A 57671-nucleotide genomic window follows, 5' to 3' on the forward strand; every position below is an offset into this window, starting at 1 on the left:
CCCTCGTAGCGGAGCTACTAGGGCTTTTGACCGGTGCGGCGAGAGGGCGTGCCGGGCGTCGCGACGCCGCGGAGATCCATCAGAAGAGCCCTAGGGCACTCCGAGTTCGAAGAGCACGTACCCCGCGTACGAGCCCGACGCCACCGCCGTGATGCCGAGCAGTGCGCACAGCAAGGGCAGGCCGAGGGTGCGCAGGCGGACGGCGAGCGGGATGAACAGGGGGAAGGCCGGGAGCAGATAGCGGGAGACGTTGCCGAATATCTGCTGGCTGCCCAGGACCAGGGCGAAGGTGAGGACCGTGTAGACGGTCAGCACGGCGGGCGGGCGCAGCCGGATCAGGAGAGGGATCAGGAGCAGACCCAGCAGGACGGTCAGCACACCGATCAAGTCCTCTATGGGGCAGGCGAAGAGGTAGTCGGAGCGGCCCACGGCGAGGGAGGAGAAGACGTCGAGCGTCTGCCTGCCGTAGTCGAAGGTGTGCGCCCAGGCGCCCTTCTGCAGTGCGAAGTAGCCGCCGAGATCGCCCATTTGGTTGCCGACCCACAGCAGATAGCCGAGGAGCCCGAGCGGCGCGATCAGGATCGCCGCCATCGGGCGCGCGACGTCCTCCTGGCGATGGTACAGCGTCCGCAGCGCGGCCACGGTGAGGGCGGCGATCAGCGCGACGGCGGTGGGGCGGCCCAGGCCGGCGGTGAAGGTGAGGATGCCCGCGGTGAGCCAGCGATCGCTCATGACGGCGTGGCAGGCCCAGACGGCGAGGGCGACGTAGAGGGACTCCGAGTAGCCCGACCACTCCGTGCCGGAACCGGGCCAGACGGCCCACAGTCCGGCCGCGGCCAGCCCGGCCCGTCGGCCGCCGAACCGGGTGGTGACGGCGTAGATGCCGAGGGCGGCGACGAAGGAGGCGACGACCGAGACCAGCAGGCCGGCGCCGTGGAGCCCGAGGCCCGTGCACTCGGAGACGAGCCGCATCGTCGCCGGGTAGAGCGGGAAGAACGCCGCCGAGTTTCCTTCCAGCGTGATCAGTCCGGTGGCTCCGGGGATCCGGACGAGCGCGGGGTCGTACCCGTGCGCGGCGATCTGCTGGTACCACCAGCCGTCCCAGCTGGCCAGTACGTCCCAGACGTGGGCGCCGCCGCCGAAGCGCGGCTCCTTCTTGCGGAAGTCCCCGGCGGAGTCCAGCAGGTACATGAAGACGGAGAAGCCGATGAGCTTCAGCACGCCGTACATGGCCAGCACGGGGAGGTAGTGCCTCGCCGCCCGGCGCAGCTTCGGCCCGCGGTCGCCGGGGAGGAGGGAGCCGGCGTCAGGGCGGTCAACTGTGGTGCCGGTGCGCTCGATCGGGGTCATCGTGTGGTTCATGCGGCCGTGGATCCCGTCCCGCGGCGGCGGTTGGGGAACACCCAGGCCCGTAGCAGCAGAAAGCGGACGAGAGTGGCGGCCAGGTTGGCGGCGACGAGCACCCCGATCTCCGTAGAGCCTGCCGCAGCGGGCGCGAAGTGGTGCAGCGCGGCGAGCGACCCGCTGGTGAGGGCCAGTCCGACGGCGAAGACGAGCAGGCCCTTCGCCTGGTGGCGCAGCGCCCCGCCGCGGCCGCGGAGCCCGAAGGTGAGCCGCCGGTTGGCGGCCGTGTTGGCGACGGCGCAGGTCAGCAGCGCGAGCGCGTTGGCGGCCTGGGGTCCGGCTGCGGGGCGCAACAGCGCGTACAGCAGTACGTATCCGATGGTGCTGACGGCTCCGACGGCGCCGAAGCGCAGCAGTTGGCCGATCAGGTCGCCCGGCGGCTTGTCGTCGCTCCGGTGCAGTCCGGCCGTGGGGAGTGTGCCGCGGGCGAGGTGCCGGCCGATTCTGGCGATGCCGCGCAGGTCGGCGAGGGCCGTGGCGAGGATGTCGACCCGGCTGTCGGGGTCGTCGACCCAGTCGACCGGCACCTCGTGGATGCGCAGCCCGGCCCGCTCGGCGATGACGAGCAACTCGGTGTCGAAGAACCACGCGGAGTCCTGCACCAGAGGCAGCAGCCGTACGGCGACATCGCGCCGCACCGCCTTGAATCCGCACTGCGCGTCGGAGAAGCCGACGGCGAGGGTGGAGCGCAACAGGGCGTTGTAGCAACGGGAGATGACCTCCCGCCGGGTGCCGCGCACCACCCGCGAGCCGCGGGCCAGCCGGGTGCCGATCGCGATGTCGGAATGCCCGGAGATCAACGGGGCGACCAGCGGCAGCAGCGCGGCCAGATCGGTCGACAGATCCACGTCCAGATACGCGAGCACCGGCGCCGTAGAACCCGACCAGGCCACGTGCAGCGCCCGCCCCCGACCCTTCTCGTCGAGCCGCAGCCACTCCACCTCGGGCAGTTCGGCGGCCAGTTGGGCGGCGGTCAGCGGGGTCGCGTCGGTACTGGCGTTGTCGGCGACGGTGATCCGGAACGGGTACGGGAAGGTCTCACGCAGGTGGGCGTGCAGCCGCCGCACGCTCATCTCCAGATCCCGCTCCTCGTTGAAGACCGGGACGACCACGTCGAGGACGGGCTCGTGCTGGTGCGCCGACAAGGGTGTACGAAGTGGCAGTCGGTCCTTCAACGGGTCCATCGACGAGTCCATCAACTTTGTCACGATCTATCCAAGTTTGGGTTCCGTGGCAGGGCATGCCGAAGTCACTCGTGGCAGTGCTGCGATCAGGGCTTACGGATGGTCGGTCGCCGTCTCCTCCGTCGAAGGCGTGCTTGACGGTGTCGTCGGGGCGGTCGGCGTCCCGGTGTCGGAGGGTGGTGCCGTCTCGGTCCTGGTCGGAGTCGGGTCCGAGGACACGGTGATCGAACTCCCGGTCGCGGTGGGCGGAGGGGAGGCCTCCTCGGTGGTCCCGGTGGGGCTCGCGTCCGGTACCTCCGTCGGACTCGAAGTCGGAGTCGAAGTCGCAGTCGATGTCGGGCTGGGGGACGCCGGGCTCACGGCGGGCCGCGGAAGGGGAGCCTGTGGCCGGTTCTCAGCGGGGGCATGGGGCAGCAGGAGAAACCCGATGCCGAATCCGATGACGACGAGGCCGGACCCGAGGGCCTTCTGCACCACGCGCACACGACGGCGGGCGCGCACCCCGTTCCTCAGACGCGCCTGCTGCTCGGCCTCGAAGGGGGTGTGCTCCTGGGCGTCGCGCATCATCCGCGCCAACTCCCGCTCGAAGTGATCCATCAACTCCCCTTCACCCCACCGGCTCGATGACGTCGGACAGGATCCGGCGCAACCGCGCCACGCCACGCGAGGCATGGGACCGGGCGGTGCCCACCGGGCAACCGAGCATCTCCGCGACCTGTCTGTCGGGCAGGTCCTGGTAGTAGCGCAGCACCACGGCGGCCCGCTGCCGCGGCGGCAGTTGGGCCAAGGCGGCTTCCAACCGCGACCGCTCCGCCACGACGGCCGACACATCACCGGCGTCCGCCAGATCCGGCAGCTTCTCGACCGGCCGCTCACCCCACCAGCGCCGCCGCGCCGACCGCGCAGCCGCCCGCACCAACACCTTTCGTATGTACGCCTCGGGCGCCTCCTCCGCGACCTTGGGCCAGACGAACCAGAGCTTGACCAGGGCTTCCTGGAGCAGGTCCTCGGCCCGGTGCCGATCGCCACCCACGAGCAGACGGGCGAGATGGAACAACGCCGACCAGCGCGCCGCCACAAACCCGTCGAACCCTTCGGCTCGACCCTGCTCCATCCGCACCGTCCCCATTCCGCCCAGCTCCCGACACCTAGGGAAAGACGGTGGGCCGGTGGGGACGCTGCAGTTGGTGAGTGTGATCCGGGTTACACCGCGGCCCGGGATGAGGCACGGCGATGCTGGTGGCTGGTGGTCGGCTGCTGGTTCCTTCGTGGTGTTGCCGTCGTCAGCGATCGGCCCAGCGCCCGCGCGGCCGGGCAGGCGCTCAGACCTCAGCCACTTGGATCACTGTCGCCTGAGGTCCGCGCTGCGGGCTATCGGCCCAGCTCCACATGCATGTGGTTGTGGTGCCCAGAGAAGTAGCGCACTCCGGAGATCTCGTCGTCGTTGAAGAGGATCCGGCGCACCGATGAGTGGGCGAGCAGTGCCTCGACCAGGACACGCGTACTGTCGCGGCTGTATTGCGGTTCACCGATCGAGACGGGGGCCCGGGCGTTGTCGGTGCGCAGCGGGCGCAGGTCGGCATTGCGGCCGCTCTGATGTGTCGAGTGAGGCGGCATGTGGCCGCCCTGTTCGAAGCTGATGTCGCCGATGCCGATCTCGAGGCCCGCGCGGTGCAGCGTGGCGGCGGTGTCGGTGAGCAGTTGCAGCATCTCGTCGGTGCAGTACTGGCGCTCCGGGGGCTCGTAGGAGTAGTAGCCCAGGCCCTTGCCGGGTAGTTGGGTCAACCTGAGCCCGTCGGTCGGGCCGGCGGCTGCCGCGGGGTCGCTTCGAGGCGGACCTGTACGCTCCTGCGCCTCGGCTGAGAGCCTCCGCAGTGTCTGTCCGCCTGGGTCGACTCGTCCGTCGGGCCTGCTCAGGAAGCCGGCCTGATAGGTGGTGATGGCGTCGCGGGTCGCGGGACCGCACACACCGTCCACGGCCAGGCCGGCGTCTTTGGCGCGGTTGAGCAGGTCCTGCACGGTGCGGACGTCGGCGGGGGTGTTGGTGCCCCCGGCGCCGACGGTGGCGGAGATGCGCGGGGTGGTGGCAGTGGTCATCGCCCACCTCGTGTGGGACGTGTCGGACGGCGCGACACCGACCGCGGTGAGTCGCCCTCGGGGAGGGCGAGGGTGTAGGAGCGGGCTTCGCCTGTACGGCGGACCCGCGCGTGGCCGTCGGTGACGAGGCCATCGAGTACTGACTCCACCGCATCGGCGGTCAGCCCCGTCGCGCGGATCAGTACGGAGAGCGAGGCTCCTCGCCGACCGCGTCGTCGCAGCTCGGCGAGGACCGCGGTGCGAGCGACTGCGGTGTCGGCGGCCGGGGCGCCGGTGGCGTCTTCGGTTGGCGGCCCGAGTGCCGCCAGCCGCAGCATGACGGCGGTGTAGGGATGCAGGATCCCGTAGATGCGGCCCGCGGTCCGTCCGATGTGTTCGAATCCATTCATCAGCTCCGGATCCGGCGATGCCGGGTAGAGCCTCTGGGCGAGCAGTACGTCGGCCATGCGTTGGTAGGCGCCGGTTCCGTCGGGGAAACCGGCCGCCCGGAGCGAGTGCTCGAGATGGTCCAGGGCTTGCGCTGCGGCGTTCAGGCTCTGGGCGATGTTGTCGCGGTCCGGCGCCCCGGTCATGGCTGGTCGTCCTCGGCAGGCCGCGCCACCGTCAGCTCTGTGAGGTCGATCAGCCGCTCAAGGCCGATCGGGAGCGGCACACTCTCGACAATGACCTCGACGCTGATACCTGCCGTCTCTCTGCTCTCCCGTGTCGTACGGGTCCGCGGCACGAAGCCCTTGAGGACGACCGGTTGAGCCGTAAGGCCGCCAAGGGCGCGCGGACCTGGCGTAATCGTGCGGGGGTCCGCCTCGGCCGCGGGTTTTTCGACCGTCGTCTCGGTGACGTCGTACGTGAACGCCACCTTGGCATGGCTCACGGTGAGGGTGGGGATCGCCACCATGGCCAGCAGCGGCACTTCGAGGGCGAACTCCGCGGGTTCCTGGTTCTCGTCGAGCTTGGTGTAACGGATGGTCACCGTACGGAAGTGTTCGTCGCCGTCGGTACCCCGTACGAGCCCGATCTGCTCGACCAGGGCCAAACTGCTGGCCGTGGCCTCGCGCTGGCCGCCCACGACGGCCGACAGCAGGGCACCGAGCAGCTGGTCGAGCCCCAGCGTGTTCAGGTCGCGAATGGGCATGGCTCAACTCTCCGTGTCGGTGGCCAGGTCGATGAACTCCTCGACATCCGCGAGGGAGAGGGTGAGCTCGATCTGCTGCAGGGTCTCCGCGGGCCGCTCCTGCAGCCGGTCCGCGGCCACCTCCACGTCGAGGCGCGATCGCAACGCCTGCTCGGCGGCCTGCCACTGCCGCACCTGCTCGGCGAAAGGCGGGGCCTCCCGGGCGAACTCCCGCTGCAGCTCCTCCTTCAACCGGATCTTCCCCAATCGTGCCTGGGAGGCAGGCGGCAGCGTGCGTACACGCTCCAGCACCTGAGAGAGCGTCGAGTCGACGAGCGGAGTCACGTCGCCGTCCAGGGCGCGCTGCAGAGCGCGGATGTCCACGGCCACCGGATCCGCCCGCACCGCGTCACGCCACTGCTGTACCGGCTCCCGCAGACCCTCGGTATCCCGGCCGGGGCCGATCAACAGCCGCGGCAGCACTCGATCGCGCACCGTCGCGTTCCACACCCGGGCTGCGCGCACGGTGTCGGGCGGCGACGGCTCCGGTACCAGGACACCGAGAATGAGGAACTTGAGCCGCACCGTCATGTCGGACACCGCCACACGCGGCACGGACAACGAAGCCAGCACCGGATCGGCACGATATGCCTCCACGGCGCTCGCCGTCAGTGCATCGGCCGCCAGCCGCGCGCGCACCACGTCGGTCAGCAGACTGCCGAGCACTTCCCCCAGTCTGGGCACAGCCACCCCCGCCCGTCCTCGCCGCCCGCCCTGTGGCCGACTAGGCCGGTGTCTTCGGCTGCTCCTGGATGGCCTGTTCGAGGATGTCGAGCATGCGTGACAGCCCCGCGGGCATCTCGTCGGCCCCCGCGCGGACGTGGATCTGCATCGTGTACTCGCGCTGCTGGTTCTCGCTGGTGCTCGACTTCTGGTTGTAGGTCGCGGACACCCTCGCCTCGATTTTGATCGGACTCCAGAAGGCGCTGTAACTTCCCTTGACCGACGAGTCGAGTTTGAACTCGGAGCTGGTGTTCCTCTGAACCGAGTCGGTGAGTTTGGCGTTGAAGTCGATCGTTATCTCGTCGATCCTGATGTACGGGATCGGAGTGATCGCAAGAAACGGCACGGTCAGCGAGAACTCGGCCGGTACGTCGTTCTGCCCCTTCTTGGTGTAGCTGAAGGTCACCGACCGCAGTTCACCCGCATTGGCGTCCTCGGAGACATCGGAGAAGACAAGGTCGGAATCCTCGCCGCCAACGGACGCCTGTTTGAAGCCGACCTTGTGGATGAATTCGATGGTCGACTGTGCGGCCAGCGCCTGCGCTTCGACGGCCGCCTTGAGCGGAGCGCCGATGAGCTGTGAGAAGGGAATTTGCTGGAGTTCTTCAACGGCACGTGGCATGGAATCCCCCTGTTCCCCCGTGTCCCGTAAGCCTGCTGGCCATGCAAAGGCAGAGATATGACCCTGTCAACCTGCCCGCCCCCGCCCTCCGACCACCGGCCGTGAAACCGACCCTCGACGCCCTGGCGCGAACCACGCATTTGGCGTAGGAGGCGTAAGCCCCGCTCGGCCAAGCGGGCGTCTGCCCGATCAGTGCGCTGGGTCGTCTACGGCCTCGACGGCAAGAGGACTGACACCAGCGGCGACCGATGGAACAGCGGTCGCGGGCTGCGCTCAGGTGCCTCAACTCGCTTCGGCCCGAGGTCCCATGGCGACACCCGCGCCCGGCAGCGTGGCCAGGAGAGTCGTCAACTGCGTCATGAGGCGACCGCGTTGTGCTGTGTGCCGGCGTCCACGGCGATGTGCGCCGTTCCCCGGCGGTCCGCGCGGAGTACGGCGCGGGCCGCTGCGTGGAGTTCCTCGTCGGTCTCCGCCGCGGAGGCCGTCAGGACCTGGAGCAGTCGGGTGCGCCAGACGTCGGGGTCCGTCTCGTACGCGTCCAGCACCCGTACGCCGTAGCCGCCCCGGACGCCACCGCCGTCGGCCAAACGGCGGCGGACCGCTTCTCTCAACGCTGCGTAGAGGTCGTGGACGACCCCACGTGCAGTCGACGTGCCGGTGAGTCCCGTCGCCGCCCCCGTGGCCAACGCCGTGGCCAGCAGCTCCACTTCGGTCACTCGGACCCCCTTCGGTTGTGCGGGTTGTGCGATGTCGTGGTCATCACCGTGGCCCGAGGTGCTGCAATGCTGATGAAATTCCGATGACGTACGGCAGCGGAGGTTGCACGGTGGACGGGGGAACTCCTCAGCCGCTTCGGATCGAGGTGCTCGGGCCGTTACGGGCCTGGCGGGGCGCAACACCCCTGGATCTTGGGCCGGTCAAGCGGCAGGCCGTGCTTGCCGCGCTGCTGCTGCGCCAAGGCGCTGTGCTCAGTCACGGGCAACTGCTCGACTCGGTGTGGGGGACGGAGCCTCCGGCAGGCGGTCGCAAGGTGCTGCCCACTCACGTCAACTCGCTGCGCAGGGCGCTCGATCCGGCGGGCACCCCGCCCGCGGAGTCGGTGATCAGCAGTGGCAAGGGCTGGTACGGCTTCGTCGTCGAAGCAGTCCGGCTCGATACGGCGGATCTTGGCGAGCGGGGCGATGCGGCGATGCGGACCGTCGCATCGGGCGATCTGGCGGGCGCGGCAGACCAGTTGTCCGCCGCCATCGAGCTGTTCCGAGGTGAGCCCCTGGCCAACCTGCCGGGACCGTTCGCCCAGGACGAGCGGCAGCGGTTGGAGGAGCGGCGGCGAGCGCTCCGCCTGGAGCGGCTCAAGTGCCTTGTTCTGCTGCGCCGGTTCGGCGATGCCCTCGACGACCTTGCAGGGCTGTCCGCTTCCGACCGCTACGACGAGTCGCTCGTGGCCTTGCGGATGCGGGCACTGTACGGCTGCGAACGTCAGGCGGAAGCGCTCAACGCATACGAGGACATGCGTGTGCGGCTGCGCGACGAGCTCGGGGTCGATCCCGGTGAGGAGCTGCGCCGGGTGTACGAAGCGGTGCTGCGGCAGGACGACGAGCGTCTGTTGCTGCCGCCGGCTCCGTGCGTGCAAACGGTCTCCGGGCCCGGCCTCCCCCATGGTCCGGCAACAGCCGCCCCTGCCCCTGCCGAACTGCCCCATGACACCGCCGGATTCGCCGGCCGTACCGGTGAACTCGCCCGGCTCCATGCCCTGCTTCCCTCCGCACAGGAGCAAGGCGCAGCGAACACCGTCGTCATCTCCGCCATCGGCGGTGCCGCCGGTATCGGCAAGACCGCGTTGGCCGTGCACTGGGCGCACCAGGTGCGCGATCGCTTCCCGGACGGCCAGCTCTACGTCAACCTGCACGGCTTCGACCACGACCGGCAGCCCCTCGAACCCGGTGAGGCGCTCGAGTTGCTGCTGCGGAGCCTGGGGCTGGAGGCTTCGGACATCCCCTCCAACGACGAGGCGCAGGCACGCCTTTACCGGACGCTGCTGGCGGACCGACGCCTGCTCGTCCTGCTCGACAACGCGGCTTCGGCGGAGCAGGTCCGCCCGCTGCTCCCCGGCAGCCCGACCTGCTGCGTCGTCGTCACCAGCCGCAACCGGCTCGGCGACCTCGTGGCCCGCGACGGGGCGCACGCCCTGCCCTTGGACCTCCTCCTGCCTGCGGAGGCCCACGCCCTGCTGAGCGAGGCCCTCGACGGGAAGCGGCTGGCCGCCGAACCGCACGAGGCCGACGAGTTGATCCGGCTGTGCGGCAGCCTGCCGCTGGCCCTGCGCGTGGCCGCCGCCCGGCTGGCGGGCGATCCGGGTCTGCGTCTGGCTGACCTGGTCGCCGACATGTCCGAGGGCAACCGGCTGGCGGCGCTGGAGCCGGACGAGGACGACAACTCCCCTCTGCGGGCGGCGTTTTCCGTGTCGTACCGGGTGCTGGCGCCCGCGGCGCGCCGACTGTTCCGGCTGCTCGGCCTGTTTCCCGGGCCGGAGTTCAGCGCCGAGGTCGCGGCGGCCCTCCTGGACGCACCGCTGCCGCAGGCCCGACGGCTGCTCGGCGCGCTCGCCGCCGCGCATCTCGTCGAGCCGGTGACGGTGGGTCGTTACCGGTTCCACGATCTCCTTCGCGAGTACGCGCAGGAGTGTGCGCAGGCGGAGGAGGCGGCGGGAGATCGGGATGCCGCGCTGGGTCGCGTCCTGATCTGGTATCTGCACGCGGCTCGTGCCACTTCCGGCACCTGGCTCTTCCCTGAGCTACCGAGCTGCCTCGACCCTGGCGGACAACAGGGCCTGCCGTCCTCGGCCGGGGCTGGACAGTGGCTGGAGACGGAGCGAGCGAACCTGCTCGCCCTCATCCACCATGCGAGCCGTCACGGTCCCCGCTCCGTTGCCTGGCACCTGACCGACGCGCTGCTCGGCGACTTCTGGCTCCATCTGCCCAGGGCAACGTGGCAGGTCGCCGCGCAGGCGGCGCTGGACGCGGCCACGGTCGAAGGCGACCTGATCGGACAGGCGGCCATGCACAGCAGCCTCGGGCTGGCCCTGTTCGATCGGGGGCGCAACGGGCCGGCGCTGGATCACCACACTCGCCTGCTCGACATCAGTCGGAAGGTCGGCTGGACGACGGGCGAGGTGGCGGCTCTCGGGGGCAGAAGCCTCGTTGAGTGGAGCATGGCCCGCCTGCACAGTGCGCACGAGCATCTCACCACCGGCCTGCGGCTCACCCGTGCGGTCGGTAACCGGCACCTCGAAGCGCTGGGGTTGGTCGTCCTCGGTGTGACCTGCCGGGATCTGGGACAGCTCCAAGAGGCTGCCGATCATCTGGAACTGGCCATCGGCCGGAACAAGGAGATCGGCTGGCAGAACGACAGTCTGGCGCTGCAGAACCTGGGCGGGGTGTACTGGGAACTCGGCCGCCTGGCCGACGGCCTCGACGTCCTGATGCCGGTGGTCACCACCGACGACAGCGGTGTGTACCGCACCGGCCGCGGGATGATGCTCGACGCAGTCGCGAAGATCAACATCGAACTCGGCCGCCACGACGAAGCGCTGAAACACGCTGAGCGCGCCTACGCCACGGTGAAGGACGCCGGCCGACGCTGGATTCAGGCCGGCATCCTCAACACGATCGCCGCAGCACATCGAGAACTGGCACATCTCGACCGAGCGCTTCAGATCGGCAGCCAGGCGCTCGCGATGGCTCGCCTGGCGAGATTCAGACGCACCGAAGCCGACAGCCTCCTGGGCCTCGCCCTCACCCACCAACAGACGGGCAGCCACAACGAAGCCCGCCCCCACGCCGAGCAGGCCCTCACCCTGTCCCGCCAGTACGGCTTCCGCGTCGTCGAGGGCCAAGCCCTCACCGTCCTGTGCAACCTGGCGGAATCCGAGTCTGCGTACGACACCGCCATCACCCTCGGTCAGGACGCCCTGGCCCTCCACCGCGACACGGGCCACCGCCTCGGCGAGGCCCGCACCCTCGTCGCGCTCGCCCGCGCCCACCGAATGACCGACCGCGCCTCCGCCGACGCAATGCGACAGCAGGCATGGGACATCTTCTCGGACGTCGGCGTTCCCGAGTCGATGTACAAGGATGCCGACTGATGACCTGAGTCGCTGTCTCGCTGTCTCAGTCCACCGGCCACGTATGCGCCGGCGCGTTCAGGTGCATGTAGTCCATGTACGTCGTCGTCATCTGCCGCAGCGCCTCCCGGCGGTCGGCGCCGGTCTTCTCCAGGTGGTGGACCGTGTCCGCCTGCCACAGCGCGCCGTTGCGGGCGGTGACGCAGCGCTGTTCGATGATGCCGAGCATGGGCTCGCGCCAGGTCGCGTCCATGCCGGCCAGTTCGAGGCCCCGGTGGGCGAGGGGCAGCAGACGCCGCAACACCAGTTCCGTGACCGGGACTTCGCCGACGCCCGGCCAGTAGAGGCGGGCGTCGATGCCGTCCTGGGCCGCGGTGTGCAGGTTCTCCTCGGCGACCGAGAAGGACATCCGTGTCCACACCGGACGGTCCTCGTCGACGAGGGCGCGGGTGAGGCCGTAGTAGAAGGCGCCGTTGGCGATGATGTCGGCGACGGTGGGGCCGGCGGGCAGGACGCGGTTCTCGATGCGCAGGTGCGGTCCGCTGTCGGTGACGGCGTAGACGGGGCGGTTCCAGCGGTAGATCGTGCCGTTGTGCAGGGTCAGTTCGCCCAGTTCCGGGACTCCGCCGCTGTCGAGTGCCTCCTGCGGGTCCTCCTCGTCGCACAGTGGCAGAAGCGCCGGGAAGTAGCGCACGTTCTCCTCGAAGAGGTCGAAGACGCTGGTGATCCAGCGCTCTCCGAACCACACCCGGGGGCGTACTCCCTGGGCCTTGATCTCCTGCGGGCGGGTGTCGGTGGCCTGCTCGAAGAGGGGGATGCGGGTCTCGCGCCACAGCTCCCGGCCGAAGAGGAAGGGCGAGTTGGCCGCGAGGGCGATCTGCACGCCCGCGACGGCCTGGGCCGCGTTCCAGTAGTCCGCGAACTCCTTCGGCGCGACCTGGAGATGGAACTGGGTGCTGGTGCAGGCGGCCTCCGGGGTGATGGCGTCGGCGTACATCGACAGGCGCTCCACGCCGTCCACCCGGATGCGCAGGTCCTCGCCCCGCGCCGCGAAGATCTGCTCGTTGAGGAGTTTGTAGCGCGGATCGCCGGACAGGGCGGCCTCGCCCACGTCGGACTCCCCCAGCGTCGGCAGGATGCCGACCATGATCAGGTGCGCGCCCACCGCCGCGGCGCGTTCCTCGGCGTGGTTGAGGGCGTCGCGGATCTCCTGCTCCCAGGAGCCGGGGCCGCCGGCCGTCAGCCGGCGGGGCGGGATGTTGATCTCCAGGTTGAAGCGGCCCAGCTCGCTCGACCAGGACGGGTCGGCGATGGCCTGCAGCACCTCGGTGTTCCGCATGGCCGGGAGTCCGTCGCCGTCCACCAGGTTGAGCTCGATCTCCAGCCCCACCTGCGGGCGCTCGCTCTCGAAACCGGACTCGCGCAGCATCTGCGCGAGCACGTCCAGGCAGGTGTGCATCTTTTCCCGGTACCGCCGGCGGTCCTCCCGGGTGAACACCAGAGCCGGCACGTCACGTCCCATCGGGCCTCCCGAGTTCTCCTCGGCGGTCACCTCTCGTCCCAGAGTCGCACCTCCGGCCGATCTCGGACAGTCAGTGCGCGGCTGTAAGGCCTGCGCACCGACTTCCCATTTACAGAACGTGCACACCTATACGGCGGAGGGTGATGAGCGCGGTGCGGCGCCTCGGCGTTCGTAGGCCTCGGCGAGGAGGAGATAGCCGGCGGCCGTCCAGGTGTAGGCGCGGTCGCGCAGGCCGGTGCCGGTGAGGGCGTCGAAGTTCTCCGCGAAGCCGTGGGTCTCGCACAGGGCCCGGAAGCGGGCGCTGATCTCGTCCGCGAGGCGGTGGTGGCCGGCGCGGCGCAGGCCGTCCTCGACCAGGACGGTGGCGGGGGCCCAGATCGGGCCGCGCCAGTAGCCGTCGGAGCGGTAGTGCGGGGAGCCGGGCAGTTCCGTGGCGAGGCCGTACGGGGTCAGGTGTGCCTCGATCCGGACGGCGAGGGTCTTGGCGACGCTCTCGGGCAGGTGCTCGCCCAGCGTGATCGGCAGCAGGTCCAGGAGGCTGGAGGTGCTCCAGGTCCGTGCGCTGTCGACGCCTTGGGCCACGAAGCGCTCCCCGGTCCAGAGTTCGTCGAGCATCGCGGCTTGTGTCGCCTCTGCCGTACGACTCCAACGGCTCGCCTCGTCGGCCAGTCCCAACTCGGCTGCCACAGCGGCCAGTTCGTGCAGTTGGAGGGTGAGGAACGCCGCCAGGTCGGCGCTGACGATCACGCGCTCGGGGTCGAAGGTGGTCGCGTTGTCCCAGCCGCTGTCGTTGCCGTGCTGGTAGTGGGGCAGGGCGGCGCCGGGTGCGCGGCGCGCGGTGAGCCAGAAGTCGGTCCAGCGGCTCAATCGGGCGTAGGTCTCGGTGAGTTCGGCAGAGGTGAGGGGTGTGGGCAGGCGCCGTCGGAGCAGGCCCAGGGTCCAGCCGTGGATGGGGGGTTTGACGAAGTTGTGGAGGACCTCGGAGTGGGTCACCGAGTCGGGCAGGGCCCCGCTCTCGTCCTGGTGGTCGAACGGCAGTGAGAACTGGTCCCGGGCCAGCGCGGGTGCTCCGGGTGCCAGGGCGAGGGCGTTGAAGCAGTGGTCCCAGCTCCACACCTTGTCCATCCAGTGCTTGGACATCAGCACGGCGGGCCGGGTGACCAGGCCCGCCGGGTCGACGGTCGCCGACCACAGGACGTAGACGGCGAGTTCGGCGGCCGGGGTGCGCGAGGAGCGCCAGGGGGCGACCGCGTCGGCGAAGGCGGCGAAGGCGCGTTCCGCCGCGGTGACGACCTGGCCGAACTCCTCCGTCCCCACGTAGGGGCGGCGTGCGGTGTCGAGTTCCTCGACGGCGGCCTCCCAGGTCCCCCCGGCCTCGGCGGTGATCGTGAGGCCACGGTCGGCGGCGCCCAGCGCCTGGCTGCCGGAGACCTCGTCCACCACGCCGGACAGTACGGTCACCCGGTAGCGGCGGCCGGTCTCGTACGACGTGAAGACGTACGCCCCGGCCACCGGGTCGCGGTAGAAGTACGTACCGGTGAAGGGCGTCAGGGTCTCCGCGGCCGCCATGATGCGCAGGCCGAGCCCCGTGCCGCGCATCCGGACCGTGTCCGGCCTCTCGTAGGCGCAGTCGATGCTCCCGCGGCCGTGGACCCAGCGGAGCAGGCTCGGCGTCGCCTGGACGCGGCTGTCGGCCCGCTCGCCCGTCTGCGCGTCCAGGGGGACGAGGCGCAGCACGGCGTGCATGCCGTTCTGGTGCGACACGAGGTGGAGGTCGTCGGCGCGCCGGTGCTCGCCCAGGACGGGCGAGATGCCGAACCAGGAGCCGTGCGTGCTGAACGGGATGTCGTGGAGGGAGAAGGCCGGGCCGGATCGGTCGGCGGTCATCAAGCGGTACTCGTTTCTTCGACAGGGACGACGACGTTCGACGGAGAGGTCAGTCCTTCACCGCACCGGCGCTCACACCGGCGGCGACATAGCGCTGGGCGAGGACGAGGATCACCGTGGCGGGCAGCGAGGCGACGACGGCGGTGGCCATGATGGCGTTCCACTCCTGGTTGTTGTTGCCGATGTAGTGGTAGATGCCGAGGGTGATCGGCTCGTGGGCGCCGCCGCCGTCGAGGGTGCTGGCGAAGACGAAGTCGGACCAGGACCACAGGAACGCGAACAGGGACACCGTGACGACGGCGTTGCGGCTCATGGGCAGCACGATCGACCCGAAGGTGCGCGCGGGTCCGGCCCCGTCCATCTGCGCGGCCTGCAGCAGCTCGCCGGGGATGCCGGACATGAACGCCGTGAAGATCAGTACGGCGAAGGGGACGGCCAGCGTGGAGTCCGCGACGATCAGGCCCGGCACGGACTGGAGCAGGCCGAGGCTGAGGTAGATGGCGTAGAAGCCCATCGCCATGATGATGCCGGGGATCATCTGGGCGACCAGGAACAGGAAGCCGAGCACACCGCCGCCGCGCGGGCGGAGTTTGGCGAGCGCGTAGCCGGCGGGTGCCGCGAGGGCCACGGTCAGTACGACCGTGCCGAGGCCGATGACGAGGCTCGTGCCGAGGTAGGGCAACTGGTCGTCCAGGACGGCCCGGTAGCCCTCCAGGGTGCCGTGCACGGGGAACAGGTCGGGCGGGCTCTTGCGCAGGTCCTGGTCGCGGGTGAAGGAGGCGTTGAGCATCCAGTAGACCGGGAAGAGCATGACGGCGGTGAGTGCGAGGCCGGTGGCTGTCTTCCATCCCGAACGGCCTTGCCGGGTCAGGGAGTTCATGCCAGTGTCTGCTTTCGCTGGACCCGGAGATACACCAGGCCGAAGACCAGGGCGGCGACGACGAGCAGGTTGCCGACGGCCGCGCCGGGGCCGAAGGCGGGCAGCAGGTTGCCGAAGCCGAGCCGGTAGGACCAGGTGGCGAAGGTGGTGGAGGAGTCGGCCGGGCCGCCCTTGGTCATGATCCAGATGATGTCGAAGACCTTGAGCGTGTAGACCAGGCCGAGCAGGAGGGTGACGGCGGAGACCGGGCGCAGCAGCGGGAAGGTGATGTGCCAGAAGCGCCGCCAGGCGTTGGCACCGTCGAGGGCTGCGGCCTCGTACAGGCTCGCCGGGATGGACTGCAGACCGCTGTAGAGCACCACCAGGTTGAACGGGATGCCGATCCAGATGTTCGCGATGATCACCGAGGTGAGCGACCAGGACGGTGACGTCAGCCAGTTCACCGGGTCGACGCCGACGATGTGCAGGGCGGCGTTGACGATGCCGGAGTCGCTGTTGAGCATCCACGACCAGGTGGACGCCGACACGATCAGTGGCAGCAGCCACGGTACGAGGAACAGCGCGCGCAGGGTCGCGGAGAGCCGGAAGTGCTGGTTGAAGAAGACCGCGAGGGCCAGGCCGATGGCGTACTGGAAGAACAGGCACACGGCGGTGAACACCACGGTGTGGGTCAGTGCCGGGCCGAAGGTCGGGTCGTCGAAGACGGTGCGGTAGTTGGCGAGACCGGTGAAGGGTGCGTCGCCCTGGACGAAGGAGCGGACGGTGTAGTGACGCAGGCTCAGGTCGAGGTTGCGGTAGAGCGGATAGGCGTAGAAGAGGCCGAGGTAGAGGGTGACCGGGGTGAGGAAGGCCCAGGCCGCCCACTGTGGGGAGCGGGGGCGGCGCCGGGGCCGAGGGGCCCCGGTCGTCGTCCCTTCGTTCTGTTCGAGCACCGGCGGTCGGTCCGGCGGGTAGGTCGTCTGCTTCATCGGACCCACGTCACTTGACCGCGGCCTGCGCCGAAGTCAGCGCGTCCTTGGGGGACTTGGAGCCGCTGAGGGCGGTCTGGACCGCCTTCCACAACTGCTCGGAGATCTTGGGGTACTTGGTGCCGAGGTCGTCGCTGGTGCGCCCCTTGGCCGCCTTGACCGCCTCGACCCACGGCTTCAACGCGGCGTTGGCGGCGACCTGCTTGGCCTGCACGGCGCTGGTGGGGGCGACGTAGGACAGCGTGGTGTCGGTGTCGTAGAGGTTGGTGTCGCTGGTCAGGCAGGAGACGATCTTGCGGGCGGTGGCGTAGCGGGCGGTGGCGCCCTGGACGGGGACGGTGACGAACTCGCCGCCGGTGGGGGCGGAGGCGTTGCCGCCGTCGGCGCCCGGTATCGGGAGCACGCCGTAGTCGAGCTTTGCCTTCTCGGCGTTCGCCAGCTGCCAGGTGCCGTTCTCCGCGAAGGCGTAGTCGCCGGTGGCGAACTCCTGCCAGCTGGTGGTCTGGGTGTTGTTGATGACCGAGTTGGGGGCGTAGCCCTGCTTCAGCCAGCCGGACCACAGCGACAGCGCCGACTCGCCCTGGGCGGAGTCGAGTTGGGTCAGCTTCGCACCCGAGCCCCAGTACCACGGCAGGAACTGGAAGCTGCCCTCCTCGGTGCCGATCGCGGAGAAGGTGATGCCCTTCTTGCCGGCCTTCTTGACCTTCTCCAGGGCGGCCGTCAGCGACTTCCAGTCCTTGACCGAGGCGATGTCGACACCCGCGGCCTTGAGGACCTTTTTGTTGTAGTAGAGGGCAAGGGTGTTGGCGCCGACGGGAGTTCCGTACGTCTTGCCGCCGGACTGGCCGGCCGCGAGCAGGTTGGGGTCGACCTTGGAGGTGTCCACCTTGTTGTCGGCCGTGGTCGTGAGCACACCCGCCTCCGCCAGCGTGGAGACCACGGGGTTGTCGACGATGAGCACGTCCGGGGAGTTGTCCTGCTGGGCCGCCAGCAGCGTCTTGTTGGCCAGGTCGCTGGTGTCGAAAGCGGTCCGCTTGATCTTCACCCCGGCCTTGGTGCCGCAGCCGTCGAGCAGCTTCGCCCAGGCCGAGTCCTTGGCGAACTGCGGGTAGGGGTCCCAGATCGTGTACGTCCCGCCGTCGCCCCCCTTCGCGGACGAACTGCCGCCGGACGAGCATGCGGTGGTGCCCGTGGCGAGGGCGACGACGGTCAGGGCCGCGGCGGCGAGTCGCCGTCCGGTGGATCCGTTCATGGCGCGTTCCTTCGTGTTTTCGGCAGGGCATGCCGAAGAAAGGCATGCCGGCGATGCGGGTCGCGGGTCGGGAATGGAACCGGCCGGGCTGCGGCCGGTGCAGGTGAAGTGGTTCTGTGGGGAGGTGAAGTGAGGGGGCGTCAGGCGTTCGTGCCGGGCGCCGGGTTCGGGTGGATGTGCGCGGGGCCGGTGCTCGCGCGCAGCGAGATGGGCGGGGCGAGCAGGTGGTGGCGCGGTCCCGCGTCGGGGTGGTCGAGCCGCTCCACGAGGAGTTCTACGGCGAGGCGTCCCATCTGCTCCGCCGGTACGTCCGCAGCGGTGAGCTGCGGGGTCACCGTCTCCGCCCAGCGGCCGGCCACGACTCCGGTGACGGAGAAGTCGCGCGGCACATGGCGGCCCGCGACCGACAGGCCGCGGTAAATGCCGCCCAGCGCCGCCTCGTTGAGCGTGACCAGCGCCGTGGTGGCCGGGTCGTCGTGCAGGATCCGCTCCACGCAGGCCTCGCCGGCGGGCGCGTCGTCGCCGCAGCAGTACGTCCGTACGGTGAGCCCGCGCTCTGCTGCGGCCTTGGTGAAGCCGTCCAGGCCCCGGTGCGCCGACTCGTAGCCGGCGCGGAGCATGCGCTCGGGTCGGTTGACGAGGGCGATCCTGCGGTGGCCCAGGTCGGCGAGGTGGTGCACGCAGGCGGCGGCCAGCGCGGTGTGGTCCAGGCCCACCCACCAGTCGCCGTCTGGGCGTGCGGTGCGGCCGATGCAGACGGCGGGGAAGTTCTCGGCGACGAGGTGTTCGAACCGGTCGTCCTCGAGCCTGATCTCCATCAGGATCGCGCCGTCGACCCGCCGCTCGGCCAGCAGCCGCTGGAAGGAACGGTCGCTGTCCACGCCGCTCGGGGAGAGCAGCACGTCGTAGTCGTAGGCCGCGGCGGCCTCCACCACGCTGCCGATGAAGTCCAGCTGCATCCCGGTGTAATGGGTGCCGGCCGGCGGGAAGACCAGGCCGAGGGTGCTGGTGCGGCCGTTGGCCAGGGCGCGGGCGCTCGCGTTCGGGCGGTAGCCCAGTTCGTCGATGACCCGCTGGATCTTCTGCCGGGTGTCGTCCGAGACCGGACGCTTGCCGCTGAGCGCGTACGAGACGGTGCTCCGGGAGACACCGGCCCGCCGGGCGATCTCACCGATGTTCACGGGGCTCCCTCGTCTTCCTCGGTCTTCGTCGACATGCATTGAACGGGTCGAACCGGTTCGAGCGCGAGTCCGATCGTCGAACCGGTTCGCGTGAGGGGACGGTAGGAGCCCACCGAAGCGGGTGTCAATGCCTTGCGTCCACTTCCCCGAAATCCCGGTTCAATCGATGCCCAGGGTATTGCTGGCGCTCTTTCGGCACTGCTAGCGTCCGCCGACGATTTCATCGAACCGGTTCGAGTCACGTGTTTCATCCCCGCACGGAGACCCACGGAGACCTCATTGCCACGCATCCGCAGCAGAACCAGAGCCGGCGTCACCGCCACCGCGGTCCTTGCCGCCCTGCTCACCGGGGGCACCAACCGGCTCACCTTCACCGCCGAGGAACTGCCCGACTTCAACGGCGACACCTACCACCAGTACGACCAGCGGTCGCCGTACGCGCCGGTCATCGACCGGATCGCCGTCACCCCGCTCGCCGAGAAGTAGTCGGCGCCCCTCCCCCTCCCCCTCCACACACGAAAGAGCCGCACATGCGCCTGAGTTCAGCACGCCCAGTTTCAACAACGGCCGTCCTGTTGGCCGCTCTGGCGGCGAGTCTGCTGCCCGCCTCCTCCTCGCGGGCCGCCGACACCGCCGTCACGGTGGACTTCGCCACCGCCGGCGGCGCCCCGACGTATCACGCCTCGGGGACGATCTACGGGATGACCCCGGACGGATCGCTGCCGCAGGACCACTTCTTCAAGGACGTGAAGTGGCACTTCATGCGGGCCGGCGGCGCCCAGCTCAACAGCGGCGGCTATGCCACCAGCCTCGCCGACTACCAGACCCGCTGGAAGTCGACCCTGGCCCAGTACAAGCGGACCGCGGCCCTCGGCGGCACCTTCGTGCTGCTGCCGCACGACCTGTGGGGCGCGGACGGCACCACCAGCCAGGGCTGGCCCGGTGACAACGGCGACTGGACGCAGTTCGACGCCTTCGTCACCCAGCTGATCAGTGACGTCAGGGCCAACAACATGACGGTCGAGTGGGACCTGTGGAACGAGCCCGACGGCAGCGGCTTCTGGGGCGCCTCGCAGAGCCAGTACCTGCAGATGTGGTCGCGCTTCTACGCCAAGGTCCGGGCCGCGTTCCCGGGCCAGTTGATCGTCGGGCCCAGCATCGCGGGCCAGCCGAACTCCGCCAACTCCTGGTGGACGACGTTCCTTTCCTACGTCAAGGCCAACAACGTCGCGCCGGACATCTGGAGTTGGCACGACGAGCCGGGCGACCCGGTCACCGACGTCGGCCGTGCCAACTCCACGCTCGCCGCAGCGGGGTTGACGAACACCCGGCCGTACCAGATCAACGAGTACGCCACCTTGTCCATGCAGTCCCCGGGCGGCGGCGCCTGGTTCATAGGCCGGCTCGAGCGGGCCGGCGCCGACGGGCTGCGCGGCAACTGGGCCTCCGGCACCAACCTGCACGACTACGAGGCGAACCTGCTCACCAAGAACAGCGCCGGGCAGTACCTGCCGCTCGGCGAGTGGTTCATGTACCGCTACTACGGCTCGCAGACCGGCAACATCGTCAACCTGGTGCCGGGCACCGGCACGGACGGTCTGGCCACCAAGGACAACTCCGCGAAGAACGCCAAGATCCTGCTAGGCAGCAGCGGCAACACGGGCACGGTCACCGTCAACCTCACCGGTCTGAACACGACTTCGGTGGTGGAGAGCGGCAAAGTCCGTGCGGTCGTCCAGCGCGTCCCGTACAACAACGGGGCCGCGGTGACCGGTCCGGAGACCATCTCCGACACCACCCTGACGGTCAGCAACAACGCCGCCTCGCTGAGCATCCCGTGGTCCAGCGCCAAGGACGGCTACACGGTCACCCTGCTGCCGCCGTCGAACACCACCGTCTCCACGGTCGCCGTCAGCCAGAACAGCGGCCAGTGCCTGGACGACACCAACCTGAGCACCGCCAACGGCACGCAGTACCAGCAGTACTACTGCGAGGGCGGCTACCAGCAGATGCTCGACCTCAAGCCGGTGTCCGGGCGCATCAACACCTACACCGTCGTGAACGAGCTGAGCGGCAAGTGCCTGGACGTCGCCGGGGCCTCCACGGCCGACGGCGCCGCCGTCGCCCAGTACACCTGCAACGGCGGCACCAACCAGATGTTCACCCTCAACCCCGTCACGGCGCTCGGCAACAGCCACGACTACCAGCTCGTGGCCGTGCACAGCGGCAAGTGTGTCGACGTCTCCGACGTGTCCACGCAGCCGCGGGCCCTGGTCCACCAGTGGACCTGCGACGCGGCGAGCGTTCTCAGCACGAAGAAGAACCAGATCTGGCGGCTCCAGGGCAAGGCCTGATCCGGCGGCCCACTGAGGGGCCCGGCGGTGACCGGCCCCTCAGTGGACCTGCGCCCGCCCGTAACGGGCAGCGGGAGTCGGCCGGTTGCCGCCCGCCATGAGGGCGGTCTCGGCGGACAGCAGGGCTTCGAGTGCGGCGGTGCGGTCCTCCAGTCCGGGGACGCACACCGTCTCGCCCTGGCGCAGGCCGGCCAGCCCGGCCTGCGCCACGTCCTCCGGCGCCATGGCGACGGGGACGTTGCGTGCGGCACCGCCGTTGAACTCCGTCGCCACCAGCCCCGGGCAGACCACCTGGACGCGGACGCCGGTGCCGGTGAGCTCGTGGGCGAGGGTCCGCGTGAAGGCCACGGTCGCTGCCTTCGCCGCCGCGTACAGGGTGCGGGAGGGTATGTGCGGGTTGGCCTGTCCGGCGCTGAAGGCGAGCAGTGACGCGACCGTGACGATCGTGCCGTTTCCGGCGGCCAACATGCCGGGCAGGGCGGCACGCGCGAGTTGCACGGGCGCGACGGCGTTGAGGGCCAGCAGCCGGGTGACCTCCTCCGGGGCGACGTCGGCGAGCCGGGCGTAGCCGCCGGCTCCGGCATTGCTGATGAGCAGCCGGACGTCACCGGCGGCCAGCCGGTCGGTCACCACGGCGAGCCCTTCGGGCGTACCGAGATCCGCGGGCAGCACCTCGACTGCCGCGCCGACTGCGCGGAGTTGGTCCGCGAGGCCGGAGAGTCGGTCGACCCGCCGGGCCACCAGCACGAGGTCGTGGTCGTCCGCGAGGAGACGTGCGTAGGCGGCTCCGATGCCGGACGAGGCACCGGTGATGAGAGCAAGAGTGCGAGACATGGGCTCATCATTGTTCAGCCCCTTGGGGAGTATCAAGCTGCTTTACATATCTCCACTCAGTTGCCACTCATCCACGTGTCGTATTCTCGGCGCGTGAAACACGAAGACCACGACGGGCCGGTCGCCGCCGACGCCCTGGCGCGGGTCACCTGGGCGCTGCGGCGGGCGGAGTGGGCCGTGCAGGCGCGCAAGGAGCAGCGGCTGCGACCGCTGGGCATGGCGGCCGCGCAGTACTCCCTGTTGATCTCCGTCCACAGCGATCCCGGCCTGACCGGCGCGGAGCTGGCCCGCCGCCTCAACGTCACTCCGCAGGCGGTGGCCTCCCAGGTGGCCCGCCTGGAGGAGCGGGGGCTGCTGGAACGCCGGGCGCATCCGCGCCACCGCCATGTGCAGGAGCTCCATCTCACCCGGGCCGGCCGCGAGGTGCTGGGCCGGGCCGATGGCGTGATCGTGGAGATCGAGCGGCGGATCGCCGAGCAGTTGGGGCCCGAGAAGGCCGCGCAGCTGACGGCGCTGCTGGACCAGGTGGCCGACGTGGTCCGGGAGGCGTGACGGACCGCCGGGTCCGGCGTACTCCCCCCGTCCCAGGAGAACCGGTGGACTTTCCGACACTCCCCTCGTTCGACCCCCTCGACCTGCAGGTGCTCCAGGCGCTGCAGGTCGACGGGCGCGCACCGTTCAGCCGTATCGCCGAAGTCCTCGGGGTCTCCGACCAGACGGTGGCCCGGCGCTACCGCCGGCTGCACAGCAGCGCCCATGTGCGCGTACTCGGCATGACGGACGAGAACCGGCTCGGCCGGCAGACCTGGCTGGTACGGCTGCGCTGCATCCCGGACGTGGCGGAGCAACTCGCGGACGCACTCGCCAAGCGCCCCGACACCCTCTACGTGACCCTGACCTCGGGCGGTACGGAGGTCATCTGCGGTATGAAACCCCGCAGCCGCAAGGAGCGGGACGAGCTGCTCTTCGACCGGCTGCAGCGCACCCGGCAGATCGTCTCGGTGACCGCCCACTGTCTGCTGCATCCCTTCTACGGCGGCTCACTGGGCTGGCTCCACAAGTCCAACGCGCTCACTGCCGACCAGCAGTCCGCGCTGCGGCCGCCGGCTCCGCAGCCGTTCGAGGGCCCCGTCATCCTGGACGCGGAGGACGAGGCGCTCCTCGCGGTGCTCCGCCACGACGGCCGGGCCACCCTCACCGAGCTGCAGAAGGCCACGGGCCAGACGGAGTCCGCGGCCAAACGGCGGCTCGAGGCCCTGATCTCCAGTGGCGTGCTGTACTTCGACGTGCAGTACGATCACGAGCCGCTCGGCCTGGACGTCAGCGCCATGCTCTGGCTGACCGTGCTCCCCCGCGCGCTCGCGGACGTGGGCCGCAGCCTGGCCGCGCACCCGGAGGTGCACTTCGCCTCCGCGACCACCGGCCAGGCCAACGTCGTCCTCTCCGCCCGCTTCCGCAGTACCGACGAGCTGTACACCTACCTGAGCGAGAAGATCGGCGCCCTGGACGGCATCCAGGCGGTCGAGACGTGCCTCGTCCTGCGCCAGGTAAAGCAGCTCACCTACGAACCGAGCCGCTGACCGCGGCACATCGTGGTCCGGGACCCCGGGGGATGTGGATCCCGGACCACGCGCTGGCGCGCTCCCGTCCCCACGGACGCGCCCCCTACCGGACCGGGTCACTCAGCCCCGGGCAACCCGGTCCGGCAGTTCCGACGCCTCAGCTCTCCGCATGAGCCAGCGCCACGTCGAACTCGACCCCCGCCCCGTCCACGGCCACCGGTGCGGCCACCGGCGGATAGCCGCTCGCGATCAGCGAGTAGTCGCCCTCGTCCAGGTCGGCGAAGGCATAGGCACCGTCCGGCCCGGTGGTCGCCGTGCCGATCACGTTGCCCGCCTTGTCCACCAGGGTGACCCGCGCGTCGGCGAGCGGCAGGCCTTCGGCGCCCGCCCGCACGGTTCCCCGAACCACCGCGCCCGGCCACAACTCCACGTCCAGTCGGGCGAGTCGGGGCCCGGAGACCCGTACCGGCCGTGCGACGGGCCGGAATCCGACGGCGTTCACCACCACCGTGACATCGCCCTCCGGCAGCTCGCCGAATGCGAACTCGCCGTCCGCGTCGGTCGTTTCGGCGGCCGGCGCCTCGCCGCGCACATCCGTCACCGCCACCGTCGCGCCTTCTACGGGCGCCCCGTCGCCGGCCGAGACGACCGTGCCGACCAGTCCGCCGATCACGGACAGCAGCACGTCGTGGGAGAACGGCTCCTCGCCGACCACCACGGTGGACGCCTGCGGTTGATGGCCCTCCGCCGCCGCGATCAGCACGTACGAGCCCGCATACGGCGCACTCAGCCGGTAGCGGCCTTCGGCCCGCGCCACCGCCCGGCCCAGCTGCCGCCCGGCAAGAGAGATCAGCGTCAGTGTGGCTCCCTCGACGGCCTCTCCCGCGGCGTCACCAATACGGCCGTACAGTACGGGACCTGAGGTGCCGTCAGACGTGGAGGTGTCACCGCCGGTTGTGGAGCCGACCGGGCCCGTCCGCCGCCCCGGCCGCCCAGCGGCATGGGCGCCGACCAGCACCGGCTCCGGCTCGAACTCGACGGTCGGCTCGGCGTCTTGGGGCGCCGCCAGATCCGCGGAGCCGGCGGCGGGTGTGGTGGTGCGCTGCGCAGTCCGCAGGAGTACGGCGCCGACGAGTGCGGCGAGGAGGGTCAGGCACGCGGCGACGATCAGGCACAGGTGGAGTCCGTCGAGGAAGGCCTCGCCCAGCGCGCCCATGGCCCGGCCGGTGTCCTGGCCGAGGTTCATCCGGGCCGCCGCGCCCAGGCCGTGGGCGTTGACGGCGTCGGTGATCCGCTGGGCGACCGGTCCGGTGACGCCGGCGTCGTGCAGATGGCCGGGCAGGGCGTCGGCGCTCTTGGTGGTCAGCAGGGTGCCCAGGACGGCCGGGCCGAGCACGCCGCCGACCTGCCGGAAGGCGTTGTTGCCCGCCGACGCCATGCCGGCCAGGTGATGCGGCACCGACGCGACGGCGGTCGCGGTCATGGGAGTGATCACCAGGCCCAGCCCGAGGCCGAGCACGCCCAGCCGCCACACCAGCGGACCGAAACCGGTCCCGGCGTCGATCGCGGTCAGGGACAGCAGCGCGCCCGTGGCGGCCAGCAGCCCGGTGGTGATCATGACGCGGGCCGATACCCGGTGCATCAGACGCCCCGCCAGCGCGCCCACCACCAGGGAAACCAGACAGACGACCAGCAGCCGGTAGCCGGCGTGCAGGGTGTCGAGGCGCTGCACCAGGCCGAAGTAGAGGCTCAGGACGAAGAAGAAGCCGATCAGCCCGAGGAACGTGATCATGGCAATCAGGGTCGTCGCACTGAACGCGGGGCTGCGGAACAGCGACAGGTCCAGCATCGGGCCGGCGCTGCGCCGCTCGGCCAGGACGAAGGCGACGACACCGACCGCCGCCAGCGACAGCGCGGCGATCACCCTGCCCTCGGTGAAGGAGGCGCCGCCGCCCTCGATGACGCCGTAGACGAGCGCGGTGATCGTCACCGCCGCGGTGATCTGGCCGGGCCAGTCAAGCCGTCGCTGCCCGGGGGCGCGGGAGTCGGTCACGAGCGGTGCCGCGACCGCGAGGGTGAGGACCGCGACCGGTATGGCCGGCAGGTAGATCCAGCGCCAGGTGGTGTGCTCGAGGATCACACCGGCGACCATGGGGCCGACGGCCAGCGCGGCCATCAGGGACGCCGCCCACAGTCCGACGAACGTGGCCCGCTTGCGCGGGTCGGGCACGGCATGGCTGATCAGCGCCAGCGTCGAGGGCAGCAGAGCGGCCGCGCCCAGACCGGCGCACGCCTGGCCGACCCACAGGATCTCGACCGACTGCGCCGACAGCGCGACGGCTGCACCCACGGCGGCCAGCGCGAGCCCCGCCAGATACACCTTCTTGCGGCCGTGTACGTCGCCGAAGACCCCGGCGGTCAGGATGAAGGCGGCCATGGGGAGCTGGAACGCGGACGGCACCCAGGTCAGCTGGGAGGTCGAGGCGTGCAGGGCGCTCTGGATGGCGGGCAGGCTCACCGAGACGGTGGTCACTGGCAGATAGGCGACGAACATGCCGAGACAGGCCATGACCAGGGTGGCCACCTGCCGTTCTCGGGGCGCGTTCACCGTTGGTGCGACGTTCACGAATTTCTCCCCTTGTGGCGCGGCAGAACCGCACGCGGCTTACAGCGCCGACAGCTTCCGGCCACCCCTTTCCTGGAGGCCAGCCACGACCTCCGGATCCGGGAAATCCGACACGGGGAGAGGGTTTGCGAGGGATTTCCGACAGGACTCCTGACTCATGTCCGGCTTCGGCGGGGACACCGCACCGGTGCCCCCGCCGAAGCCGTCGTCACGCGTCAGCGCAGTCCGGCGAGGAAGGGTGCAAGGGTGCGCGTGAGGGTGTTGTGCGAGGGAGCCGCGAACAGCGGGTCGAGGTGGTTCATGCCGTTGTCGGTCTCGTACGTCGCATACGGAATACGGGAGTTGTGCACGACCTCGCGGGCGGCCGACACGATCGTCCCCTTGGCGTAGCTCGTCTGGAAGGCGTAGAGCGGGGTGTCCAGGCCCGCCGCGTGGCGCAGCCGCAGGCCGAGGGAGCGGGTCAGGTCGGTGTCCGCGTAGGCGTCGGCGACGTCGAGGTCCACCGAGAGACGGGCGGGCCAGTACCACTCCCAGACGGCCGGCTGCGGGCCGCCCGCGTAGGCCGCCGCGACCCGGGCGAGGGGTGTGATGCCGGTGTCGACCCAGCCGCGCACGTCGCCGCTGTCGGCGAGGTGCCCCGAGTGGACGCTGATGTCGTTCGGCCAGCCGAAGCCGGCGTCCACCAAGGTGCCCAACAGCCCGGCGTTGGTGACGGGTTGCGGCGGTCGCAGGGCGTCGGGCATCCGAGGTTGCAGGACCGAGCGGCCGTCCGGGTCACGGTGTGCGTACCAGCCGGCGAGCTGGTACCAGATCTGGGTGCTCTCCGCCCGGCTGCCCAGCCCGACCGCGCTCAGGGTCATGTCGAAGACCGACCCGCCGTCGATGGCCGCGAGCCGCTCGCGCACCTCCTCCGGCGAGTCCTGCACCGGCTCTCCCGTCCCGTCGAACGCGCCGCGCACTCCGCCGTCGATCACCACGAGCCCGGCGAGATCCCGGTACCCGGGTCGGCCGTCGAAGTCCCAGGCGGCGTACGTCATCGCCGTGGTGGCACCCCAGGAGTGACCACCGAGCACGACCCGCCTGCCTCCCTGACCGGCGGCCCGTACGACCGTGCGCAGGTCCTCCAGGGTGCGGGCCAGGCCCCACCGTGCGGCGAAGGCGGAAGCGGCCGGGTCCTGCGAGCGGTAGTGGCCGTCCAGGTAGTACCCGGCCGGGTCCGGTCCGGTGAACCCGGAGCGGTCGGCCAGGTTCTCCTCGCGCCGGTCGAACGCCCACACCTGCACCCCGGGCACGGCCTCGACGAGGTCCCGGCCGAGCAGCCGGAAGTCGCCCGCGGCCCCGAACATGCCCGGAACCAGCACCAGTACCGTGCGTGCCGTATCCGGGCCGACCTTGAGCACATGCACACGGTCCGTCCCGACGGGACCGCCGCCGCTGCCGACGCCCAAGGGAACGTACGGCTCCCATCCGGCCACCCGGCTGCGGCCCGCCCCGACGGCCGCACCGCCCGACGCGGAGGCGAGGGCGACCCCGCCGACCATCCCGCCCAGCAGCGCCCGCCGCGACAACCCTCTCTGCGGCCCTCCGGTCGGATCGCTTGTCATGAGCCGCACCCGCCCACGCGACGGGTGCTCAGCGCCACGTCGTCCATCCGCAGGTCGTACGACGACGGTGTGGGGTCGGCCTGGTACAACTGCCAGCCCAGCTTGAGCCTGTCGAAGTGCGGGAAGACGAAGTCGTCGGCCGTGCCGCCGTGTTGCTTCGTGGAGACCGTCAACTCGGTCTGCTCCTTGCCGTCCAGGTAGACGGTGACGAGGTTGTCGGCCGCGTCGAGGTGGAACTCCACGCACTGCCAGGTCGCGGCCGTGGCGGGAGCGGAGGTCTTCCAGGCGGTCCAGTCCCCGGTGGGGCCGAGGTCGGAGCCGACCCCCCACAAGTCGGCCCGGGAGGTCGGGACGTACTGGCCGCCCAACGGCCGTACCAGCGTGGGGACATCGGAGCCCGAGGCCTCGGCGATGGTCCAGTGCGCCCAGTCGGGCGCGGTGGGGAACCGGTCCACGCGCAGCCGCAGCCGGGCCCAGAAGCTGTTGCCGGGAGGTGCGAGGTCGGAGAGAACGAGGAAGGCGCGGCCGTTGCCCTCCGTATGGAGCCGGAGTTCGCGGCCGCGCCCGCTGCTGCTGGGTTCGACGGTCAGCGAACCGTCGGAGGTGTCGGTGGTCCAGCCCCGGCCTGCGGTGACCGGTCCCAGGGGCAGGCGGTCGAAGTTGTCCCTGAAGAGGGTCCCGTGCGGGGCCGGGGCGGTGGTGGCAGAGGGGGATGCGGAGGCGGTGGGGGATATCGCGAGCAGCGCGGCCGAGGTGGCCAGCAATGAGGCCGCGATCTTCCTCATGCGTGTCATGGGGACAGTGTGCAACACCCGTCACAGGCGTAACACAGCCTGCATGTCGGGGAGTTGGCGCCTACTCCACGGCCATCTCCCCGAGCAGGGACCAGTCCTCCTGCGGAATGGTCGCGTTGACGATCCTCGGGGTCTCGGCGAGGTACGGGGGCAGCGTCTGCTGTGCGGCCTTGAAGTGGGCGGAGTTGACGTGCGCGGCGCCGGCCTCGCCGTCCCGGAAGGCCTCCACCAGGACGTACTCGGCCGGGTCGTCGACGCTGCGGGACCAGTCGAACCACAGGCAGCCCGGCTCACTGCGCGTCGCCTGTGTGAACTCGGCGGCGATCTCGGGCCACCGGTCCGCGTGCTGGGGCTGGATCCGGAACTTCGCGGCGATGAAGATCATCTGGGCTCCCGTGTCGGAGTCGGATCGGCTCCCCATCATCATGCCGCCGGGCGCCCGAGCACGCTTCGGTGCGGCCGGCTCAGGTCAGCGGCATGACCTTGCGGTAGGCGGTCACCGCGACCGCCGCGACGGCGACATGCATCACGAGCAGCGCCACGACGCCGGTGGCGCCGCCGTCGCCGTAGAGGAAGAAGTCGGGGACGAAGGAGACGACCACGACGACGGGGACGAGCCACCGGATCAGCCCCTCGGGCTTCCCGGAGAGCTTGCGGACGGCGCTCCATCCGGCGGCGCCCGCCAGCACGCCCACCGCGGTCAGGAATATGTACGACCCGGGCTTCAGCGGCTGGAAGTCGTCGGGCGCACCCGCGGCGTGGGCCACGACGGCGATCACCGTGTTCACCAGGGAGGACAGCACGATGGCGGCGAGCACCCCGCCGGCCACGACGAGGGGGCCGCGGCGGACGGAGGTGTTCTCGGCAACTGCGGACATGGCGACTCCAGGACGGAAGGGGCTACGGGGGGACCTCGCAGAAGTTTGAAACATCAAACACAACCATGGCGGAGCGAGCTTGAAACTTCAAGCGCCAGCAGGATCGCGCATACCGGAAAACGATTTAAGGCCTCTCGCGTTAGACTTGCCTCGCCTGTCAGGACCTGGTCGTGCCTGGTCGCACGGCTGTCACAACGAGGGGGTGGACGCCATTCCGGTTCGCCCCGCCCGCATTCAGGACGTCGCAGCCGCCGCCGGGGTCTCGGTGTCGACGGTGTCGAACGTGCTCAACCGCCCCGAGCGCGTCAACGCCCGCACCGCCGAGCGGGTCCGCGACGCGGTCGCGGCGCTCGACTACGTCCCGCATCCGGGAGCCGCCGGGCTGCGGACGGGCCACTCGTCCTCGATCGGCCTGGTGCTGCCCGACGTGACCAACTCCTTCTACGCGCGCATCGCCCGAGGCGCCGCCGACGCCGCGTACGACCACGGCTACTCCCTCGTGCTGTGCCACAGCGGGGACGCCCCCGAGCGCGAGCAGGGCTACTTCACGATGCTCGTCGAACAGCGCGCGGTCGGGGCCGTGGTCGTCCCGCTCAGCGCCGACCCCACCCGGCTCACGCGACTGCGCGAGCGCGGCATCCCGCTGGTCCTGGCGGACCGCGCGATGCCGGCCCAGGACGGCTGCTCCGTCTCCGTCGACGACATCGCCGGCGGCCGTATCGCCGTGCAGCACCTCCTGGACTGCGGGGCGCGCGACATCCTCGTGGTGAACGGCGACCGGTCGATACGGCAGTGCGCCGACCGCTACCAGGGCGCCCGGCAGGCCGTGCGCACCCGCCGCGAGGCGCGCTTGGGCCAGGTCGTCGCCGAGGAGATGACGGTGGCGTACGGCATGGAGATCGCCCGCCGCCTCGACGAACTGCCCGACGGGGCCTTCTGCACCAACGACTTCCTCGCCGCCGGGCTGTGCCGCGGACTGGCCGAGCGCGGCGTGAAGGTACCGGAGGACGTGCAGGTCGTCGGCTACGGCGACCTCGACATCGCGAGCTTCGTGGGCACGACCCTGACGACCGTCCGGCAGCCCGTCGAGGACCTGGGCAGGGCGGCCGTGGAGATGCTCCTCGACGAGGTGGAGGCCCGCGCCGAACACGCCCACGAGACAAGGGTGTTCGCGCCCGGGCTCGTGCTGCGGGACTCCACTCGGTCACTTTCCGGCGTCTGAGTCCGGCACCCGCACGGTCACCGGTCCCAGCAGCCCGGACGAGAGCTGGGAGGCGAACGCCCAGGCGGTCGGCGTGGCTTCGGCGAGGTACGGGGCCAGGGTGTTGTGGACGGTCACCTCGACCCGCACGGTCCGGCCCGCGACACCGCGCAGCTCGAAGCGGTACGGCGCGCAGAACGCCTCACCGATCCGCTCCCCGTCCACGAACACCGCGACGCTGCCGCGCACCCGGCCCAGATCCAGCACCGGGTCGGACCCGGCCGGCACCTCCAGCTCACGCGAGTACGTCACACCCCCGCTCCAACTGCCCAGCCCCAGCGACCTCCAGTCCCCCAGCGGCAGCGGCGCCGGCACGGTGCGGACGCGCACCGGACCGCGCCAGGCGGAGCCGCCGCGCAGGACGGCCGTGGGGGCGGTGACGATCTCGACCTCGGTGGGTTCCTGCAATGGCTGATCCAGCGTCAACTCCCGATCGACCAGCGGTCGTTCCCGTCCGTCTGCGACCCTCACCCGAGCAGACATCTCCAACGGCAGTTCGAGCGATACGGTTCCCGGCGGCACGGTGAAGCGGAAGCGCTGCGCAGCCTCGTGCACGTCGTCCGTGGAACGCAGCGGCAGTACGGCGGACCCGAGCACCGGGGTGCCGGCCAGCCACTCCGCCTCCGGCAACGGGTGCGGCCGTACGGCGGCGTGGCAGTGCTGCAACTCCCCCCACCTGCCTGTGTGTTCGACCGTATGCCCGCGCCACTCCCCCGTCTCGTACTCCCAGCCCGCTCCACTGACCAACGCGGCCGCGCCCGCCACGAGGTCGACGAACACCGCTTCCCGTGTACGGACGCTGTCGGCGACGACCTCGAGCACGTGATCGCCTGCCTCGAGGGCCAGTTCGTGGCGGAAGAACATCGGGACCGCGCCCCAGTTGGACTCGTAGTACTCGACCTTCTCCTGCCGCGCCACGACGACGCCGTCGAGCAGCACGGTGACGCCCGCCGCGGCCCCCACGACCAGCACTGCCCGCGCCTCGTCGTGAGCAAGACGCAGCCGGCCCCGGTAGGTCACGCCGCCGTCCGGTCGTACGTCCTCGGGCAGACACATGAACTGCGGGCGCGGTCCGAACCCCTCCGGGCGGGAGAGGCAGAAGTAACTCCCCAGCGGGGCATGGGCTTTGGCGGAGATCTGCGACGGCCGGTCCTGGGCGTCGGCCAGTTCGTACTCCAGGACGTTGCGGGGCTGTTCCACCGCCACACGGGCCGACGCCAGATATCCGCTGCCGGTGTCCAGCCGTTCACCGTTCCACCACACGCGTTTGCCCGCCGCCGCGCCGACGTGCAGGTCGGCGGGTCCGCGGTGGTCGGTCTCGACGACGGTACGGACGCGGGCGACGGTTCCGTGACCGGGAACCGGGACGCGTACGAACTCCTCGGTCACCAAGCCCTTGTTGCCGAGCAACCCGTCCGGTTCGGGGATCCCACGGCTCGACGAGTACAGCGAGACGGCCCAGTCCTCGTCCTGCGGGACGAGCGGCAGCTCTCCGGCCAGGACCCGTGCGACGGACGCGCGGTCGAGCGGGGCGGGGGCCTTCTCGGCGGGCACGGGAGGCAGGATGCGCGCCCGGTTGCCGTAGGTTGCGCGCGCCTGCTGCCAGGGGGCGCCGGTCTCGGTCCACTTCATGGTCCAGATCTGTGGCTCGTCGACCGATGACCCCTCGGGCAGCGCGAGGTCGCCCCAGGTGTTGTCCATGGTGGGGACCAGGCGGCCCTCCCACCCGGTCGAGATGTCGGTCGTCCGGGCCGGATCGGCGGGCGGCGGCGCGTAGTTCGCGGCCTCCGGTGTTCCTTCGCGCCATACGACGAGGGCGGCGGGGGCGCCTGCCAGCGGCACCTCGATGGTGGAGACGCCGTCGGAGACGGTGAAGGGCGCGGGGCATCGGGTGCCGGTCGCCGGATTCCAGGCCTCGGCCTGGGCGAGCGGGGCGCGGACGGTGACGGTCGTGGTGCGGGCGTAGCGTGCGGGGTCGACGTCGTGGTTGCCCCGCGGCGGATGCGCGCGGGCGTCGGGGAAGGCGCCGGTCACCAGCGCGACTGCTTCCTCGCCCCTTCTCCTTACCAGCAGCGGCACTTCACCCGTCGCGTACCCGGCGGCATCGGCCACGGCCGCCGCGCCCGCCTCGGCGTCACTCACCCGCTCCAGCCGCGGATGGGCAGTCAGCTCCGCCACGACGGAGTCGTCACCGGCCAGTCCGGCCGCTGCCGTGGGTGGACGGCCCACGACCACCACCCGGCCCCCGGCGTCGAGGAGTTGGGTCAGTCGTCGCGCCGTGCTCTCCTCCAGGACGCTTGCCGAGGGCAGCAGGACCGCGGTGTACGCCAGGTCCTCGATCCGCAGGGCGCCGCCGGCGGCGGTGGCCCGCTGGAGCGAGGCGTCGTCGATGACGTCGTAGGAGATGCGGTGCCGGTCCAGCCAACCGACCCTGGGGCCGAGCCAGTTGTTCGTGCCGCACAGGTCCAGGTAGTGGCGCTGGGTCTCGTCGACCTCGGCGTGGCCGTCGCCGAGGCGGCCGTCGCCGAGGCGGCCGTCGCCGAAGTGCTTGACGGGGGCGTCCAGCGGCATGAGGGCCTGCATGGTGGCGGTGGGGTGCAGGACCGCGACGTCGGCGCTGTACGTGCCCCAGGACATGATCGAGCAGATGCGGGCGACGGCCCGGGAGAAGGCCGGGTACTGCGGCCAGTAGGGCTGGCGCCAGTCGGTGGACGGCGGTGCCCACTCGAACCAGCCGCCCGCGGTGCCGAAGTAGCTGGCGTGCGGGTTGTAGAGGTTGGCGCCGCTGCGCAGGAACGGAAGGAGCCAGTCGTAGGTGTCCTCCAGGGAGCCGCCCCAGCCGGAGGAGTGGAACGCCTCGATCCACACGCGCTCGTGCCCGTAGAGGTGGGCCATGGAGGAGTGGACCTTGGAGTCGCCGTGGTGGTCGCTGCCGGCGGCGCTGTACCAGCGGTGGGTGCGGAAGTAGTCCGAATAGATCTGGGTGGACTGGGCCGGGAAGCCCGAGCGGGCGGGATGGCTCTGGTCGCAGCCCACGAGCATGCCGCGTTCGTCGTGCCAGGCGGCCAGGGGTTTGAACAGGGCCTCTTCGGTGAGTTCGGCGCGGACCGCGTAGTAGTCGGCGCGGATCTTCGACGCCCGCGGAAGATCACGGAACAGGGCCGGCAGATGGTCGAGCAGGTCGTAGCCGCGGCGGGCGAGGAACTCCTCGGGGAAGCGGTGGCTCCAGGCGTTGGTGCCGGGCAGTTCGTCCTGGAAGCTGCCCGCGACGACGACGCCCAGGTACTCGGGGACTCGGCGGTCGTACTCGTGGTGGACGGTGTCCATCAACAGGCCGACGGCGTGCGGGTCCAGGTAGTCGAACGCCGTGGGGACCGCGGTGACGAGATGCACCTCGCTGCCTTCGGGGGCCGCGATCCGCGCGGTGGCGGTGACCAGCAGGCGACTGCCGTCCGCGGAGTAAGCGCCCACCAGGGTCTCGGAGCTGGGCAGCTCGACGACGCCGTTGGACACGGTGGCCGTGCGGGAGCGCAGCGCGAGGCCCGCCGCCCCGGGGTGCCGGCGGGTCACGGCGCCTTGGACGTTGGCGCCGGAGAACCCGATCTGGTCGTAGAACCACAGGCGCATGTCGAGGTCCCGGGCAATCTCGCAGGCGTCGGTGAAGCGTGCCCACCACTCCTCGCCGAACCATGCCGGTTCGTCGGCGCGGGCGCCGAAGCTCGGGCCGGCCGGCGCCAGGTTGATCACCACGAGGTTGTGGACGCCTCCGTCGGCGAACCTGCGCATCTGCCAGGCCAGGCGCTCGCGGGTGACCCTCGCGCCCGACCACCACCACAGCGGGGTGGGGCCGAAGTCCCGGGGCGGGTCGTCGAACAGTTGCTGCAGCGCGGAGGAGATCACGAATACGGTCCTTCCGAGTACGGCCGGGGCACCCTCACGGATCAAAAACGTTTTACACGGACCAAGTCGTCGACAACCTGCAATGTTGGCACCGGAACCGAGGGGCGGGAAGGAGGCTGTCGCGGCTTCCTGCAAATGGGCGCATGAGGGGTTGTTGGAACGTTTTTCCGACCCTATATTCACTGCAACTCGGCCTCAGAGCCGCGACCTCCCCCTCCGGTCGGTCCATCCGCTCGACCCATCCCTCGGCCCATCCCCAGACGACGACGGAGTCGCATCATGGTCCGAACCCCCACGGTCCCCGAACGCTCGGAACAACCCATCCCCTGGCGATTGTGGAAGGTGGCGGCCCTGTCGGGCATGGCCTCCTACCTCGACGCCGCTCTCATCGTCAGCATCGCCGTCAACCTGGCCATCTACCGGGACAGTTACGACATGGGCGTGTGGATGGCGGGCGCGATCAGCGCGATCGTCACCGGCTGCATCGCCGTCGGCTCCCTCGTCGGGGGACGCCTTGCCGACATGTTCGGGCGGCGCCGTGTCTACAACTGGGACATCTTCTGCTTCGCGCTGGGCGCGGTCGTCATCACGCTCGCCCCGAACGACATCGTGCTCTTCGTCGGCGTACTCGTGGCGGGCCTTGCGGCCGGTGCCGATCTGCCGACCTCGCTGGCCGTGGTCTCGGACGCCGCACCCACCGAGGGCCGCGCGCGCCTTGTCTCCTTCACGCAGGTCATGTGGGTGGCGGGCATCGTCGTCGTGATCTTCCTCGGCTACCTCCTGTCGGACACCGGCATGACCGGGGCGCGCCTCATCACCGGCCATCTGGCCATCGCCGCGCTGGTCACCTGGCAGCTCCGCTCCCGGCTCGAGCTGGCCGACGAGCCGTCGGACAGGGAGGTGGCCCAGGAGGCGGCCGCGCTGGCCGCCCCGCGCGGCATCGAGCTGAAGAACGTGTGGAACCGGGCAGCCCTGCTGCCGATGGCCGCGACCTTCGCCTACTACGTCACCTGGGGCATCGGCGCCAACACCTTCGGCCAGTTCGGCACCTATCTGCTGGTCACGGTCAGCGGGGCCTCGCAGAGCCTGGCCACCGGGATCAATCTGGCGTTCCTGCCGATCGCGCTGGTGCTGACCTTCGTCTTCGTGCGGATCGCCGACACCCCCTTGCGCGACCGGCTGTTCTACGTGTTCACGGTCGTGCAGATCCTCGCCTTCTGCATCGCCTCCCTCACGGCCGGCGCCCTGGTCGGCATGCTGGTCTTCTTCGTGCTCTACCAGATCTCCAACCCCTTTGCGGGGGAGGCCAGTTACAAGGTGTGGTCGCAGCTGACGCTGCCGCCGGACACCCGCGGCACCACCCAGGGCCTCACCTACGCCCTCGCACGCGGGGTCTTCGCAGGCGTCGCGTTCGTCACGCCCGCCCTGATGGAGTACAGCGCCTCCGCCCTGCTCTGGTCGATCACTGCCTGCATGGCGGCCTCGGCAGTCGCGGGTGTGTACATCGTCCGAGTCCTCATCCGCCGTTCCCCTCACGCCGCTTCCGCTCCGGCGGATCTGGGAGTGGCCCGGGCGTGAACCGAAGCGGATCTCCGAAGGAGCCTCCAGCGTCATGACCACTGCCGAACACTCCATGTCCCTACGGGAGTTGCTGCCCCCGGTGACCCGCCGCCGTACCCGTATCGGCCTGGTCGCCGGTGGGCTCGGCACATACTGGCCGCAATTCCCCGGTCTCCTGCCGCAGTTGAAGGAGTCGGCCGCTTACGTCACCGAGCGTCTGCAGCAGATGGACGCCGAGGTGACCGACGTCGGCTTCATCTCCGACGCGCAGGAGGGCGCGGCGGCGGCCGAGCAGTTGCGCCGCACGGACTGCGATCTGATCGTGCTGTTCCTGACGACGTATCTGACCTCGTCGATGGTGCTGCCGATCGCCCGGCGTTCGCACACCCCGGTGCTGGTCATCGACCTCCAGCCCTCGGAGCGGATGGACCACGCCACCTTCGACACGGGCGACTGGCTGGCGTACTGCGCCCAGTGCTCGGTGCCCGAGGTCGGCAACGTCTTCCGCCGGGCCGGTATCCCCTTCCGGTCGGTGTCGGGCTGGCTGCGGCAGGAGTCCGCCTGGCGGCGCATCGAGCAGTGGATCCGCGCCGCGCATGTGCGAGCGGCGCTGCGGCACGCCCGGCACGGGCTGATGGGGCACCTGTATCCCGGCATGCTCGACGTGTCCACCGACCTGACCCTGCTGCCGGCGACGTTCGGCTCGCACGTGGAGGTGCTGGAGTTCGACGATCTGCGGCACCGGGTGGAGCAGGTGACCGAGGCGGAGACCCGCGAGCGGATGGCGCTCGCCCGCAGGGTGTTCACGCTCGACGACAGTGTGGTGGACGAGGACTTCGCGTGGGGCGCGACCGTGTCCGTGGCCCTGGACCGGCTCGTCGAGGACTTCGGTCTCGACAGCCTCGCGTACTACCACCGCGGTCTCGACGGCGAACTCCACGAGCGACTCGGCGCCGGCATGATCCTGGGCGCCTCCCTGCTCACCGCCCGGGGTGTGCCTGCGGCCGGCGAGTACGAACTGCGCACCAGCGTCGCCCAGTTGGCCACGCAGAGCATCGGCGCGGGAGGTTCCTTCACGGAGATCCAGGCCCTCAACTTCGAGGACGACGTGGTGGAGATGGGCCACGACGGTCCCGCCCACCTCGCCGTCAGCGCACGTGACCCGCTGCTGCGCGGGCTGGGTGTCTACCACGGCAAGCGCGGCTGGGGGGTCAGCGTGGAGTTCGACGTCCAGCACGGGCCGGTGACTCTCCTCGGGCTCGGCCAGGACGCGGACGGCAGCCTGTCGTTCATCTCCTCCGAGGGAACCGTCGCGCCCGGCCCCCTGCTGGAGATCGGCAACACGACCAGCCGTGTCGACTTCGGCCGCGACCCCGGCGAATGGGTCGACGCGTGGAGCGCCACGGGCGTCGGCCACCACTGGTCCCTCGCCGTCGGCCACCACACGGCCGACTTCCGGGCCGCGGCGAGTCTGTTGGGCATCGAGCATCGGGAGGTGTGAGGCGGCGTCTCGGAGCCGGCCCCGAGCCTGCCGCTCCTCCGCTAGGAGCCGGGCAGACCGGCGCGCCGTCGGGTCTCCGCCAGGTGCACGTCGACGTACCGGGCCAGGGCCATCGCGTCCTGGGGCTCGTCGGCCTGGAAGGTGATGCGGCGCAGCAGGGTGACCCCGTCGAGCGCGACGCCTTCGCGGGCAAGGACGAAGACGAGGGCGAGGAGGGCGGACCGGGCGTTGCCGTCGTCGAAGGGATGGAAGAAGCAGACGTCGAGATAGGCGCGCGCGGCACGGGCGGTGAGTGGAAAGGGCCGCTCGGTGTCCCGCGTGCTCTCGGCCAGACAGGCGTCGAGGCGGGCCCGGGTGTCCGGACCGATGCCGTAGCGTTCCCGGCCGCCCTTGGCGAAGGCCGGCAGCGCGCGGAACGGCGGCAACTGCGGTGTGCCCAGGATGTGTTGCTGCCAGCGCCCGAGCAGCTCGAAGTCGAGTCGGGCGCCGCGCGCCGCGTCGGCCCGCAGCAGCTCCAGGGCGGCGAGCAGGCCCTCGGCGCGGGCGGGGTCGATGGCGCCGTCGAAGGCGCGGATGTCCTCGACCGCGCCGTCTCGCGACGGGGTCACCGGTTCCTCGCCACCGCCGTCCGGGGCCTCGCCCCAGGGCACGGTCTCACGCACCGTGAGCCACTGCGCGAGATGGTCCTGCGCGGGCCCGGCCGCTCGTACGGCGTCGTCCGGCCGCAGCGAGAGCGAGAGCCGCTCGGCGACGTCCTCGACCAGCACCGGGTCGGGGCCGGTCCAGCTCTTGAACCGCCCGCCGATCGCCTGCTCGACCAGCTTCTCCGCGACGCCGGGGGCGACCTTCCAGCGGCTGAGGAACCAGGTGAGCACTTGATGGCAGTGCCCGTACCAGCCGCTTCCGCAGCCGGTGCGGTCGGTCACCTGGAGGATCAGGTTGCGGGCTGATCGCTCCCACAGGATCCGCTGGTCCTCGACGTCGGCCAGGTCCAGCGGGTACGCCTCGAACCGCCCGGCGAGGCTTTCCACCCACTCGCGCCACTCGCAGAGGGCCGCGACGACACGGTCGAGCGTCTCCTCCGGGGTGGTGATCGAGTCCCGCGGGCAGCACCAGTTCCCTACGGGTCCGCCGTCGAAGTCCCCTTCGTCGTGCGCCCAGCGCCAGCCCGCGGTCCAGTGGCCGTAGTGCTCGGCGAGGGCGTACGACATGGCGTCGGCCCAGGGCCTGCCCGTGTCCCAGCTCCAGGCACTCATCGCCCGGTCGGCGAAGGGGACTTCGGGACGGCTGGGCACCCTCCGTGCGGGCCCGAGCGAGCGCACCACCCGTGGCGCCGACGCGCTGTCGAAGGGGTGGCGGGCTGGGTCCACATCGTCCCAGTTCAGATAACTGGGGGACAGCTCGACAATCACCGCGCAAGCCTGCACGTCAACCCGCGCGCGGTTCAAGCGGATTACCGCAGGGCCGGTGTCCCTGACAGACGTCCCTGGACCGGCGTCGCGCGGAATCTCGCCCGGTACTCGCTCGGCGTCGTGGCATGGCGACGGTGGAACGCCCGGATGAGGGTGTCGACGGTGCCGAACCCGCATGCGGAGGCGATCCGTTCAAGGGTGTCGTCGGTGGTCTCCAGCAGGTTGCCGGCCAACTCGACCCGGGCCGACTCGATGTAGGCGTGCGGCGTCGTGCCGAGTTCCGTCTTGAAGATGCGGGTGAGCTGCCGGTCGCTGACATGCGCGTACGCGGCCAGGTCCGGGACGGTCAGGCGCCGGGCGAGGTTGTTCAGGATGTGGTGCCGGAGGTCTTCGATGCGCCGTGTCGCGGACACCCGCTCCAGCGGCACGCTGAACTGGGACTGTCCGCCGGGCCGCTTCAGGTACATCACGAGCTGCCGGGCGACGCGCAGCGCGACCGGCTCCCCGAAGTCCTGCGCGACCAGCGCGAGGGACAGGTCCAGGCAGGCGCTGATGCCCGCGCCGGTCCACACCTCGCCCGCCTCACGGATGAAGATCGGATCCGGGTCGACCCGCACCGCCGGATGGTCGGCAGCCAGACGTTGCGCGGTGGACCAGTGCGTGGTGGCGCGCTTGCCGTCGAGGAGCCCCGCGGCGGCGAGGATGTGCGCCCCGACGCACACCGAGGCCACCCGCCGGGCGCGGCCGGCCAGCGCCTTCACCCGGGCCACCGTGCCGGGCTCCACGACGGGGTGGACACGGTCGTCGCCGTCGACCTCGACGGAGCCGGGCACCAGCAGGGTGTCGATGGCCCGGACGCCGACGTCGTCGAACGTGGCATCGGGCAGGATCCGCACACCGGCCGCCGTGGTCACCGGCTCCGTCGTCTCGGCGGCCAGTACGACCTCGTAGCCGACCCGCTCCGTGGTTTCGCGCGGGACGAGGGAGAACACCTCCGGCGGTCCGGTGACGTCGAGGAGGTCGACGCCCTCGAACAGCACGATCACGATCAACCGGTTGACGGTCCCCACCCTGTACCCCCTGTTTCGCATGCACACCGGAGTCACGCAGGCCCGAGTCGTGCGGGCCCGGGTGTCGGTTTCTGCAAGTAGTGCGACATTGCCGACGCCCCGGTCCGGGCCATAGCGTCGCATTCAGTTCAACAGAGTGTTGAACGACCTGTTCAAGTTCCCGGAAATTTGGAGAAGATCTGTGGCTAGCAAGACGCTGCGCGAGCTCGGCGGCGCCGACCACACCCCCGCGGCCCTCGCGTCCTCGACGCTGATCCTCGTCGACTACCAGAACACCTACACCCGCGGTGCGATGGAGCTCGACGGCTGGCGGCCCGCCCTGGAAGCGGCGTCGGACCTGCTGTCCCGTGCCCGCGCGGCCGGAGCCGCGGTGATCCACGTCCAGCACGACGGCGGCGAGGGTTCGCCCTACGACATCCGCGCGGAGATCGGCGAGATACACCCTGGCGTGGCGCCCGTCGAGGGGGAGCCCGTGGTCGTCAAGCAGGCTCCGGACGCCTTCCACGGGACCGACCTCGGCAAGCTGGTGGACGAGGCCGGGCACGAGTCCGTGATCGTCGCCGGGTTCATGACCCACATGTGCATCGCCTACACGTCGGCGTCCGCGGCCCTGCGCGGCAACAGGCCCACCGTTCCCGCGGACACCTGCGCCACCCGGTCGATCGTGGACGTGTCCGCCGACGAGTTGCACCGCAGTGCGCTGGCGGCCGTCGCGGACGCGTACGGCGTCGTCGTCGCCTCCGGCAAAGAGCTGGCCTGAGGTGCCGGAGCAGGCGCAGCAGGAGCCGGGCGGCAGGTCCCGCCGCGGGTTCCTGAAGGCCGGCGGTGCGGCCGCCGTCGGCGGCGCGGCGCTGTTCGGCGCGACCCGCCTGGGCGACCCTCCCGCGCAGGCGGCGAACGCGGACGCGTCGGACACGACGACGCGGCGCAAGCTGGGCGGCCTTGGCGCGTTCCTGCGCGGGAACGGGCCCACCGTGGTCGCGGACGCCTGCGCCACCCGGCCGCTGCCGTCGGTCGGCGGCTGGCTGTCCGCCGAGCAGATCCACCAGAGCGCGCCGGCCACGATCGCCGACCTGTACGGCATCGTCGTCCCCTCCCACACCGCGCTGGCGTAGCCCCTTGCGGTTTCCCCCTCCGGCGACCCCATAGCCGCCGTGCTGCCGGAGAGGGAATCCCTCCCCATTTGTTTTTCTTGCTCCCGCGTCCCGGCCCTTCGCGGCTCCCGGCGGGTCTGTTCCCCCCACACCACCGCTTCCCCCACGGCGGGAACACCCGACGATCAATCCGACACGGAGAGCAAGCAATGGCGACACGCCGGACATTCATTGGTGGTGCGGGCGGTATCGGCGCCGCGACGATCCTCGGCCACACGGCTGCCGAGTCAAGTGCGGCATCCGCTCCGGCCGCGGCGGCGGTGGACACCCAGACCGCCCGGGACTCCCTCCGCGCGGTGAACGCGGCCATGCGCACCAACTACGCGGCGCTGAAGGCCGATCTGGTCAAGAATCTCGGGCCCGTCGTCATCGTGCAGAACGACGCGAAGGGCGGCACCTTCACCCTCGTCCACAAGGGCAAGCAGTACGTCGAACACCCGGTGGCGGAGGACTTCGAGCTGGCGAAGTCCATAGCCCACGTCCCGCTGGGCATCTACTCCACCATCGCGGAGTACCTGTCGGGCAAGGTCCCCAACGTCTCCAACGCCGACCGGATCGACGCCCACGACCTCGACATGGTGGCGATGAAGGGCCCCGGCACCGACGCCTGGACGACGCCGCTGCAGGCGTTCGCGGACAAGCTGGCCACCGCGAAGAACAACCTCGCCGCGGCCGATCTCCCGCAGGAACTGCAGAACTCGTGCGCGAAGATCCTCGGCGAGGCGCTGACGTTCATCGCCGACTCCATCCGCGCCCGCGCCTTCGACATCGCCTCCTTCCAGGACTTCGCGCGACGGGTCCATCCGTCGATCCGGATCAACATGCAGCACGCCGCCGCGGCGCAGATCTCCGGCGTGCAGGGCCTGTGCAGGAAGTGGCGGGCACAGATCGGCGAGGCCGCCTGGGCCGACCTGTACACGGTGGTGCTGTCGATCTGGACGACGTCGGTGCTGAACCAGGCGGAGATCATCATCAGGCCGATGATGAACCAGAAGAAGGTGAACACCCATCTGATCGACATCCCCACGGCGCAGCTGCCGTCGGACCCGATCGGGGTGGCGCTGGACAACCTGGCGCGGATCGTCCAGGACAACATCGCCGCCGAGCTGGTGTTCGTCGCCGACACCAAGGTCGCCGACGCCCTGAAGGGCAAGCAGGACCTGCTGTCCGACGAGATCCTCAAGGAGCTCGGCACACCCGTCTCCGGTGCGGCGTTCCGCAGCGCGGGCAAGGCGAAGTGTCCGGTCGACCACGGCGTGAGCATCTGACCGGACCACACCTTGCAAGCCCGGCGGCCCTCTCCCGGGACCGAGGAGGGGGCCGCCGTCACGTCCTTGGGGGAAACGTGAAAACCAGGCTGTGGCTCCTCGCCGGTCTGATTCTGCTGACCATCAATCTCCGCGCGGCGATCACCGGAATGCCGCCGCTCATCGGGCAGTTGCAGCGCGCGCTCGCCCTGTCCGGCACCCAGGTCGGCGTGCTGGCGACGCTGCCGGTGCTGTGCCTGGGCGCCTTCGCCTGGCTCGCGCCCCGGCTGGCCCGCCGGTTCGGAACGCAGGCAGCCGTGTGCACGGCGGTCGGGGTGCTGGCGCTCGGCGCCGTCGTACGGGCACTTCCGTGGCCGGCCGCGCTGTTCGCCGGAACGGTGCTGTCCGGGGCGGGCATCGCGGTCGGGAACGTACTGCTGCCCGCGCTCATCAAGGACCACTTCGCCCACCGGATCGGCCTGTTGACCGGCCTCACCATGACCCTCATGGCCCTCTCCGGGGCGCTCGCCGCCGGAGCCGCGGTACCGCTGTGCACCGCTGCCGGGTGGCAGTTCGCCCTGGCCGTGTGGGCGGTGCCCGCGGTACCCGCCGTAGCGGTGTGGGGGCTGCTGGCCGCCCCCGGAGCGGACGGACGGCATCGCAGGACACCACCGCCGATGCCGAGAACAGCGGGCGGATCGCTGTTGCGGTGCGCACTCGCCTGGTGGGTGTCGGCGTTCCTCGGGCTGGTGTCGCTGATGTTCTACGTCCTGGTGGCGTGGCTGCCGCAGATCATGCAGGTGTACGGCTACACACCCGCCCAGGCCGGGTTGATGACGTCGGTGATGCTGACCGTCGGCATCCCGCTGGGCTTCGTCGTGCCCCTCGTCGCCGCCCGGATGCGCAGCCAGCAACTCCTCGTCGTGGCTGTGGTCACGGCGAAACTGGCCTCCCTGGCCGGTCTGTTGCTGGCCCCCGCCTTCGGCTGGGTGTGGGTGTGCCTGCTCGGTGCGGCGACCGGCAGCGCCTTCCCGCTGGCGATCACGCTGCTCGGGCTGCGCACGGACGGCCCGCAGACCGCCGCCGGCCTGTCGGGGATGGCGCAGACCGTCGGATACCTGCTGGCCGGCCTCGGCCCTCTCGCCATAGGGGTCCTCCACAACATCACGGCCGGCTGGCGCGTGCCCCTCGCCGTGCTGATCGCTCTGGTCGTGCCGGAGGCGCTCGCAGGGCTCCTCGCCGGCCGCCCGGGCCACGTACGCCCCGACAGCGGGGAGGACGACCCGGCGAACACCGCTCCGCGCACCGACGGCGAACTCGTCCGGCTGTAGTCGCGAGTTGGGTGCGACGGCAGGGATACTGAGAAGCACGGGGAGGCAGGTGAGGGGAGCCTCTTGGTGGTTCATGGTGCACTCGGCGGTGTGGCCGGTGCGGGTGCGGTCGAGATCGCGCGGCTCGGTGGTCTGTGGCGGGTCACACGGCCCTGGCATCCAGGGTTACGGCCGTTCCTGCGCAGCTACGTCGGCTACTGGGAGGCGGTGACCTCGCCGTATCGGGCGCGGTTGGTGCCGACCGGGCACGCGACCCTCCTGATCAACCTCGCGGAGCCGTTCTCCCAGGTCCGGCGATTAGGCGTGCCGGGCGGGGACAGCGGCAGGATCGGGTCGCTGGTGGTGGGGGTGGAGGACCGGCCCGCGATCTGTGTGCATCCCGGCGGCCAGGAGGCGATCCGGGTCGAGTTCACGCCGCTGGGCGCCTACCGGCTGTTCGGGCTGCCGATGAGCGAGTTGACGAACCTGGCCATCGAGATCGAGGACGTGCTGGGGCCCGCCGCCGGATTCCTGGTGGAGCGGCTGGCGTCCACCCGGGACTGGGCGGCCCGGTTCGACCTGCTGGACGCGGCGCTGCTCGCCCGCCTCGACTTCGGCCCGGAACCCACACCCGAGGTCACCCACGCCTGGCACCTGCTCACGGGCAGTGCGGGGGCGATCCCGATCGCCCGTATCGCCGCCGAAGTGGGCTGGAGCCAGGGCTACTTGACCCGGCGCTTCACCCAGCAGGTCGGCCTGCCGCCCAAGGCGTCCGCCCGCGTGCTCCGCTTCCGCCGCGCCGTGGCACTCCTCAACCGCGGGACCACGAGCCTGACCGAGATCTCGACGATCTGCGGCTTCTACGACCAGGCGCACCTCAACCGCGACTTCCGGGCCATCGCCGGCACCACACCCGGACAGATGGTGGCCGCGCGCCGGGTGGAAGGGGCGGTGGCCCTCTCGCCGAGTGCAGATTCGTCCAAGACCCGGTCGACCGCCGGCCGATAGCGTTCCGCTTGTACAGCCGCCGTCCGGTTTGTACAGCCGACGGCCGGTCGGACGGCACGGGGGACCGTCCGATCGGCCGGAGCTACGGCAGCTCGGCGGCGACCGGCAGTCCCCGCACATCGGCACCGGCCCGTAGCCAAAGGGGAGCGGTGGCCAGCGGAATGTCGACGCGGTGCCAGGTCGGGCCCGTGATCGGGGCGCCGGCGCCTGTGTACGGCAGCCACTCCCCCGGCGGGAACCACACCTGTCTCCGGCCGCCCGGCGCATACAGCGGCGCCACCAGCAGGTCCGGGCCCAGCAGGTATTGGAGGTCGGCGGCGTGGGCGTCCGGGCGGTCGGGGTGGTCCAGGGGCATGGGGCGGGCCAGTGGCTCGCCGGTGCGGACCGCGTCGGCCGCGGCCGAGTGGACGTAGGGCAGCAGGCTCGTGCGGAGGCGGGCCGCGTGCAGGACGGCCGCGTAGGCCTCCTCGCCGAAGTCCCAGGGCAGGCGGGACGTCATGCCGTGGAAGCGGGCCAGGGGTGACAGCAGGCCGAACTGGGCCCAGCGGACGAAGAGTTCGGGCTCCGGTGTGCCGTGGAAGCCGCCGATGTCGTGGCTCCAGAAGGGGTGGCCGGAGAGGGAGAGCGACAGGCCCGCGCGGAGGGTGGCGGCGAGGTCGGGCCAGCCGGCGTTGGGGTCGCCGGTCCATTTGGCGCCGTGTCGCTGGCCGCCGGTCCAGGTGGAGCGGCCCCAGGTCAGGCCGTGGCCCGCTCCCGTCTCCCGGGTGACTTCGGCGACCAGGTCGTTGAAGAGGAGCGGGTAGAGGTTGTGCAGACGGTCGCCGGTCATGCCGTTGTGGGCGACCGCGTCGGCCGGAACCGCCTCGCCGAAGTCGGTCTTCAGGACCGAGGCACCGCTTTCAAGGGCCTGGCGGACACGGGACCGGAACCAGTCGGCGGCTTCGGGGTGGGTGAGATCCAGTACGGCCGAGTCAGGGTGTGCACCGCCCCAGACCTGGGCGACGTATGTGTCGCCGCAAGTGGTGTGCAGGAACCACCCGTTGGCGTCCGCCTCGGTGAAGTACGGGCTGTCGACGCCGACATACGGGTTCATCCAGAGCGAGACGTGGAAGCCCTGTCCGGCCAGGTCCGCCATCAGCCCGGCCGGGTCCGGGAACGCCTCGGTGTCCCAGCTCATGTCGGACCAGCAGCCGCGCCGCTGCCAGTACGTGTCGATGTGCAACACGGCGCAGGGGAAGCCGCGTTCGCGGATGGCGCGGGCGCGCTCGCGTACCTCGGCCGCGCTGTCCGGGCGGAAGCCGCCGGAGATCCAGGGGCCGAAGGCCCACTCGGGCGGCAGCAGGGCGGGGCCGGTCAGGTCGCGGTAGGCGGTCAGGCACTCGGCCGGTGTGCCGGTGATGACGTAGTAGTCGAGGACCTCGTCGGGGACGGTCAGCGACCAGGCGCCGGTGTTGCTGTGGGCGAGGTCGAAGGCCGCCGCGGTCGTGGTGTCCACGAGGACGGCGTAGCCCCGGCTGGAGAGCAGGAACGGGACCGCCTTGTAGGAGCGGGTGCCGGTCGTGCCCTGGGCGTCCGCCACCCAGCAGTCGACCCGCTGCCCGCGCAGATCGAGGCCGGTGAAGCGCTCGCCCAGGCCGTAGAAGTGCTCGTCGGGTTCGGTGATCCAGCTGTCGTGGTGGGCGAGGCGGCCGTCGGTGAGTTCGGTGACGCCGAGCGGCAGCACGGTCGTACGGTCGCTGGGGTCGCTCACGTCGGTGGCCTGGCGCAGAGCCCTGCCCTGAGCATCTGTCAATTCCATGGCGAATGGCTTGAGTTGGATGTCCGCGCGGAGTGCGTCGAGGTGCAGGGTGAGCGTGTCCGGCGCCCGATCGGCGGTGCAGCCGGGGTCCGTGGGTGGGGTGACGAGCGGGGCCCGGGGGGCCGTCGGTGTGTCGGCCATCCGTAGCGTGATGCGGAGCGTGCCGGCCGTCGCGGGGCGCAGACGGAGGGTGCCGGTGCGTCCGGCCGCGGTGCGTACGCCGAGGGTCGCGCCGTCCTTGTCGGCGTGCGTGACGGAGGCGCCGACCACCGGGTCGAGTGCGGTGGGCCCGGCGGGGATCAGGGGCGGGGGTGGCGCCACGAAGGGCGTGTGGTCCCGGGGGTGCAGGGAGGACATGGCGGTCGTCAGCCCCTGACGCTGCCCGCGGTGAGCCCGCCGACGATGAAGCGCTGGAAGACGGCGAAGACGCAGACCACCGGGATGCTGATGAGAGTGGCGGTGGCCATCAGGGCGCCCCATGACGTCCCGTGCCGGCCGACGAAGGAGTTGAGCAGGACGGTGACGGGCTGGACGTCCGGCCCCTGGGCGAGGGTGAGGCCGAACAGGAACTCGCCCCAGGCGATCAGGAAGGACAGCCCGGCCGCCGCGACCACTCCGGGCACCATCAGCGGAAGCACGACGCGCAGCAGCACGCCCGGCAGTCCGCAGCCGTCGATCTGGGCGGCCTCCTCCAACTCGGGTGGCACACTGCGCAGTACGGGCCGCAGCACGATCACCGTGAAGGGCAGGGTGAGCGTGGTGTCGGCGAGGACGAGACCCAGGTAGCTGTCGGCGAGCCCGGCCCGGCGTTCGAGGATGAACAGCGGTGCCGCCAGCACGATGGCGGGCGGGAGTTGGGCGACCAGGAGCGCGAGCACCATCGTGCCGGAACCGCGCATCCGGATCCGGGCGAGCGCGTAGGCGAGCGGGACGCCGAGCAGCAGGGTGAGCGCCACCACCCCGCAGGAGATGACCAGACTGTTGAGCAGAGCCCTGGTCAGTCCCGAATAGCCCAGCGCCGTCGAGTAGTTCTCACCGGTGACGGGGGTGGGCACCCACTGCGGGGTCGGGGCCTCGATGCGGTCCGGTGGCGTGACGCTGGTCTTCGCCATCCAGTACACCGGCAGCAGGAAGACCGCGGTGACGACGGTGGCGGCCGCGGTGAGCAGCCAGGGGTGGACTCTCGGTTTCATACGGCACCTCCCGGCGACGCCCCTTCCTCCCGCCGCAGCCGTCGTACGTAGAACACTCCCGCCAGCAGCGGTACGACGAGCAGCAGCAGGCCGGCGGCGGCGCCCTGGCCGAAGCGGAAGAACGTGAAGAAGACCTCGTAGACGTAGAGGGAGAGGACGCGGGTGGCGTCGACGGGGCCGCCGCCCGTCATCACGAAGACGAGGTCGAAGACCTTGAACGTGTAGACGAGGCCGAGCAGGAGGACCGTCACCGACACCGGCCGCATCAGCGGCAGCGTGATGTGGCGGAAGCGCTGCCAGGCGCCCGCGCCGTCGATGGCGGCGGCCTCGTGGAGTTCGGGGTCGATGGTGTGCAGTCCGACCAGGAGCAGCAGCATGTTGAAGGGCACACCGACCCAGACGTTGGCGAAGACCACCCCCGCCAGCGAGGTGGACGGGTCGGTGAGCCAGTCGTGGGACAGGCTGCCCAGGCCGACCGCGTCCAGCAGGGCGTTGTAGGCGCCGGACTCCGCGTCCAGCAGCCAGCGGAAGAGGGTGCCGCTGACCACCGGCGGGAGCAGCCAGGCGACCAGCAGCAGCGAGCGCAGCAGGCCGTTGAAGGGAAACGGGCGGGCGAAGAGCAGGGCCAGGGCGAAGCCGACGGTGAACTGCAGCAGCAGCGAGCCCACGGTGAAGACCAGCGAGAGGCGTACGGAGTGCCAGAAGGCCGGGTCGTCGACCACGGCCCGGTAGTTGTCCAGGCCGTTGAACCGCTCGGCGCCGCCGAGGAGCTGGCCCAGGTCGACGTCGTGGACGGACGTCCAGACGTTGTAGAGGAGCGGGTAGGCGAGGAAGAGGGCGAGGAAGGTCAGGCCGGGCAGACAGAACAGGTAGCCCTCGCGTCGGCGGCGTGCGGACGGGGAGAGCGGGCTGCTCCTCCGCAAGGGAGGCCGCCTCGTTGCCCGCCCAGGGCTTTTCATTGCTCGCCCAGCGCTTTGTCGATCTTGACGGCCGCGGTCTTGGCCGCCGCCGACGGGGACGCGGACCCGGCGAGTACGGCCTGCTCCGCCTCCGCGACCGTCTGCGAGGCCTCGGCGTAGTGGGCGCCGTACTGGCGCGGGCGGGCGAGCGGCAGCTGGCTGAGGAAGAGCCGCAGGGCCGGGTCGGAGGCCCAGGTGCCCTTGTCGGCGAGGTCCTTGCGGGCGGGGAGTTCACCGAAGGACACCAGGTAGGGCACGAGCACCGACGGGCGCTGGGTGTACTCCAGGACCTCCCACCCCTTGTCCACGTGCTTGCTGCTCTTCATCAGCACCCAGTTCTCGCCGCCCAGGCAGGTGGCGGCCGCCTTGTCGCGGGGCAGGGCGACGACGTTCCAGTCGAAGGCCGCCTTCTTCAGGGTGGGGATCTGCCAGGGGCCGTTGATCTGCATCGCGGCGCGCTGGTTGAGGAACCGGGTGTTGGCGTCCTGCTGGGTCCAGCCCACGCACTGTTCGGACAGCGAGCCCTTGGCGATCAGGTCGTCGAGGAAGGCGAGCGCCGTCGCTCCGTACGTGCTGAAGGTGTCGAGGTCGCCGCCCGCCTGCCACAGGAACGGCAGGAACTGGAAGACGCCCTCCTCCGTCTTGATCGCGCTCAGGGCAAGGCCGTAGCGGTCGCCGCTGGTCAGCCGGTTCGCGGTGGAGGCGAGTTCGTCCCAGGTGGTGGGGGGTCTCAGGCCGGCGGACTTGAGCATCGCGGTGTTGCAGTAGAGGGCGAGACAGTTGCTGTTGTTGGGGATGCCGAGGGTCTTGCCGCCGACCTGGCAGCCGTCCCAGGGGCCCTTGTAGTACTGGTCGGCCTGGCCCCACTTCTCGACCTTGTCGGTAAGGTCGGCGAGGAGGTTGTTGCCTCCGAGGGTGTTCATGGCGACGTTGTCGACGATGGCGATGTCCGGGAGGTCGCCGGAGATCGCGGCGAGGGCGATCTGCCGGTCGAGCTCGGCGAAAGGGAAGGTCCGCCGCTCGATCTTCACGTCAGGGACGCCGGCCTCGATGTCCTTGATCAGGCGGTTCATTCCGGGCTGGAAGTTGTCCAGGGTGAAGTAGTCCCACCACTTGAGGGTGACCGGGCCCGACTCCTGCGAGCTGCACGAGGTGAGGGCTCCGCCGAGGCCGAGGCCGACGGTGGCAGCGGCCGTTGCCGCTCCGGACGTGCGCAGGAAGCCGCGGCGGTCGAGGGTCGACGACATGAGCTGCTCCCAGGGGTTGGAGATCGGGGACGGTGATCGGCGTTGCCGAAACCGACGTATCAGAAATCAAGGTCGAAATCCGGGAATTCCGGCTCGGGTTCCGAACCGGGTACCGGTCGGCAGCGCCCCGTGCTGGCGCGCAGGGTGATCAGGGGTTTCAGCAGGACGTGGCGGGGAGGCGTGTCGGGTGAGCGCAGGCGCCGCATCATCAGGTCCACGGCGACCCGGCTCATCTCCTTGGCGGGTATCTCCGCGGCGGTCAGCGGCGGGGTCACCTGCTCGGCCCAGGGGCTGGCCGCCACGCCGACGACGGAGAAGTCGCGCGGCACGGCGCGGCCGTGCCGGTTGAGCCCGCGGTAGATGCCCTCCAGGGCGGCCTCGTTCTGGGTGACCAGGGAGGTGGTCGCCGGGTCGTCCAGCAGGATCCGTTCGACGACCTGCTCGCCGGAGGCGACGTCGTCGCCGCAGAGATACGGGCGGGGGGTGAGCAGCAGTTTCTTCATCGCCTCGGTGTAGCCCTCGTCGCCGAGCCGGGCGAAGCCGTACCCGCTGTTGAAGAGCTCCTCCGACCGGTTGACGAAGGCGATGCGGGTGTGGCCGAGGTCGGCGAGGTGCTGGACGCACCTGCCCGCGAGGCCGGCGAAGTCCAGGTCGACCCAGCCGGCCGCGTCGGTGCGGTGGTTGCGGCCGATGGCCACGAAGGGGAAGCCCGCCTCGGCCAGATACTCGACGCGGTCGTCGTCCCGGCGGATCTCCATGACGATGATGCCGTCGACCCGCGGCTCGTCCACCATCCGCCGCAGCGAGGGCTCGTCGTGGCCCGCACAGGGCGAGAACAGCAGGTCGTAGCCGTGGGTGGCGGCGGCCTCGGCGATGCCGCCGACGAAGGCGAGCTGCATCGTGGTGTAGTCCCGCAGGCGGCCGGCCGGCGGGTAGAGCAGTCCCAGCGTGTGCGTCGAGCCGCCGGTGCCCGCGGAGCGCGCCGTCGTCGGGTCCCTGGTGCGCGCTGCCATGGTCAGCCGGCCGGAAGTGGTTGTTCGGCCCAGATGGTCTTGCCGACGGCGGTCTGCCGGGCGCCCCAGCCCTGGGTGAGCTGGGCGACCATGTGCAGTCCGCGGCCGCCCTCGTCGTAGGTGCGGGCCCGGCGCAGGTGCGGGGCGGTGTTGCTGGCGTCGGACACCTCGCAGATCAGCGTGCGGTCCCGGATCAGCCGGAGTCCGATGGGTACGGCGCCGTAGCGGATGGCGTTGGTGACCAGTTCGCTCACCACCAGCTCGGTGACGAACGCCGCGTCCTCGAGCCCCCAGGCCGCGAGCTGGCGGGCGGCCTGGGCGCGGGCGTCGGCCACGATCGCGGGGTCGGAGGGCAGGGACCAGGCGGCGACCTGGTCGGCGTGCAGGGCGCGGGTGCGGGCGAGGAGCAGGGCCACGTCGTCGGCGGGACTGTCGGGCAGCAGGGCCTTGAGGATGGTGTCGCAGGTGACCTCGAGCGACGGAACGGGGCTGGCCAGCGCCTCGCAGAGCCGGTCGAGGCCGAGCCCCATGTCGCGGTCGCGGGCCTCGATCAGACCGTCGGTGCAGAAGGCCAGCAGACTGCCCTCGGGCAGTTCCAGTTCGGTGGACTCGAAGGGCAGACCGCCGACGCCGAGCAGCGGACCGGGGGTGAGGCGGACCACGCTGACCGTGCCGTCGGGCAGCAGCACGGCGGGCGGGACGTGGCCGGCACTGGCAAAGGTGCAGATGCGGGAGACCGGGTCGTAGACGGCGTACAGACAGGTCGCGCCGATCTCACCGCTGACGACGTACGGCTCGTTCGGTGCGACCTCGTCCCTGTCCGTGGCGAGATGGATGACCAGGTCGTCGAGGTGGGTGAGGAGTTCGTCCGGGGGCAGATCGACGTCGGCGAGGGTGCGTACGGCGGTGCGCAGCCGGCCCATGGTGGCAGAGGCGTGGATGCCGTGTCCGACGACGTCACCGACGACCAGGGCGACACGGGTGCCGGACAGGGGCACGACGTCGAACCAGTCGCCGCCCACTCCGGCGCCCCTACCGGCCGGCAGATAGCGGGACGCGACCTCGACGGCTGCCTGTTTGGGCAGGTCACGCGGGAGCAGACTGCGCTGGAGGGTGAGGGCGTTGGTGCGTTCGCGGGTGTAGCGGCGGGCGTTGTCCACGCCGACGGCGGCCCGTCCGGCGAGTTCCTCGGCGAGGAGCAGGTCGTCCTGTTCGAAGGGCGCGGAGCCTTCGGCGCGGACGAAGACCGCGACGCCGAGGGTGGTACCGCGGGCGCGCAGCGGGGTGGCGATCAGGGAGTGGAAGCCGTACGCCTCGACGCGTGCGGTGCGGGTCTCGTGCCCGGCGACCCAGCGGGCGAAGTCGGGGTCGCCTGCGCCGCTGAGCACGGGTCGCCCGACGGCGAGACAGCGGGCCGGCGGCGAGAACGGCGGGTAGGTGTCGATCCCGCCGAGGGCGATGGCGGCCTCCGGCACGCTGTCGCCCTCCGCGGTGGACTGGTGCGCGACCCTGCGCAGCACCACGGCCGCGTCGACCGGTCCCGGTGTCGGCTCCTCGCCGCGCAGCACGGACTCGAGCAGGTCCACGCTGACGAAGTCGGCGAGCCGCGGGACGACCAGATCGGCGAGTTCCTTCGCGGTGCGGGTCACGTTCAGGGTGGTGCCGATGCGGCTGCCCGCCTCCTGCAGCAGGACCAGCCGCTGACGGGCCGAGTGCCGGTCGGTGCTGTCGAAGGCGGCGGTGCCCACGCCGACGACCTCGCCGGTGGCGGGGTCCCGGACGGGCCAGAGCTCGACGATCCAGGCGCGATGCCGGGCGCCGGCCGGGGTGGAGGCGGCGGACGGCTCCGGGGCGATGCGCTCGTAGCGCATCGGCGTGGCCTCCTCGGCGACCCGGCGCACGCAGCTCAGCAGGTCTTCGTCGGCGCCCGCGATCTCGACGGCACGCTCCTCGCCCTCGGCGGCCGCGTTCGGATGCCATGAGCCGGACGCGGCGCTGTACGTGGAGAGCGGGATCGAGGCCTGGGCGAACGCCCACTCCACCATCCTCCGGTCGCGCTCCGAGCCGGCGGCAGCGGTGGTGACGGTCACGACGAAGCCCTGGGGCGAGCCGTCGACACCCAGGGACGGATGAGCGTGCAGAGTCACGTCGACCCGGTGGCCGTCGCGGTGCCGCAGGGCCGCCGTACCGCTCCATTCCCGGGATCCGGCAAAGGAGAACCCGGCGGCCTCGGGTGCCTCCCGGTCGAGGAGCAGATCGGCCGCGGCGCGCCCCACGACCTCCGGCGCCCGATGGCCCAGCAGCCGCCGAGCACCCTCGCTCCATCCCGTGACGATGCCGTCCAGGCCGACGGTTACTGTCGCGACGTCGCCTGACCACCCGGAGTGACCGTTTCCTTGAACAAAAGTGGCCATTCTTGCTCTATTCGCGCGGTGAGGGTCCTCACAGACCCAGCGTGCGCGCCGCACCGGAATCGGACAAGTCAGATCAAGGGAACAGAAGCCTCCAGGGTTCCGTGGGCGTCACAGCAGCCGCCCCTTCGCATCAGGCGCCCCAGGTCCAGCCAGTCCTCGGTGGCGGCGGAGGTGCGGCGGGCCGAGGGCTCGAAGGCGGCGACCAACTGCTCAGTGCTATATGACATACCGCCTCTGAGGACGGCGACGGTACGGACAAGGGTCGCGAAGTCCGAGAACGGATCGCCGTCGACGACCGTCAGGTCGGCGAGCCGGCCCTCCTCCACCGTCCCGAGATCGCGGTCGACGCCGAAGAGCCGGGCGGGCAGGACGGTCGCGGTGCGCAGGGCCTGGGCCGGCGACAGACCGCCCCGGTGCAGGGCGCGCAGGCCCAGGTGCAGAGCGAGACCGACGGGCACGAGCGGCTGGTCGGTGCCGAGGGCGACGAGGCCACCGCGGGCAAGGATCCGCCGGTAGATGTCGGTCTCCGTGCGCAGGGTCGCGAGTTGGGCGGCGGTCGGCGGAACACCGGCCGCCTGCCGGACCGCGGCCGTGTCCCACGGAGGCATCACCACCGTGACCCGGGGATCGTCGGCGAGGGCGGGATCCGCGCCGAGGAGCGGTGCGGCCGTGAACGGGGTCGCGATCAGCGAGAAGTCCACGCCGTGCGCGGTGTAGATCTCCACCACGTCCTGGTACGCACACCCCTTGGCCGTGATGGCATGCCCGAACTCGGCGCGCTGCGTGGCCTGCAGATGGGTCGTCAGATCCTGGCCGAGCTGGACACCGGGCGAGAGCAGATGGCCTCCGGCACGTACGCCGAGCCGGTCGTGGGCGAAACGGGCGGCCTCCTCCATGACCCAACCGGGCGCCCGCACATAGGTCTTGACGAAGTCCCAGTCCAGCGCCGCACCCCGCTCCAGCGAGCGGCGCAGCCCCTGCCGGGTCCGGTGCGCGCGGCCCATGCTGTAGGCGACACGGGCCCCGTCGAGGAGTTCGCCGGTGGTCAGCAGCCGGGGCCCGGCGAGCTGCCCTGTGGCCACCGCCTCCCGGATACGGGCCTGTTCGTAGGCGAAGCCGCCCAAGGAGACGGCCGTGGTGATGCCGTAGGTGAGCTGCCCGGCGGTCTGACGGCCGCCGTAGGTGCTCTGCCAGGGGTGGGTGTGGGTGTCCCACAGCCCGGGGATCACGGTGCGGTCCGAGGCGTCGATACGGCGCAGAGCGGACCGCCGCGCGGATCGGTGGGGCTCAACTGCCGTGATGCGTCCACGACTTACGACGATGTCGACGTCGTCGCGGGTCGTCTCGCCGGTGCCGTCCCACAGACGTCCGGCGTGCACCACCGCATCCGCGGGTGCGGGTCTCGGGGCGTCCAGGGGGACGCGGACGGTACGCGCGTCGCCGCCGTCGACGCCGACGAGTCGCAACCGCCCGGCGGACAGATACAGCAGGGTGGCCGAGTCGCCGGACCAGGAAGGGTGGTCGGCCGGTTCGCCGGTGAGGGTGCGCAGGTCGCCGCGCGGGGTGCCGTCGGGGCCGACCGGCAGCAGGCACAGCGCCGAGTCGACGATCACCGCCATCCAGCGGCCGTCGGGCGCCCAGACGGGCCCGGAGTCGTACCGGTCGGCGATCGACGTGTGGGGCGCCACCAGGTGGAGACGGTCGGCGCCGGTCGTCGTGTCGACGATCCGGACGAGGTTGTAGCCCTCCCGGAAGCGGGAGTTGAGGCGGTTGCGGTCGCACAGGGCGAGGTGGCGGCCGTCCGGCGACCAGCTGGGGCGGCCGGGCAGCCCGCCCCCGCCGAGCGGTGCGGCCAGGACGCGTTCCTCGCCGGAGGCCAGGTCGCGGACGAGGAGCCTGCCGGTCAGGTCGAGGCAGGCGAGCCGCTGCCCGTCGGGTGAGAGCGCGGGATGGACCCGGCCGCCGGTCGCGAGCGCGGTCTGCTCGCCGGTGGCGAGATCGTGCCGGTACACGCCGAGGAGCCCGTCGCGGTCGTCGACGTGGATGAGCGACCGCCCGTCGGGGGCCCACGCGGGCGCGAGCAGATAGCTGGTGGAGGACGCCGTGCGCAGCCGTCGCGGCGGACGCCCGCCCGAACTCCCGGCCAGCCACAGCGAGTTGAGAGCAGCGAAGGCGATCTGCCGGCCGTCGGGCGAGAGCGCGGGCAGATGGATGCCGCGCACCGGACGGGCCCGGCCCGCCTCCCCCAGGTCGTACGCCTTGGTCCGGTACCGCGGCCGCTGCACGCCGAGCACGCCCTCGAAGGGGATGGTCTCCGGCTGATCGGGTCTTTCCGGTCGTACGAGGGTGAAGGCGCCGTCGAGGGTGAGGAGCAGTTCGCCCGACCGCGTCCAGCGCGGGGGCACCGGGGCGATGTCGCCGGTGAGCGGGACGGGGTGGCCGTCGACGACGAGCGTGCAGGAGCCGTTCGGGGCTGCGGTGGTGCGCAGGTGGGCGAGGCGGCCGTCGGGGGCGAGGGCGGGGGTCATGACCTGCGCGGCTTCGGTCTCGGTGTGCCGTACGGCGACCGGGCCGGTGCCGTCGGCGGGGACGGCGGCGATGGTGCGGGCCTCGACGGTCAGACCCAGGGCGGTGGTGACCGTCTTCGCGCGGACGAACAGGATGCGGGTGCCGTCCGGGGACCAGGCGGGGTCGAAGTCCTCCCAGGGGCCGTCCTGCAGGGGGCCGTCCTGGCTGGGCAGGCCGGTGACGCGGGTGATGCGGCCGGTGGGCAGGTCCAGGACGTGGATGCGGTACGGGCTGCCGGTGACCGGGTCGCCGCCGCGTTCGGAGGCGAAGGCGAGCCGGGTGCCGTCGGGCGACCAGGCCGGGCCGCGGTCGTCCCAGGGGCCTTCGGTACGCCGGCGCAGGTCGGAGCCGTCTGGGCGGACGGTCCAGAGGTGGAATCCGCCGTCGCGGTAGGCGCAGAAGGCGATCAGTTCGCCGTCCGGGGAGTGGGCGGGCCGGTTGGGTTCGAGGTCCGGCGGGGTCAGGGGGCGGGCCGGGCCGCCGGTGCGGGGCAGGGACCACAGGGTGCCCTGCACCTCGGCGACCAGATGGCCGCCTGAGGGTGCGAGGGTGGCCGAGCCGTTGGTGGCCCGGGTGAACGACAGGGTGGGGGTGCCGGTGCGGGATGGTGCAGCCGCCGCAGGGGCCGCGCCCACGAGGGGCAAGGCGCCTGCGGCGGCGAGGAGTTGACGGCGGGTCGGACGGTGGGGGGTGATCCGGTCGCGGTCCATGGCCGCAACACTGGCGCACCTGCCGCCCCGTCCTCAACGAACTCCCCGGCCAACACGTTCGGTAATCGCCCCGGATCGGTTCACGGTGTCGCGCATGCGCCGGAGGCGCACGCCGTGAGCCACGCGTCGAAGTCGGCGTCGTAGCGGGTGCCGATGTCCGAGTTGTAGACGGCGTAGCCGCCCGGGTAGTCGCCGACGCGGAAGCGGGCGAGCATGCGCTGGATGTCCGCCGGGTGTTTCTCGAACATGTAGCGGGCCGCGAGATAGCCCCAGGGGTAGGTGCGGGTCACGTCGCTGTTGGCGTAGGTGTTCTGGAACAGCGTGCTCAACTTGTAGGTGTGCTTGGCCGCTTCGGCGACCGCCTGGGTGTCGGCGATGCCGCGGTAGCCGTAGGAGACGTACTCGGCCAGGCCCTCGATCCACCACACGTCCGGCACGGATGTCTGCGTGGCGAAGTCGCCCTTCATGTCGTCGCGGGCGTCCATGAAGTGGGTGTACTCGTGGTTGAGGTTCCAGATCCGGGCCGGGAAGCCGTTGTCGACGCTCTTCTGGTACATGATCGACATGGGCTGGTTGGCGGGGTCGGTGGGGTCTCCGCCCATGGTGATGCCGCCGTTGTCCGTGTTCACCCCGTAGATCGCTCCGGCGTACGTCTGGTAGTCGGCACGGCTGGAGAAGAC

Annotated in this window: 45 protein-coding genes and 1 pseudogene (1 of these 46 running past the window's edge); 13 read left to right on the top strand and 33 right to left on the bottom strand. The window is 70.9% G+C overall.

The window, feature by feature from the left end:
• Positions 1-90: 90 nt before the first annotated feature.
• The 10 genes from ABZ880_RS47445 to ABZ880_RS47490 form a co-directional block, all read right to left on the bottom strand.
• The gene (locus ABZ880_RS47445) at positions 91-1230 is read right to left on the bottom strand and encodes a hypothetical protein (RefSeq protein WP_361277339.1); all 1140 of its coding nucleotides are present in this window, start codon (positions 1228-1230) and stop codon (positions 91-93) included.
• A 128-nt stretch (positions 1231-1358) separates the two neighbouring features.
• Positions 1359-2588 carry a bifunctional glycosyltransferase family 2/GtrA family protein gene (locus ABZ880_RS47450; RefSeq protein ID WP_361277340.1) on the bottom strand — a complete coding sequence of 410 codons (1230 nt, stop codon included), beginning with the start codon at positions 2586-2588 and terminating at the stop codon, positions 1359-1361.
• A gap of 93 nt (positions 2589-2681) precedes the next feature.
• A complete protein-coding gene (locus tag ABZ880_RS47455; RefSeq protein WP_361277264.1) occupies positions 2682-3185 on the bottom strand; it encodes a cellulase in 504 nt (167 codons plus the stop codon).
• Between the two features lie 10 nt (positions 3186-3195).
• Positions 3196-3702 (bottom strand): SigE family RNA polymerase sigma factor, encoded by a 507-nt coding sequence (locus ABZ880_RS47460; protein WP_361277265.1) that lies wholly within the window; start codon positions 3700-3702, stop codon positions 3196-3198.
• A 257-nt stretch (positions 3703-3959) separates the two neighbouring features.
• Positions 3960-4685, bottom strand: a complete 726-nt coding sequence (locus ABZ880_RS47465) for a penicillin-insensitive murein endopeptidase (protein WP_361277266.1) — start codon at positions 4683-4685, stop codon at positions 3960-3962.
• Complete coding sequence (locus tag ABZ880_RS47470; protein ID WP_361277267.1) at positions 4682-5257, bottom strand: hypothetical protein; 576 nt, start codon at positions 5255-5257, stop codon at positions 4682-4684. The genes ABZ880_RS47465 and ABZ880_RS47470 overlap by 4 nt, the downstream gene beginning before the upstream one ends.
• Positions 5254-5817, bottom strand: a complete 564-nt coding sequence (locus ABZ880_RS47475) for a DUF2589 domain-containing protein (protein WP_361277268.1) — start codon at positions 5815-5817, stop codon at positions 5254-5256. Before ABZ880_RS47475 ends, ABZ880_RS47470 begins: the two co-directional genes overlap by 4 nt.
• A 3-nt stretch (positions 5818-5820) precedes the next feature.
• Positions 5821-6546 (bottom strand): hypothetical protein, encoded by a 726-nt coding sequence (locus ABZ880_RS47480; RefSeq protein ID WP_361277269.1) that lies wholly within the window; start codon positions 6544-6546, stop codon positions 5821-5823.
• Positions 6547-6580: 34 nt separating this feature from the next.
• On the bottom strand, positions 6581-7201 hold the full coding sequence (locus tag ABZ880_RS47485; RefSeq protein ID WP_361277270.1) for a DUF2589 domain-containing protein: 621 nt from the start codon (positions 7199-7201) through the stop codon (positions 6581-6583).
• Between the two features lie 356 nt (positions 7202-7557).
• Complete coding sequence (locus ABZ880_RS47490) at positions 7558-7917, bottom strand: hypothetical protein (RefSeq protein WP_361277271.1); 360 nt, start codon at positions 7915-7917, stop codon at positions 7558-7560.
• An 83-nt stretch (positions 7918-8000) separates the two neighbouring features.
• On the opposite strand from ABZ880_RS47490, the gene ABZ880_RS47495 reads away from it, so the two are divergent.
• Positions 8001-11345 (top strand): BTAD domain-containing putative transcriptional regulator, encoded by a 3345-nt coding sequence (locus ABZ880_RS47495; RefSeq protein WP_361277272.1) that lies wholly within the window; start codon positions 8001-8003, stop codon positions 11343-11345.
• 25 nt (positions 11346-11370) lie between these two features.
• Here ABZ880_RS47495 and ABZ880_RS47500 read toward each other — a convergent pair whose 3' ends face one another.
• From ABZ880_RS47500 to ABZ880_RS47525, 6 genes are all read right to left on the bottom strand, one after another.
• Positions 11371-12846, bottom strand: coding sequence for a glutamate--cysteine ligase (locus ABZ880_RS47500; protein ID WP_361277273.1), 1476 nt, complete (start codon positions 12844-12846; stop codon positions 11371-11373).
• 126 nt (positions 12847-12972) lie between these two features.
• Positions 12973-14733, bottom strand: coding sequence for a trehalase family glycosidase (locus ABZ880_RS47505; RefSeq protein ID WP_361277274.1), 1761 nt, complete (start codon positions 14731-14733; stop codon positions 12973-12975).
• Positions 14734-14782: 49 nt separating this feature from the next.
• Positions 14783-15613, bottom strand: a complete 831-nt coding sequence (locus ABZ880_RS47510; RefSeq protein ID WP_361277275.1) for a carbohydrate ABC transporter permease — start codon at positions 15611-15613, stop codon at positions 14783-14785.
• Positions 15610-16581 carry a sugar ABC transporter permease gene (locus ABZ880_RS47515; RefSeq protein ID WP_361277276.1) on the bottom strand — a complete coding sequence of 324 codons (972 nt, stop codon included), beginning with the start codon at positions 16579-16581 and terminating at the stop codon, positions 15610-15612. Before ABZ880_RS47515 ends, ABZ880_RS47510 begins: the two co-directional genes overlap by 4 nt.
• Before the next feature lie 10 nt (positions 16582-16591).
• The gene (locus ABZ880_RS47520; protein ID WP_361277277.1) at positions 16592-17833 is read right to left on the bottom strand and encodes an extracellular solute-binding protein; all 1242 of its coding nucleotides are present in this window, start codon (positions 17831-17833) and stop codon (positions 16592-16594) included.
• Positions 17834-17973: 140 nt separating this feature from the next.
• Positions 17974-19014 (bottom strand): LacI family DNA-binding transcriptional regulator, encoded by a 1041-nt coding sequence (locus ABZ880_RS47525; RefSeq protein ID WP_361277278.1) that lies wholly within the window; start codon positions 19012-19014, stop codon positions 17974-17976.
• A gap of 279 nt (positions 19015-19293) precedes the next feature.
• Between ABZ880_RS47525 and ABZ880_RS47530 the strand changes: the two genes are divergently transcribed.
• A complete protein-coding gene (locus ABZ880_RS47530) occupies positions 19294-19500 on the top strand; it encodes a hypothetical protein (protein ID WP_361277343.1) in 207 nt (68 codons plus the stop codon).
• Between the two features lie 89 nt (positions 19501-19589).
• On the top strand, positions 19590-21368 hold the full coding sequence (locus ABZ880_RS47535; RefSeq protein WP_361277279.1) for an RICIN domain-containing protein: 1779 nt from the start codon (positions 19590-19592) through the stop codon (positions 21366-21368).
• A 39-nt stretch (positions 21369-21407) separates the two neighbouring features.
• Here ABZ880_RS47535 and ABZ880_RS47540 read toward each other — a convergent pair whose 3' ends face one another.
• On the bottom strand, positions 21408-22202 hold the full coding sequence (locus ABZ880_RS47540; RefSeq protein ID WP_361277280.1) for an SDR family NAD(P)-dependent oxidoreductase: 795 nt from the start codon (positions 22200-22202) through the stop codon (positions 21408-21410).
• Positions 22203-22295: 93 nt separating this feature from the next.
• Between ABZ880_RS47540 and ABZ880_RS47545 the strand changes: the two genes are divergently transcribed.
• A complete protein-coding gene (locus ABZ880_RS47545; protein WP_361277281.1) occupies positions 22296-22754 on the top strand; it encodes a MarR family transcriptional regulator in 459 nt (152 codons plus the stop codon).
• Between the two features lie 44 nt (positions 22755-22798).
• Positions 22799-23782 (top strand): Lrp/AsnC family transcriptional regulator, encoded by a 984-nt coding sequence (locus tag ABZ880_RS47550; RefSeq protein ID WP_361277282.1) that lies wholly within the window; start codon positions 22799-22801, stop codon positions 23780-23782.
• A gap of 139 nt (positions 23783-23921) precedes the next feature.
• Here ABZ880_RS47550 and ABZ880_RS47555 read toward each other — a convergent pair whose 3' ends face one another.
• From ABZ880_RS47555 to ABZ880_RS47575, 5 genes are all read right to left on the bottom strand, one after another.
• Positions 23922-26333: an MFS transporter gene (locus ABZ880_RS47555; RefSeq protein WP_361277341.1), complete on the bottom strand. Its 2412-nt coding sequence runs from the start codon at positions 26331-26333 to the stop codon at positions 23922-23924.
• Between the two features lie 272 nt (positions 26334-26605).
• Positions 26606-27994 carry an alpha/beta fold hydrolase gene (locus ABZ880_RS47560; protein WP_361277283.1) on the bottom strand — a complete coding sequence of 463 codons (1389 nt, stop codon included), beginning with the start codon at positions 27992-27994 and terminating at the stop codon, positions 26606-26608.
• Positions 27991-28788 (bottom strand): hypothetical protein, encoded by a 798-nt coding sequence (locus tag ABZ880_RS47565; RefSeq protein WP_361277284.1) that lies wholly within the window; start codon positions 28786-28788, stop codon positions 27991-27993. Before ABZ880_RS47565 ends, ABZ880_RS47560 begins: the two co-directional genes overlap by 4 nt.
• Positions 28789-28849: 61 nt before the next feature.
• The gene (locus ABZ880_RS47570; RefSeq protein WP_361277285.1) at positions 28850-29173 is read right to left on the bottom strand and encodes a putative quinol monooxygenase; all 324 of its coding nucleotides are present in this window, start codon (positions 29171-29173) and stop codon (positions 28850-28852) included.
• A 79-nt stretch (positions 29174-29252) separates the two neighbouring features.
• A complete protein-coding gene (locus tag ABZ880_RS47575; protein WP_361277286.1) occupies positions 29253-29666 on the bottom strand; it encodes a DUF6069 family protein in 414 nt (137 codons plus the stop codon).
• A 202-nt stretch (positions 29667-29868) separates the two neighbouring features.
• Between ABZ880_RS47575 and ABZ880_RS47580 the strand changes: the two genes are divergently transcribed.
• Positions 29869-30888, top strand: a complete 1020-nt coding sequence (locus ABZ880_RS47580) for a LacI family DNA-binding transcriptional regulator (RefSeq protein ID WP_361277287.1) — start codon at positions 29869-29871, stop codon at positions 30886-30888.
• Here the strand turns inward: ABZ880_RS47580 and ABZ880_RS47585 are convergent.
• Entirely contained in the window at positions 30871-34827 is a 3957-nt protein-coding gene (locus tag ABZ880_RS47585) for a glycosyl hydrolase (RefSeq protein ID WP_361277288.1), read from the bottom strand. The genes ABZ880_RS47580 and ABZ880_RS47585 overlap by 18 nt on opposite strands.
• Positions 34828-35106: 279 nt before the next feature.
• On the opposite strand from ABZ880_RS47585, the gene ABZ880_RS47590 reads away from it, so the two are divergent.
• Entirely contained in the window at positions 35107-36405 is a 1299-nt protein-coding gene (locus ABZ880_RS47590) for an MFS transporter (RefSeq protein ID WP_361277289.1), read from the top strand.
• Positions 36406-36439: 34 nt separating this feature from the next.
• Entirely contained in the window at positions 36440-37888 is a 1449-nt protein-coding gene (locus ABZ880_RS47595) for an L-fucose/L-arabinose isomerase family protein (RefSeq protein ID WP_361277290.1), read from the top strand.
• Positions 37889-37929: 41 nt separating this feature from the next.
• Here the strand turns inward: ABZ880_RS47595 and ABZ880_RS47600 are convergent, their stop codons facing one another.
• Together ABZ880_RS47600 and ABZ880_RS47605 are read right to left on the bottom strand one after the other, a co-directional pair.
• Entirely contained in the window at positions 37930-39300 is a 1371-nt protein-coding gene (locus tag ABZ880_RS47600) for a Fic family protein (RefSeq protein ID WP_361277291.1), read from the bottom strand.
• 41 nt (positions 39301-39341) lie between these two features.
• Positions 39342-40370, bottom strand: a complete 1029-nt coding sequence (locus ABZ880_RS47605; protein WP_361277292.1) for a helix-turn-helix domain-containing protein — start codon at positions 40368-40370, stop codon at positions 39342-39344.
• Between the two features lie 181 nt (positions 40371-40551).
• Here ABZ880_RS47605 and ABZ880_RS47610 point away from each other — a divergent pair, with 181 nt between their 5' ends.
• The 5 genes and pseudogenes from ABZ880_RS47610 (at position 40552) to ABZ880_RS47630 (ending at position 45089) form a co-directional block, all read left to right on the top strand.
• Complete coding sequence (locus tag ABZ880_RS47610) at positions 40552-41130, top strand: cysteine hydrolase family protein (protein WP_361277293.1); 579 nt, start codon at positions 40552-40554, stop codon at positions 41128-41130.
• Positions 41131-41314: 184 nt separating this feature from the next.
• Positions 41315-41485: pseudogene (locus tag ABZ880_RS47615) on the top strand (cysteine hydrolase); the annotation flags it as partial.
• A 188-nt stretch (positions 41486-41673) separates the two neighbouring features.
• Positions 41674-42792 carry a hypothetical protein gene (locus tag ABZ880_RS47620; protein WP_361277294.1) on the top strand — a complete coding sequence of 373 codons (1119 nt, stop codon included), beginning with the start codon at positions 41674-41676 and terminating at the stop codon, positions 42790-42792.
• A 77-nt stretch (positions 42793-42869) separates the two neighbouring features.
• Positions 42870-44102: an MFS transporter gene (locus ABZ880_RS47625; RefSeq protein WP_361277295.1), complete on the top strand. Its 1233-nt coding sequence runs from the start codon at positions 42870-42872 to the stop codon at positions 44100-44102.
• Between the two features lie 66 nt (positions 44103-44168).
• On the top strand, positions 44169-45089 hold the full coding sequence (locus ABZ880_RS47630) for an AraC family transcriptional regulator (RefSeq protein ID WP_361277296.1): 921 nt from the start codon (positions 44169-44171) through the stop codon (positions 45087-45089).
• An 82-nt stretch (positions 45090-45171) separates the two neighbouring features.
• Here ABZ880_RS47630 and ABZ880_RS47635 read toward each other — a convergent pair whose 3' ends face one another.
• From ABZ880_RS47635 to ABZ880_RS47670, 8 genes are all read right to left on the bottom strand, one after another.
• The gene (locus tag ABZ880_RS47635) at positions 45172-47244 is read right to left on the bottom strand and encodes a TIM-barrel domain-containing protein (RefSeq protein ID WP_361277297.1); all 2073 of its coding nucleotides are present in this window, start codon (positions 47242-47244) and stop codon (positions 45172-45174) included.
• 8 nt (positions 47245-47252) lie between these two features.
• Positions 47253-48080, bottom strand: a complete 828-nt coding sequence (locus tag ABZ880_RS47640) for a carbohydrate ABC transporter permease (protein WP_361277298.1) — start codon at positions 48078-48080, stop codon at positions 47253-47255.
• The gene (locus ABZ880_RS47645) at positions 48077-49003 is read right to left on the bottom strand and encodes a sugar ABC transporter permease (protein ID WP_361277299.1); all 927 of its coding nucleotides are present in this window, start codon (positions 49001-49003) and stop codon (positions 48077-48079) included. Before ABZ880_RS47645 ends, ABZ880_RS47640 begins: the two co-directional genes overlap by 4 nt.
• Positions 49004-49035: 32 nt before the next feature.
• Positions 49036-50286: a sugar ABC transporter substrate-binding protein gene (locus tag ABZ880_RS47650; protein ID WP_361277300.1), complete on the bottom strand. Its 1251-nt coding sequence runs from the start codon at positions 50284-50286 to the stop codon at positions 49036-49038.
• Between the two features lie 59 nt (positions 50287-50345).
• Positions 50346-51299, bottom strand: coding sequence for a substrate-binding domain-containing protein (locus ABZ880_RS47655; protein ID WP_361277301.1), 954 nt, complete (start codon positions 51297-51299; stop codon positions 50346-50348).
• 2 nt (positions 51300-51301) lie between these two features.
• On the bottom strand, positions 51302-53713 hold the full coding sequence (locus ABZ880_RS47660; RefSeq protein ID WP_361277302.1) for a SpoIIE family protein phosphatase: 2412 nt from the start codon (positions 53711-53713) through the stop codon (positions 51302-51304).
• Between the two features lie 68 nt (positions 53714-53781).
• The gene (locus ABZ880_RS47665; RefSeq protein WP_361277303.1) at positions 53782-56991 is read right to left on the bottom strand and encodes an amidohydrolase family protein; all 3210 of its coding nucleotides are present in this window, start codon (positions 56989-56991) and stop codon (positions 53782-53784) included.
• 80 nt (positions 56992-57071) lie between these two features.
• On the bottom strand, positions 57072-57671 hold the 3' end of the coding sequence (locus ABZ880_RS47670) for a collagenase (protein WP_361277304.1). The gene runs 1317 nt beyond the window's last position; 600 of the gene's 1917 nt are visible here — the last part of the coding sequence; its start codon lies off the right edge, out of view; the stop codon is at positions 57072-57074.

This window comes from Streptomyces sp. NPDC047043 (assembly GCF_040644055.1).
GTDB lineage: Bacteria > Actinomycetota > Actinomycetes > Streptomycetales > Streptomycetaceae > Streptomyces.

Coding starts and splice junctions, on each gene's coding strand:
- ABZ880_RS47620 (WP_361277294.1), top strand. CDS start 41,674: ATGGCGACACGCCGGACATTCATTGGTGGTGCGGGCGGTATCGGCGCC.
- ABZ880_RS47445 (WP_361277339.1), bottom strand. CDS start 1,230: ATGTACGGCGTGCTGAAGCTCATCGGCTTCTCCGTCTTCATGTACCTG.
- ABZ880_RS47575 (WP_361277286.1), bottom strand. CDS start 29,666: ATGTCCGCAGTTGCCGAGAACACCTCCGTCCGCCGCGGCCCCCTCGTC.
- ABZ880_RS47500 (WP_361277273.1), bottom strand. CDS start 12,846: ATGGGACGTGACGTGCCGGCTCTGGTGTTCACCCGGGAGGACCGCCGG.
- ABZ880_RS47640 (WP_361277298.1), bottom strand. CDS start 48,080: ATGAAACCGAGAGTCCACCCCTGGCTGCTCACCGCGGCCGCCACCGTC.
- ABZ880_RS47495 (WP_361277272.1), top strand. CDS start 8,001: ATGACGTACGGCAGCGGAGGTTGCACGGTGGACGGGGGAACTCCTCAG.
- ABZ880_RS47555 (WP_361277341.1), bottom strand. CDS start 26,333: ATGGCCTGTCTCGGCATGTTCGTCGCCTATCTGCCAGTGACCACCGTC.
- ABZ880_RS47520 (WP_361277277.1), bottom strand. CDS start 17,833: ATGAACGGATCCACCGGACGGCGACTCGCCGCCGCGGCCCTGACCGTC.
- ABZ880_RS47660 (WP_361277302.1), bottom strand. CDS start 53,713: ATGGCCACTTTTGTTCAAGGAAACGGTCACTCCGGGTGGTCAGGCGAC.
- ABZ880_RS47650 (WP_361277300.1), bottom strand. CDS start 50,286: ATGTCGTCGACCCTCGACCGCCGCGGCTTCCTGCGCACGTCCGGAGCG.
- ABZ880_RS47655 (WP_361277301.1), bottom strand. CDS start 51,299: ATGGCAGCGCGCACCAGGGACCCGACGACGGCGCGCTCCGCGGGCACC.
- ABZ880_RS47515 (WP_361277276.1), bottom strand. CDS start 16,581: ATGAAGCAGACGACCTACCCGCCGGACCGACCGCCGGTGCTCGAACAG.
- ABZ880_RS47595 (WP_361277290.1), top strand. CDS start 36,440: ATGACCACTGCCGAACACTCCATGTCCCTACGGGAGTTGCTGCCCCCG.
- ABZ880_RS47560 (WP_361277283.1), bottom strand. CDS start 27,994: ATGACAAGCGATCCGACCGGAGGGCCGCAGAGAGGGTTGTCGCGGCGG.
- ABZ880_RS47570 (WP_361277285.1), bottom strand. CDS start 29,173: ATGATCTTCATCGCCGCGAAGTTCCGGATCCAGCCCCAGCACGCGGAC.
- ABZ880_RS47460 (WP_361277265.1), bottom strand. CDS start 3,702: ATGGAGCAGGGTCGAGCCGAAGGGTTCGACGGGTTTGTGGCGGCGCGC.
- ABZ880_RS47665 (WP_361277303.1), bottom strand. CDS start 56,991: ATGGACCGCGACCGGATCACCCCCCACCGTCCGACCCGCCGTCAACTC.
- ABZ880_RS47450 (WP_361277340.1), bottom strand. CDS start 2,588: ATGGACCCGTTGAAGGACCGACTGCCACTTCGTACACCCTTGTCGGCG.
- ABZ880_RS47465 (WP_361277266.1), bottom strand. CDS start 4,685: ATGACCACTGCCACCACCCCGCGCATCTCCGCCACCGTCGGCGCCGGG.
- ABZ880_RS47510 (WP_361277275.1), bottom strand. CDS start 15,613: ATGAACTCCCTGACCCGGCAAGGCCGTTCGGGATGGAAGACAGCCACC.
- ABZ880_RS47505 (WP_361277274.1), bottom strand. CDS start 14,733: ATGACCGCCGACCGATCCGGCCCGGCCTTCTCCCTCCACGACATCCCG.
- ABZ880_RS47540 (WP_361277280.1), bottom strand. CDS start 22,202: ATGTCTCGCACTCTTGCTCTCATCACCGGTGCCTCGTCCGGCATCGGA.
- ABZ880_RS47455 (WP_361277264.1), bottom strand. CDS start 3,185: ATGGATCACTTCGAGCGGGAGTTGGCGCGGATGATGCGCGACGCCCAG.
- ABZ880_RS47565 (WP_361277284.1), bottom strand. CDS start 28,788: ATGACACGCATGAGGAAGATCGCGGCCTCATTGCTGGCCACCTCGGCC.
- ABZ880_RS47635 (WP_361277297.1), bottom strand. CDS start 47,244: ATGTCCTCCCTGCACCCCCGGGACCACACGCCCTTCGTGGCGCCACCC.
- ABZ880_RS47470 (WP_361277267.1), bottom strand. CDS start 5,257: ATGACCGGGGCGCCGGACCGCGACAACATCGCCCAGAGCCTGAACGCC.
- ABZ880_RS47475 (WP_361277268.1), bottom strand. CDS start 5,817: ATGCCCATTCGCGACCTGAACACGCTGGGGCTCGACCAGCTGCTCGGT.
- ABZ880_RS47485 (WP_361277270.1), bottom strand. CDS start 7,201: ATGCCACGTGCCGTTGAAGAACTCCAGCAAATTCCCTTCTCACAGCTC.
- ABZ880_RS47590 (WP_361277289.1), top strand. CDS start 35,107: ATGGTCCGAACCCCCACGGTCCCCGAACGCTCGGAACAACCCATCCCC.